Here is a 57,671-nt window from a genome sequence, read left to right on the forward strand (position 1 = left end):
TAACAGCTTTGGGCGTAGAGAAGCGTAGAGTAGCAAAAAATGTAGTGCGCGGTTTTAATGAGTATTTGGAATCGGAGCTTTCTGAAAAGGAACGTCTACAATTGATTAAAATGTTGGCCAAGGTGAATGATCTGGCAAATGATTACGAACCGGAATCAATGGAGATGGTGGAGACAAAATAGGGGGTATTCTATTGTATATCAAGAGAGTACTCATGAGTTATTAGTTACAGAAGGAAAAAAGTATTTACGGATGAAATATCCATGTAGTACAGGTTGTACAAACACGGCTGAAAATAACTACATCGCGAGTTTGTTATACTCGGTTTGGATATTCCATCCCGAAATGTCGGAACAAGATAATGGCCATTAAAAGACAGATTATTCACATATGAAATACTCATGTTTAGCGCTGCACAAACACCCATGAGTATTCCATATGAAAGATAAAAAACAAGTTATACACATATGAAATACTCATGTTTAGCGCCGCACAAACACCCATGAGTATTCCATATGAAAGATAAAAAACAAGTTATACACATATGAATAGAAATATTAAAAAGGTAGCCGTACTAGGCTCAGGCGTGATGGGTTCTCGTATCGCTTGTCACTTTGCCAATATTGGTGTGGAAGTACTGCTGTTGGACATTGCTCCCAAAGAACTACTTCCTATGGAGGTGTCGAAAGAGCTTACGCTAGAACATCCTGCTGTACGTAATCGTATTGTAAACACTTCGCTCGAAACGGCGATAAAGTCCAATCCCGCACCGCTTTTTAGTAAATCTTTTGCAACGCGGATCAGTACGGGTAACTTTGATGACGATATGGCTAAGTTAGCTGATGTCGACTGGATTATCGAGGTTGTGGTAGAGCGATTAGATATAAAGAAATCTGTTTTTGAGAAAGTAGAACAGTTTCGTAAACCAGGGACGTTAATCACCTCAAATACATCCGGAATCCCCATTCATTTAATGACTGAAGGTCGTTCGGATGATTTTGTTGCCCACTTTTGCGGTACCCACTTTTTCAATCCTCCTCGATATCTGCAGCTATTAGAGATTATTCCGACCTCACAAACCAATGAAGAAGTTGTAGATTTCTTGGTTGGCTATGGGGATAAGATGTTGGGCAAGACAGTTGTTTTGTGTAAAGATACACCAGCCTTCATTGGAAATCGAATCGGTGTATATTCGATGTTGGCGCTGACACACCTTGTGGATCAAATGGATTTGACGGTGGAAGAGGTGGATAAATATACTGGCCCGGCCATGGGCCACCCTAAGTCTGCTACCTTTCGTACAGCAGATGTGGTCGGTTTGGACACATTGGTAAATGTAGCGAATGGTTTGGATCAGAATGCACCAAATGATGAAGCCAAAGGAGTATTTGCATTGCCTGGTTTTATTACCCAGATGGTGAATAATAAGTGGCTTGGAGAAAAGACGAAGAAAGGGTTTTACGAAAAGGTAAAAGGAGCTGATGGCGGTTCTGAGATTTTGTCTTTAAATCTTAAGACATTGGAGTATGGCCCTCAGTCAAAAGTTAAATCTGCGACTCTGGATGCGACTAAACAGGTTGAAGATATTCGTAAGCGGATGAAAGTCTATGAACAGGGGGCCGATAGGGCAGGTGAGCTTTTTCGGGCCATGCACTATCCACTATTCGAATACGTGTCGAAGCGGATTCCTGAAATAACCGATGATTTTTTTCGCATAGATGATGCAATGCGTGCCGGATTTGGTTGGGAGATAGGGCCTTTTGAGGTTTGGGATGCCTTAGGTGTGCGCGAGACATTAGAAAAGATAAAAAAGGAAGAGAAGAGATTGCCAGGACAGAATGGCGAGGTCGCTCCGTGGGTGCATGATATGCTCGCTGCAGGTTGTGAATCATTCTACAAGATAGAAAATGGTGTCCGTCATTATTATGATATCAACTCTAAATCTTATAAAGCGATACCAGGGACGGAGGAACTAATTGTACTAGACCATATTCGAGAGAAGAAAACTATCTGGAAAAATTCTGGAGTGTCGATCATCGACTTGGGGGATGGTATTCTCAATTGTGAGTTTCATACCAAGATGAATACTATTGGAGGAGATGTCATTCAAGGTATCAACAAAGCTATTGATATTGCCGAAAAGGATTATCGCGGCCTAGTTATTTCCAATGATGGAAAAAATTTCTCAGCAGGAGCGAATATAGGAATGATTTTCATGATGGCTGTGGAGCAGGATTACGATGAGTTAAATATGGCTGTACGTCTGTTCCAAAATACATCGATGCGCATCCGTTATTCAGCAATACCTGTAGTTGTAGCACCGTTCCAATTGACACTGGGTGGAGGCTGCGAGTTTTCCATGCATGCAGATTTTGTACAGTTGCATGCGGAGACTTACATGGGACTGGTAGAGTTTGGAGTAGGAGTAATCCCCGGAGGGGGAGGTTCCAAAGAATTTACATTAAGGGCTTCAGACGAATTTAAAGATGATCAGATTACACAAAACACGCTAAAAGATAAATTTCTCACTATAGGTCAGGCCAAAGTTTCTACGTCGGCCGTTGAGGCCTTTGAATTAGGTTACCTGCAGAAAGGTAAGTATGCTATCACCATGAATCGTGCACGTTTATTGGCAGATGCCAAAGCCAAAGCTATAGAATTGGCAGATGAAGGCTATGTACAGCCAGCGCCACGCCACGACATTAAGGTGTTAGGCAATCAGGGATTAGGCATAGTGTATGTAGGAGCTTCGTCTATGCGTGCAGGAAATTACATATCTGATCATGATAAGAAGATTTCTGAAAAGCTAGGATGGGTTATGTGTGGAGGCGATCTTTCGGCCCCTACGGAGGTGTCTGAACAATATTTGTTAGATCTAGAGCGAAAGGCTTTCTTAGAGTTATGTGCAGAACGTAAGACGCTTGAACGTATTCAGCATATGTTGACAAAAGGAAAGGCGTTACGTAATTAGACGACAAGTATTTGGTACTTAGTATTTAGATGTATGCATCAATATAAGGAATTGAAATTATGGCAGAAGGCGATAGAACTGGATTCTGAAGTTTATAGTCTTACAAGCCGTTTCCCTGACAAAGAACGACTTGGGTTAATTAGCCAAATTAATCGCGCTGCGGTCTCAATTCCATCAAATATCGCTGAGGGAGCTGGTCGTAATTCTGATAAAGGGTTTGTTCAATTTCTTGCGATAGCACATGCATTTACATATGAAGTCAAAACGCAGTTGATTATATGAAAGAACTTAGGTTATTTATTAGACAAATCTACATACTAATATCTAACTACTTAATACTAAAAACATGGAAGCATACATTGTAGCAGGATATCGTACCGCTGTAGGCAAGGCACCAAGAGGTGGTTTTCGTTTTATGCGCGCGGATGATTTGGCCGCAGAGGTTATCAAACATTTGGTGGCTTCGGTGCCGAATTTAAATAAAGAAGAAATTGATGATGTCATTGTAGGTAATGCAATGCCAGAGGCAGAGCAAGGTATGAATATGGGCCGTTTTATATCCCTGATGGGACTGGATACGGATAAAGTTCCCGGTGTCACTGTAAACCGTTATTGTGCGTCAGGGTTAGATACTATAGCGACGGCGACGGCTAAGATTAAGGCAGGCATGGCGGATGTCATCATTGCTGGGGGGGCAGAGGTTATGTCGGGTATGCCATTTGGTGGATGGAAGATTGTACCCAATCCCAAGGTGGCGATGGCGCATTCAGACTGGTATTGGGGAATGGGGCTGACAGCCGAAGCAGTGGCGCAGGATTATAAGGTATCACGTGCGGATCAGGATGCGTTTGCGCTCAAATCTCATCAAAAGGCAATCGAAGCTATCAAGAATGGACATCTCAAAGACGGTGTTGTACCTATTACCGTAAAGGAAAATTACTTGAAAGATGGCAAGATGGCGACGCGAGAATATATCGTTGACACAGATGAGGGTCCACGTGCCGATACGACCTTAGAGGCACTGTCCAACTTAAGACCAGTTTTTGCTGCAGACGGAGTTGTAACAGCAGGGAATTCTTCTCAGACTTCTGACGGGGCAGCCTTTGTAATGGTGATGTCTGAGCGTAAAATGAATGAACTGGGGTTAAAGCCGATCGCTAAATTAATTTCTTATGCAGTGGCAGGTGTCCCTCCACGTATTATGGGGATAGGTCCTATAGTTGCTATTCCAAAAGCGCTGGAACAAGCAGGATTGAAAAAAGAAGATATTGACTTAATCGAATTGAATGAAGCCTTTGCTTCTCAGTCTTTGGCTGTTATCAGGGAGTTAGGGCTGGATGAAGGACGGGTGAATGTCAATGGAGGAGCTATTGCGTTGGGACATCCACTGGGCTGTACAGGAGCTAAGCTCACCGTGCAGATTCTGAATGAATTGAAACGAAGAGGCAAGAAGTATGGAATGGTGACAATGTGTGTGGGGACAGGACAGGGGGCTGCTGGAATCTTTGAAATGATGGGTTAGTATCAGATGTGAGATGATAGATGTCAGATTTGCAACTGAATGTTCATGACGAAGTAAGAGCAAAATATTAAAATGGGCAGTTAAATAGTTAAAAATTAAGGTGTTAGAAAAATGAGAACAACAATTAAAGGTGGTGAGTTTGTAATTAAGGAAACACTATATAGCGAAGTTTTTATTCCAGAAGAGTTTGACGAAGAAGCAAAAATGATTCGGCAGACATGTTTAGATTTTTTGGATGCCGAAGTGTTAAATAAATTAGATCGCATTGATGCACAGGAAGAAGGCTTAATGCAACAGTTGATGGATAAAGCTGGAGAGCTGGGTATGTTGGGCGTATCTATTCCTGAAGAATACGGCGGCTTTGGTAAGAATTTTAACACTTCAATGTTAGTGGCAGATGCGGTAGGCGGAGGCTTTTCTTTCGCTGTAGCGCTTTCAGCACATACAGGAATAGGAACATTACCGATTTTATATTATGGTAATGCCGAACAAAAAGCGAAATATATACCAAAGTTGACTACAGGCGAGTGGAAGGCGGCCTACTGTCTTACCGAACCAAACTCCGGCTCGGACGCCAATTCAGGTCGTACATCGGCCAAGCTGAATGCCGAAGGAACCCATTATTTGATCAATGGGCAAAAGATGTGGATCACCAACGGTGGGTTTGCAGATATTTTTATCGTGTTTGCCAAGATCGATGATGATAAAAATTTAACAGCTTTTATTGTAGAGAAGGATTTTGGTGGTATTACAATGAATCCTGAGGAACATAAGCTCGGTATCAAAGGGTCCTCCACAAGACAGATTTTCTTCAATGATTGTGCTGTACCGGTGGAGAATATGCTGTCGGAACGGGAGAATGGATTTAAGATTGCAGTCAATATATTGAATATCGGACGCATTAAATTAGGAGCAGCGACGATTGGTTCAGCGAGAGCAGTAATTTCTACTGCCGTTAACTACGCTAATGAAAGAGTTCAGTTTAATTTGCCGATATCAAAGTTCGGAGCTGTTCGTTATAAGATAGCGGAATCGGCGATTCGTCTCTTTGCTACCGAATCGGCAGCCTATCGTGCTGGTCAGAACATCGATGATGCGTATGAAGCTTTGATTGCAAGTGGAATGGATGAAGCTAAAGCCAAGTTGAAATCTGTCGAACAGTTTGCAATAGAATGCGCTATTATCAAAGTATGGTGCTCGGAGATGCTAGATTATGTAGTCGATGAAGGTGTTCAGATATATGGAGGTATGGGCTATTCGGCAGAAGCTCCAATGGAACGTGCGTATCGGGACTCACGAATCAATCGAATATTCGAAGGAACCAACGAAGTAAACCGTTTATTGGTGGTCGATATGTTATTGAAGCGTGCGATGAAAGGAGAGTTGGATCTAATGGGGCCTGCTCAAGCAGTGGTAGGAGAGTTAATGGCTATTCCCGATTTCGCTGATGAGGATACAACAGTATTTGCAGCAGAGAAGAAAATAATCGCTAATCTTAAGAAAGCAGGATTGATGATTGCGGGAGCCGCTGTGCAGAAGTTAATGATGTCGCTCTCTAAAGAACAGGAAATCTTGATGAATATAGCTGATATCATAGGCTATGTGTATGTCGCTGAATCTGTTTTGTTGAGAGCAGAAAAGTTGTACCATAGCCAAGGAGAAGAAGCTACTAGAGTACAGGCTGATATAGCCAGGGTGTATCTGTATTCAACCATCGAAAAGATTAGTGCAGCAGGTAAAGAAGCCTTGTACTCTTTTGGAGAGGGGGATGAATTGAATATGATGTTGGTAGGATTACGTCGCTTCACTAAAGCGCAACCTTTCAATGTAAAAGATGCTCGTCAGCGTATTGCACGTAAGCTGATAGAGGAAAATAAATATTGTTTTTAAAGAATTTTCTTGGTTGATTATATAAGCCTGTACGATCTGTACAGGCTTTTTTTTGGGGTTAATTTTCTATAAAACAGATGTTTTTGTTGGATGATGAAGAGTTTTTGAAATAAAATCTATTAAATAGGTAGACTTTTTGCTTTTTGTTTTTATCTTTGTTTTATTATCGTATTCAATTGGCGTTGGCAACGGTAGAAAATATTTCTAACTAATTATCTTTTATTAAAATGAAACAAGTCCATTTCCAAAAATTGCAAACTCATCAATCGAGAATTCTACATGTATTGCACAGTGCTCAGGCATGTGGAATGTGAATGTCTATCTAAATTTCTCTCCCTATATATTAAATAAGTTGGGGAAGCATTGCTTCCCCTTTATTTACTAATGAAACAAGTTTTCAATTGGCGTTGGCACTTGTATTTCTTCACTACTAAACAATTTAAACATATGAAAAAAATAGGGTTTTCCCCAATTTACTTTACGCTTTTGATAATTGTCCTATTTTGCACAGATGTGTATGCACAGGTAGAAACCAAGCCTATTATAAATGCTTCGCTTATTGGGACTGTTATAGATGCGTCTACTAAAGAGCCTATTGCAGGTGTTACAGTCCAGTTAGAGTCCGTGACACATCAAGTCAGGACGGATAGAGATGGTAACTTTCAGTTTGTAACAGGTCAGCGATTACCGTTTACGATTATCGCTTCCTATGTTGGTTACCAGTCTAGAAAAATAGTTGTTACACATTCTCCGACCCTGATTGAATTGATCCCCAGTCAAAATGCTTTGGAACAAGTTCTAGTGACATCACGTAGGCGTACAGAGCGTATACAGGATATTCCGATTCCTGTTTCTATTGTTCGCTCAAGCACTATTGAAGATGCTGGCGCATTCAATGTTAATAGAATCAAAGAAATTATTCCTACCGTACAATTGTATTCTTCCAATGCTAGAAATACGACTTTGAATATTAGAGGGTTGGGGTCTACATATGGTCTTACAAATGATGGTATAGATCCTGGGGTAGGTTTTTATGTGGATGGAGTCTATCTAGCCCGACCTGCTGCTACGTGGTTGGATTTTATTGATATAGAGCAGATAGAGGTTTTACGGGGGCCCCAGGGCACGCTTTTTGGAAAAAATACAACAGCGGGAGCTTTTAATGTTACTTCCCGTTTGCCCGAGTTTAACCCAGGTGCGAATTTTGAGTTAACCTACGGCAATTACGGTTTTATTCAAGCTAAAGCTGCATTTACCGGCCCGCTTATAAAAGATAAATTAGCTGCCCGTGTTTCGTTTTCAGGAACCCAACGGGACGGACTTTTTTATAATGTATCATCTGACAGAAAGATCAATGATCAAAATAATTTAGGACTGCGTGGACAATTATTATTCACCCCAAACGAGGATTTAAAAGTAACACTCACTGGAGATGTAACGAGACAACGTCCCGATGGATATGGCTGGGGAGTTGCCGGAGTCGTCGAAAATAAACGGACAGCATACCGACAGTTCGACGAGATTATAAAAGATCTAGGTTACGAAATTCCGTATAAAAGTGCCTTTGAAAGAAAAGTTGATTTAGATACTAGATCCCGTGCAGACAATGAATTAGGTGGCATTACTTTAAATGTAGACTATAAAATTGGTAAGGGTACCTTTACATCGACATCGGCTTGGAGGTATTGGGATTGGGTACCGTTGAATGATAGAGATTATTTAGGGATTCCGGTTTACACGATTTCGTCGGGTAATTCAAAACATGACCAGTGGTCTCAGGAATTTAGGTATGCAGGGCAGATTAATGAGCGCGTAAGTGGTGTCATTGGTCTGTTTGGCTTATGGCAGGATCTACGTACAGATCCTGTACATACTGAAGAAGCGGGAGACGCGCTCTGGCGCTTTCAAAAAGGTAATGACGCACAGACACAATGGGGACCAGGGTCAATAGATCGTGTAGGGATACGCACAGAGTATGGAATTAAAAGTACGAGTTTGGCGGTATTCTCCCAGATAGATTGGGCAATAACTTCAAAGCTACATCTTTTACCGGGATTACGGTATAACTATGATAAGAAGGTTGCCAATTACGATCGAAAGAAATATATCGAAAATACGATTGAATACACTGCACAACAATTGGCTGCCATAAATAGTATCTATTCAAACCAGCAATTTGATATAGATGCAGATGCAGCAAACCTTTCTGGTCAATTGTCTTTACAATACAAGTTTAGCCAGGGTTATAACGCTTATGCTACCTATTCCAAAAGCTATAAGCCTATTGGTGTCAATGTAGGCGGTTTACCCGTTGTAGATGGAAAAGTAGCGGTTGAATTGGCTGAAGTAAAACCAGAATCCGTGAATCACCTTGAGTTTGGTATTAAAACAAATCTTTCCAAAAATTCATTTTTTAATGTCACACTCTATCAAACACATATAAAGGATTATCAGACCTTGGTACAAACGCCAGATCCTGGCGTAAATAGGGGGTATTTGGCGAATGCCGAAAAAGTTCGTGTACAAGGAGTTGAACTGGATGGGGGGATCAGACCTTGGAGTTTTTTACGGTTGAATGGTGCTTTGGCATATACGGACGCAAAATACGTATCCTTTACCAATGCACCTGTGCCTCTTGAAGAAGTGGGGGGAACAGAGGCTTTTAAAGATATTTCAGGAGGAGTACTGCCGGGGGTGTCAAAGTGGGCTGGGTCTTTGGCGCTGGAATTAACAGCAAAAGGCGATTTACTAAGCCTGCAAGGGTACTATTTCTTGGGGACAGAACTTTTTTATCGCTCTCGATTTTCATCGAGTCCGTCACCTTCTGCCTATTTGAATATAGATGCCTATACTTTGTCTAATGCACGAGTTGGATTTAGGGCAGTCAATGGATTATCTGTAACTATTTGGAGTCGAAACTTAACGAACAAAGACTACTATGAACAGTTATTGGCTGCGCCTGGTAATTTTGGACATTATGCAGGTGTTGTAGCGGATCCGCTGACTTATGGAGTGACCTTACGCTATAATTTAAAGTAACTGACCACCTCTATATAGAGCTACTCGGGAGCGCTAATCGTCTCCCGGTAGCTCATTTTTGAACGAGGAGCGCTATATCCAGAAGAAAGGACAATCGAAGCCGCTATTAAGGATTTGTTAGAATTGTCTTTAAGTTGATTTAAAGTAAGTAACTTAGTTATACTTTATGTTTTCGGATGGATAGATACGATGCAATAATAATCGGCTCTGGGCCGAATGGTTTCGCTGCTGCAATTACACTTCAACAACAAGGTCTGAGTACACTTATTATTGAGGGGGCGGATACAATTGGTGGTGGGATGCGTACGAAGGAGTTGACCTTGCCGGGGTTTAAACACGATGTGTGTTCTGCTATCCATCCCATGGCTTTGGCCTCTCCTTTTTTGAAAACTTTACCTCTCGATAAATTTGGATTAGATTTTATCCATGCTAAATATGCAGCAACACATCCGTTGGTTAATGGAGAGGTGGGTGTTCTTTATAAAGATATTGAACAGACGGCATTAGGATTGGGGAGTGATGGCAAGGCTTACCTAAATTTGCTTAAACCTGTTGTCGAAAAATTAGACCGTCTTTTATTAGATACAATGGGGCCACTACGGTTTCCCAAACATCCGTTGGATTTAGCTGAATTTGGTCTAAGTGCGCTAATCCCTGCAACTTGGAATGCCCATCGTTTTAAAACGGAGAAGGCAAAAGCACTGTGGGCGGGTATGGTAGCTCATGGTATACAGCCCTTGTCCAATTGCGCCACATCAGCAATCGGTCTCCTGTTAATGGCTGTAGGTAATAAATACGGCTGGCCGATTCCTAAAGGAGGGTCTCAATCTATAGCTAATGCACTCGAACAGTATTACCTGTCACTGGGAGGAAAGATTCAAACAAGACATTGGGTTAGAGATATTGGCGAATTGCCCCGTCATAACGTCTTGCTTTTGGATTTAACCCCTAGACAGCTTTTAGATTTAAAAGGGGTGGTCTGGGCCGAAGGGTATAAGAAGCAGCTGCAAAAATATAGATACGGCATGGGCGTTTTTAAAATTGATTGGGCGCTTTCCGATCCAACTCCTTTTAAAGATGGCTATAGCCAATATGCATCGACTGTTCATTTGGGCAATTCAATTCATGATATATCGCAAGCGGAGTGGCGATCTCATCGGGGAGAATATGTGGATAAGCCTTTTGTATTATTTGTGCAGCCCAGTCAATTTGATAGTACGAGAGCACCAGAGGGGAAACATACGGGCTGGGCATATTGTCATGTACCTCATGGATCTATTGTAGATCGTACAGAAGTCATCGAAGCACAGATTGAAAGATTTGCACCTGGATTTAAGGACACTATTATCGGACGCTCGACTATGAATGGTAAAGAGATGGAAGCATATAATCCAAACTATTTTGGAGGAGATATCAACGGAGGGATAATGGATATTCGTCAGTTGTATACACGGCCTGTCCGATCGTTAACACCTTATAGGACTTCTGATCCATCCATCTATATCTGTTCTTCGTCGACTCCCCCAGGAGGAGGAGTGCACGGTATGTGCGGGGCAGCCGCAGCAAAGGTGGTTTTAGACGATCATTATGGCCTAAAGCTTGCTTGATAATTGGGCGAATGTTAATAATGAAATGAGAAAACAATTTTATAGAGATGAAAATAGTATTAGCAGGAGGTAGTGGACATCTTGGAAGGTTGTTGGCTAGCGCATTTTTAACATCAGGAATGGAGGTTTTTATTTTGACTCGGGATAAGGGAGTGATGGCGGATAATAATGGAGTCACTCCAATTTATTGGGACGGTGAGACGATTGGCGAATGGGTTGAGCAATTGGAGAATGTGGATACACTAATTAACCTGACGGGGAAGAGTATTCAATGTCGTTTCACTGAACAAAATAAAAGGTCCTTGTGCGATTCTAGGATTGGTCCCACAAAACTTCTTGGTCAAGCTATACAGCAGTTGAAATCACCTCCTCGACTATGGATTAATTTTTCTGGAATTTCTATTTTTGGTGGGCAAGGAGGACTTCACTCTGAAGAGAGTATGAGCTATGGGTCTGATTTTTTGGCGATATTGGCCCAAAAGTGGGAAAAAGCATTTAAACAGGTGGATTTGACCGACACAAAGAAGGTTATTTTGAGGATCAGTCCTGTTCTGACAAAAGATTCGGGGATGTTTTCTGAATTGTATCCATTAGTAAAAAAAGGATTAGGAGGGGCGGTAGGAGATGGTGGACAAATGGTCAGCTGGATTCATGAAGCCGATCTAATACAAATGGTGTTATGGATAATAGGATTAGACCAACCGGCACCAATTTATCATGCTTGTAGTCCACACCCTGTACGTAATGCCGAGTTTATGAAGACTTTTAGAGAACAGGCTAAAGTGTCTTTTGGTGTTGGCATGCCTACTCCTTTAGCCTACATAGGAGCTTTTTTTAAAGGGATTGATGCAAGTTTATTGTTGCAAACAGTGGCTGTGACCACAAAAACAACAATAGAAGATGGTTTTAAATTCAAATATAGCTATCTTCACAGCGCCTTAGCGCAATTGATAAAATCAACATAAATCATGCCTTCAAAGTCATTTTCAATTACAGAAGATTGGGTCGTCGTTATTCTCGGACTCGCTCTTGTTTTTTTAGCCCTATCAGGTGTTGTTATTCCAAAGCCGACCTACACATGGAGTGATCTTCACGATTTGAGTAATACTGTCTTTTCAGCAACAAATATGCAGGCAGTTTTGAGTCAGTTTGTTGCGGTTTATTTGGTAGCCATAATTGGAACATGGTTGTTGAATAAAGATATCAAATCAATATTGATTGTTTTTCCTATTGTTTACCTATTAACAATAATGGCTTTAGTTCTTGCAGGGAATAAGTTTGTTAAAGAATATAATTTAGAGGCTGTTATTTTCAGTTTGGGTATAGGACTTCTGATCAGTAATCTATATGCATTACCCGAGTGGTTTAAGCAGGCTTTAAGTACAGAGCTTTACGTTAAGATAGGTCTCATACTTTTAGGGACAACGGTAATATTTGGAGATATACTAGAGGCGGGCTCGAGAGGACTTATTCAGGCTCTTGTTGTGGTTGTTTCTGTTTGGTATTTTGCTTTTTGGATTTGTAAGAAATTGAAAATTGATAAGGAAATGTCTCTTATGCTGTCTAGTGCGGTATCTATTTGTGGGGTGTCGGCTGCTATTGCCACTTCTGGAGCAATAAAAGGGGATAGTAAAAAGCTTTCTTATATAATTTCCCTAGTCTTAATTACTGCGATTCCAATGATGATATTTATGCCTTATTTGGCCGCTAAAATGGGCTTGTCGCAAGAAGTGACAGGAGCGTGGTTGGGCGGCTCCATAGATACCTCGGGGGCAGTAGCTGCCTCGGGAACTTTGGTGGGTGATGAAGCATTAAAAATAAGTACAATTGTTAAATTCTCCCAGAATGTGTTACTCGGAATTGCTGCCTTTTTTATCAGTATCTATTGGACATATTCGAAAACTGTCGATGATGAAACCAAACGTGAAAAGCCTACTTTAAAAGTAATTTGGGAACGTTTTCCAAAGTTTGTGGTCGGATTTGTCTTCGCATCGCTTCTATTCTCATTTTTTGTTTCAAAGGAAACGACCGAACATGTTAAAGATGGATTGAAAAGTTTACAAAGTCTATGGTTTGCATTAGCATTTACATCAATAGGTTTGGAGACAAATTTTAAAGACCTTTTCAAACAAGATAACAAAAAGCCGCTGTATGCGTTTCTCATTGCCCAGACCTTTAATGTCATTGTAACCCTAATAATTGCTCTTTTACTGTTTAGATAGTTGCTTTCGGCTGTAGTTGGCTTTTAGAGGAAGGTAATAGATGTAGACCCTATCCTAGAATGCAGAAGCTATTTTTTAATACGGTTTTTTTATGGAATTATGTATCTTAAAGCATCTTTAATTTAGAAAAGAACGGCTAATGAATGAAAAGGAGCTACTTCTGGAATACAGACTGACCGGAAACTTAGATGTTTTGGGAAAGTTGTATGCGCCTTATATGTCACTTCTTTATGGTGTTTGTTTTAAGTATCTACAGAATGCTGACCGCAGTCAAGATGCCGTTATGCATATTTTTGAAGAATTGATCGGGAAGTTAAGGTTGCACGAGGTCGATAATTTCAAAAGCTGGCTGCATGTGTACACAAAGAACTATTGTCTTATGCAGTTGCGTAAGGATAAGCGAGCTGTACATCTGGATATTGAAGACAATCTATTTGAAAGCGAACGCAAATTGGAGCAGGGTGATGAATTTAAATGGTCTGAAGAGGACTTTGAAAAATTAGACCATTGTATCCAAAAACTGAATATCGAACAAAGGGAGTGTGTACGTTTATTCTATTTAGAACAAATGTGCTATAAAGATATTGCCGAGCAAACTGGATATGAACTGAATAAAGTGAAGAGTGCGATTCAAAATGGGAAACGCAATCTGAAAATCTGTATGGAAAGTAAAGGAGATGGAAAATAATTATCAATTATCGCGAATTCATAACTACGTCAATGGTTTAATGAGCCGTGAGGAGATGCATACGTTGGAGCGAGAAGCACTAGACGATCCATTTCTGCAAGATGCTATTGATGGTTATAAATTGCAGGAGGGTGTCGATGTCAAGCAATTGAGTCTATTGCAACAACGGCTATCGACTCGGGTTAATGAAAATGTAAGTCTTAAAAATAAACGATTCTATAGTTGGCAACGATTGGCAATAGGAATGACTGCCGGTGTCCTATTTGTGACGGTATGTACCTTATTGTTGATACGTTATCTGCCACAGCAGAAATCTAGTTTGACCGAAGTTGAAATTATGCAGGATCAGGTATATTCGATCGCATTGGGAAATACGGGCAAATATGACGGAGAACCGGTGAATGGATGGGAGTCGTTTGAAAACTATTTGACACATAGTTATCTAGGAAAAAATCATAAGGAAGCCGAAATACTTGTGTATTTTAAAATAGATCAAGGAGGGAGACCTTATCAGATCTTGGTTAACAATGGTGAGTCACCTTTAGATTCTTACCAGGAAATTGTGGAGCTTTTGAAAAATGGACCGAAATGGAGAGGTACTGAAGGAGAGGTATTGATCGATGTTCACCTATTGGATATGTGATAAAAGAGCAAAGACGTTTAGTCTTTGCTCTTTTTTATTATTCTTCCCAGCGAATTTTGTCCTCAATAGGCGAACGGGCTGGTTCCCGAGCTTCTGCATGGTGATGGCCTAAGTAAAATAGGCCGATACATTTTTGATTTTCTTCTAGATCGAGAAATGTTCCAAGATGGTTGATTAGTCCTGGAGTAGCCCAATATCCACCGATATCTAATGAGTGAGCTGCCAACCATAAGTTTTCTACAGAACAAGCTGTGGCGGCCAATTCTTCCCATTCAGGAAGATCGCCCGTATAATTTACAACAATAGCAATAGCGACATTAGACATTGTGGCTTTTTTTGCCATATTTTGTTCCGTGACTTCAGTATACTTGTCAGCCGGGGTTACGGATTTGTAGATCCTTGCCAGTTCAGTTCCTAATCGTTCTAGGCCGTCTTTTCTAAAAATAACAAAGCGCCAAGGTTGAGTACGTTTGTGTGTTGGGGCTGCATTGGCGGCTTCCAGTATAGTTAAAATGTCTTCTTTGCTAACTTCTTCATTGGTGAAGCTATTTTGATTTACGGTTCTTCTAAAGTGAATCGCATCTAAGACATCGTTTCTTTTCTTCATGATATATTGATTTTTATGATTTTTCTTCCCAAAGTGCAGCGATATGCAGGATTGTTTTTACGGCTTTTTCCATATCTTGTCTGCTTACCCATTCCATCTTGCCATGAAAAGCATGTCCTCCAGCAAATACGTTGGGACAAGGTAGCCCCATAAAAGAAAGTCTTGAGCCATCTGTACCACCCCGAATACTTCGTTTTTCAGCTTTCATGCCAGCACGTTCGATCGCTTCTAAACCAATTTCCATAATTTCCGGAAATTGATCTAAAATTTCTTTCATGTTTCGATATTGCTCTTTACTCTCTAATGTATATGTACAGCCTGGATATTTTGCAATGATCTCTTTAACGAGTTGATCTAGTTCCGATTCATGCTGCTGGAGATTGGCAGTCACGTGATCTCTGACAATAAAGTCTATTGTTGCTTTTTCTACAGTGCCGTTCACATTTGTGGGGTGGAGAAAGCCTTGTTTGCCCGAGGTACTCTCTGGAGACAAACGGTCCTGTGGTAAAGATTCAATAATTTTAGCAGCAATCTTGATCGCACTTTGCATTTTGTTTTTTGCAAAGCCCGGATGTACAGATACGCCGTGAATCGTGATCTTGGCAGCGTTAGCAGAAAAGGTCTCATCTTCGATCGTCCCTGCTTTTTCACCGTCCATGGTATAGGCATATTGAGCGCCTAGATGTTCAAGGTTGACAAAGTCTACCCCACGACCTATTTCTTCATCCGGTGTAAAAAGAATCTTGATATCACCGTGCTTAATGTCAGGGTTGTTTATCAGTAATCTCGCCGCTTCCATGATCTCAGCGACCCCTGCTTTATCGTCTGCACCCAAAAGCGTAGTTCCTGACGCCGTAATTATATCGTTGCCAATTTGCTCGCCTAGATCTCTATGCTCCGAAAAACGTATAACCACACTGCTGTCATCCGGAAGAATAAGGTCCTGTCCTTGATAATTGGTGTGTATGATAGGTTTGACGTCTTTTCCTGAGCAATCTGGAGAGGTATCGACATGTGAACAAAAGCAAATCACAGGCACTTTTTTTTCCGTATTGGATGGAATCGTAGCGTATACATACCCGTTTTTGTCAAGTTGAGCGTCTTCTATCCCGATAGCTAAAAGTTCTTCAACAAGAAGGCGGCTAAGGTTTAATTGTTTTGACGTGGAAGGGAATGTTGCAGAGCTACTGTCCGATTGCGTATCTATCTGTACATATCGGATAAAGTGATCGGCGACCTGAAAGTCTTTTATAGTATTGATATTGGAATGATCCATGTTTTAAATGTTTAAAAGTGATATTGTCATCTATTTTTGTTTATCTACCCATCCAAAAACATCGTTAAGGATGTTGGAATTTCTAGATCCACTAATATTTTGTCTGATTTTAATCTCTTCGTCAGCTACCTGTACAAACAGTCCATCGATGGCTTTTTGTGTGACGTAAGCATTTAAGTCCGTATTAATTTTGTTGTTAGCGAGGGGTAGATTGTTATACGCCGACGTCAATTGGGTCCAGTAGGTGCTTACGTTGTTCTTTCCTAATGCAGATTCTACGATAGGACTGAATTTGCTAGTCAACGTGGCAGAGGTAGTGCGTTTGAAAAAGGATGTCGCTGCATCTTGTTGTGTTCCGAGAAGGATATTAAAAGCATCGCTTACGGTCATTTGCGCAAGCGAGTTGACAAATACTGGAGCAGCCTCTTTAACAGCAGATTCGGCTGCCCTGTTCAAGCTGGTTACAAACTGGTCACAAAGACTCCCCATGCCTATTGAACGAAGTGTTTTTTCTATTTGTTGAGCTTCTTTAGGCATCAATATCTTGACTGCAGCATTCCCCAGGAAGCCATCCTTGACAGACAGCGCATTGATACTGTTGTTAAGACCATTGCCTAATGCCTGTTTAATGCCACTAATCGCTTGGGTTTGCGTAATGGTACTTGCATTAGTTGGTGTAGGTGTGGCGGTGACCTTTGCCGTAGTCTTACGTCCAGAGGAAGATTTTGTGCGCTTTGTTTGTGCTATAGCTTCTATCCCAAAAAGAAATGAAATAGAGGCTATGCTTATGGCTAGAATATTTATCGTTTTCATGTACATTTTATTAACGTGCAAAAATACGAAAGTATATGCTAGAAACCTACCACTTGAGCACGCTAAGTATAGGGAAATGATCAGAAGGGAATTTTCCCATATAAGTGTCGGTTAATATTCCGTATTTTAACACTTTAAAAGGTTTCGTGATGAATATATGATCGATTCTGCCATTTTCTTTCAGGCTCTTACCCCAGCCGTTGAATGTAGAATTCGGCGCATACTTAATTGCAGCTAGTTCATAGGCATCCTGTACTATGCCGCTATTTGCCAGCGTGAAGTAAGCTTCGTTTTTTTCGTCAATATTAAAGTCTCCAGTTAAAATGAGTGGAAGATCTTTTGCAAATTCTTTGGCTTTAGACAAAATCTGTTTGGCACTTTCTCGTCTAGCCTCTACACCAATGTGATCAAAGTGTGTATTCATAAAAATAAGCTTTTTGCCATTTTTTTTGTCTTGAAAAATTCCCCACGTGCATATTCTCGGTAAAGCCGCATCCCAACCCTTATTCGGTTTTTCAGTATCACTGTCTGATAGCCAAAACGTGCCGTTCTTTAACATTTTAAAACGTTTATTGTTGTAAAATATCGCAGAATGCTCTCCTTTACTTGCACCATCATCACGACCTACTCCAACATAAGAATAATCGGTTAACCGTTCTTGCATATCTTGCACTTGTTCAATAAAAGCCTCTTGTATGCCAAAGATATCAAATTCATGAAAGCGGATTAGGTCACATACAGGATCCTTGCGATCATCCCACATATTACCCACATCGCTGTTTGTTTTTAGCCGGATATTAAAACTCGCGGCACTTAATTCTTGTGCGATACCATCGATTAAGTATCCCAATAAAAAGATAAGTATTAGTGATTTCTTCATTTTATTTTTTGCTCAATGTACGTTCTAATAGTTCGGGTTCGTCTGTAGTGATATAGTCTAACCCCAGTGTGATGAAATAATTCATGTCTTCGTTCGTATTGACTGTCCAGACATTGGTTTTTAGACCAAGTTTGTGTGCGTCTGACACCCAGGAGGGTGTCTTTTTTAGAGTAGCTGTATTATAGTCAAAACCAGATAGATTAGCAGCTTTAAGAGTTGTCGGATCTTTATCTCCGTTGAGGTAGTGGATTTTTAGTTTTTTGTTCAGAGACCTGAATTTTAAACAAGCGTCCCAACTGAAAGCTATTACCTCTACCATTTTGTTTGCTTTCAGTTTTTGGATAAGTGCCAACGATAACTCCGCAGACCGGATCGTTTTATCCACACCCAAACGGTTGGATTTAAGCTCATAGATTAATTTGGTTTCTTTTTGTTTAAGACCTTCCTTAAGATATTCCTCCGCTGTTGGAATACTTTCTCCATTCGGATGCTTTTTTGTTAAGAGTTCGGCATAGGTCGAGGTCGCTATATCCATGCCATAAAAATCGTTGTCATGGTTTACGACTAACACCTCGTCTTTGGTCATATGTACATCAAACTCGCTGCCCCAGACTTTTTGTTTTACAGCTTCTTGTAACGCTGCAATGCTATTCTGTGGGACGCTTGTGTGTTTCCATGCACCACGGTGGGCAATGATTTTTGACGATTGAGCACATACATTAGTTAATGCAAATGCCAAAAAAAGAAAAAAGGTTGATAAAAGCTTCATAGTTATTTTAGGTTAGATTTAATTTGTTAAATAGATAATGTTTGACACAGCGCGTTCGCCTTTATGGTCAAATAGTTTGTTGTCGCTGGGGTAATTGACCACGCCGTGGTCCGCTTGTCCTTTGATATACATGGTTGTACTTCCGCCCCCGTCTAGATTCATCGCAGACTGACACCCGTACCAACGGAATATTTTTTCTAGTTCCCCCAAAGTAAGTCCTTGTGATTTAGCATTTCTGCCATCTACCGTTAGAAGAATCAGTTTGTTGCCTTTTAGGGCAATAGCAGTTCGAGGATGTCTATTGTCATTAAATGCATTTTTTGAAAGGGGATATGATAATCCATCTTTTAGTAAGAGCGGTCCTGCTAACAGGATGTTCGGGTAGGCGCCGCTTTGAGTGGAATCATCGGTAATTAATAGTTTTTTATGATCAAATGCTAGATAGGCGTTGGCGCGGGCAGATTTGGTTACCGTTGTATTGATGATTTGATGTTTTACCTTTATAAAATCTACGGCTCCGCCATTTTTCATGTCAAAAAAGCCTCCATTAAGCGCTAATATAGCATCGTGTTGTTGCGCTAATGTGGATGTCTTCTCTCGACTTTTAGGCAAGGCCGCAAGATGTATCTTTTTGCCGTGCTTCTTCAAGTCAACTTCGATAATATTAATCTCCTGCTGACTCCCGAAAATTCCTTGGATATTCGCTTGTTTCCATATAATTCCTTTTTTTATAAGATGGTCGTGCCATGCAGTGTTTGAAAATAGAATGGAATCCACGTTTTGGGCATGTACTTTTGTGCCAAAAAAAAGAAAAAACAAAAGTATAGAAAAGGAAAAGGCAGTATGTTTATTTTTCATACTGCCTAAGTTAGGTATCTTTTGTTAAGAAATAGTTAACTTATTTTAGCCCATTCCATTCGGCATAGAATTGTTGCAGAAAATCTTCCATATACCGGTGTCTTTGTTGTGCTATTTCTTTTGCGGTTGTTGTGTTCATTTTATCCTTTAACAAAAGCAGCTTTTCATAAAAATGGTTTATGGTTGGCGCAGTCGTGTTTTTGTAGGCCTCTTTATCCATCGAGGTCTCTATTGGGATGTGTGGATTGTGGAGTTCTCTATTCTTGAAGCCGCCGTAGTTGAATGCACGTGCTATGCCGATGGCACCAATGGCGTCAAGACGATCAGCATCTTGAACGACTTCTAGTTCTTTGGAATGAAATTCTACTTTCCCCAAAGAAGCTTTAAAAGACATATTGAGAATGATATTTTGCACATGCTCAATAATCGTATTATCCACACCTATAGAAGCTAGAAATTGACCTGCTATATGCGGTCCTAAATGTTCGTCGCCATCATGAAATTTACTGTCCGCTATGTCGTGCAACAGAGCGGTCAACTCACAGACTAGTCGATCGGCCTGTTCCGTTTCCAGAATTAGTTTTGTGTTGTTCCACACGCGTTGAATGTGCCACCAATCATGGCCTGCTTCCGCACCTTCCAGTGTAGCTTGTACAAAAACGGCCGTACGATCTATAATATCTTGCATATTAGTTTTCTTTAGAACCGTCATACAATTCATACTGCAAGAGCCTACAGTCAAGTTTTCCGTTGAAAAATTCAAAACGTCTAGATGCTTTCAGTCCAATTTTTTTGGCAAGATCTGGATTTCCGGTGAATACATAGCCCCGGTATCCTTTACATTCTTGCTTCATAAAATCACCAATTCGTTTATACGTTATTTCTAGTTTTGTATGTGTACCTAAGCGTTCCCCATATTCAGGGTTAAACATAATGACCCCGGGTTCACTTGGTACAGTTGTCTCCGCAAAATCACAAACTTGAAAATCAATGAGGTGTTCTACGCCCGCTGTTTTCGCATTTATTTTCGCAATTTCTATGGCTTGTTCGGCGATATCTGAAGCTATGATCGTAGGTACTTGCGATTTGTCAGCTTTTTCTTTGAGTAACTTTCGTTCAGCAAAGAATACATTTTCATCATAACCTATAAAATGCATAAAGGAATAATTCATGCGTTGCAGTCCGGGCATTCTATGTTGCGCTATTAATGCTGCTTCAATAGCTAATGTGCCAGATCCACACATAGGGTTAACAAAAGGAGATTTACCGTCCCATTTGGTTGCGAGTATGGTTGAAGTTGCTAAAGCTTCTAACATAGGAGCCTTGCCAGGATGTTTTCTATAGCCATGTTTGGCAAGTGTTTCACCAGAAGTGTCCAAGAATATCTCGGCACGGTCTTCCATCCAATGCAGGTGGATGACAGATTTGAAAAAATCAGGACCAGAATTGGGACGTACACCTTTTTTATCTTTTATACGATCCACTATCGCATCTTTTACTTTTACATTTGCAAAGAGCGGGGTTGTTATCGTTTCGTTATGAACATTTGATGTCACTGAAAAATATCCATCAAAGGGGATGATATTTTCCCATTCGATTTTAATTAAACCATCGTAAAGTTCCTTCGGGTCGTTGGCTCTGAAAGAGGCCAATTCGTACAAGACCTGACTTGCCGTTCGTAGGTTTAAATTAAGCTTAATACATTCGTTCACGGATGCATATAGTTCCACTCCGGTATTGAAAGCACGTTTGATCTCAAATCCTAGGGAGACTACTTCTTCTTGTAGGTACGGTGATAGCCTTTTATTGCATGTGACGATCACCTTTTTCGGGGTGTTGAAAACTTCCTTCATATTTCTACAAAGTTAGTTAATCTAGAACGCAAAAAATGTGTAATTTTATCGTTTAATAATTTTGAATATGGAAATCAGAGGAAAAGTACATGAAGTTGGTGCTTTACAACAGGTTACAGAGTCTTTCAAGAAAAGAGATCTTATTGTTGCATACGCCGAGAACCCACAGTTTGTAGAGTATATTCGCTTTGAAGCGACACAAGATAGAGTTAACATCTTTGACAATTTGGCCGTAGGAGAGGAGATTGAGATTTCATTTAATCTACGTGGACGTCCTTGGACAAACAAAGATGGTGTTACAACTTATTTTAATTCTTTAGTAGCTTGGCGTGTGACTAAGCTTGCAAATACAGGATCATCTGCTTCGACTCCAGGTTATGCAGATATGCCAGCACCAGTAGATATCAGTTCTTCTGGCGCAGATGACGATGATTTGCCATTCTAAGGCTACTGATAAATGATTTTAAAAGCTATTCCACTGGAATAGCTTTTTTTAGTTTGTCTATTTTTTAAAATTTCATTAAGTACTTTATGCTAATATTTTAATAAACTTCTGTTTTTAAGGTTATATTTATTAATATTTGTTTTAAGTTGTATATTAGAAGCCGTTGACGATACTATAAATTGTCAATCTAGATAAGAAACCTATTTATGAGCGTATTAGAGAGCCTTTTGTTGAGTTTATCGGATCCGAAGCAAATTCGTGCCATGCAGAAAAAGAATAGGCTATTACGTGCGGTATACGTTAAAGATGCCATATCTGTTAATGAACTAATGAAGGTATTAGGGATAAGTTTCCCGACATTGAATACCTTGATTTTGGAATTGATCGAGCAAAAGCTACTCATTCAAAATGAAAGAGGAGAATCTATCGGTGGAAGAAAACCCAATTTGTATCAATTGAACGACGGAATTTTTAAAGTATTGTGCGTTGAGGTCAATAGGTTTTCGGTGAAAGTTTCGTTTGTCGATAACAATAGTAAGATTCTGGCCCCATCTCAAATATTTGAAAATAATCTGACTAGAGATTTAGAGGGATTAAAAGAATTTGAGGGAGTGATAAAAGCGTATGCTACGCAGAATGGGGTGAGTTGGTCGGATGTTTCAGGAGTTGCGATTTCTATGCCAGGGTTGATTGATAAGACAAAAGGTAAGAATTATTCCTTCTTTTTCGAGTCCGATTTTGATTTGAAAGATTCTTTGGAAGAAGCCTTTGCTAAGAAGGTGTATATTGTGAATGATGTGAAATTGACAACTTATGCTGAGCAAAATTTTGGAGCTTTGAAGCAGGTAGAAAACGGTTTAACGATTTTGATGGATTGGGGAATGGCTTTAGGGATAGTCGCTCAGGGCGAAATCTATATGGGTAAAAATGGTTTCTCTGGCGAAATGGGACATATGAGTTTTATTGAGGATGGTGAGCTCTGCTATTGTGGTAAGCGAGGCTGTCTAGAGACGGTAGCCTCAGGAATATCGTTGGTCAAAAAGGCTAGTCAAGATATCACGAATAATGTACCTACACTGTTGTCTAAAAAATTTAACAGCGATAATATACAACCCCAACATATTATAAACGCCGCTCTTGAGGGCGATCAGTACGCTATTGAACTGATTACCGAGTTGGGCAAAAATCTAGGTAAGGCGATTGCGCTCTTTGTCCAGATTTTTAATCCTGAACGGGTGGTGTTGGGAGGTAATTTTGCGAAAGCTGCTACCTTGATTACGAATCCCATTCAACAGCAGATCCAGACATATGCGATGGGAAGAATTTTAAATAATTGTGAAGTCGTACTTTCGACATTGAGTGAAGATGAAATCACGTTTGGTTTGGCTCGGTATTTTATTGTCAATTGTTTTGATAATGACCTTTTACCTTCAAATTAAGAGTTAACCGCTAACATATCTTCCGAAAGGAATCTTTCGGAGTAAATACGTTATTCCAACTGAAGCGATGATCGTACTAATTGTCGCTAAAGGAATGACCCAAGCCGTACCCATGTATTTGGATAAAAGTGGGTGTAGAAAATTCAAAGGTATAATGTGACTTAGATAGATACCGAAGCTGTATCTGTCAATGATCGCTATCCATTTTGGAGTATTGTTGTTATCTTTTTTCCATGCCTTAATCCATAAAAAAAGAAAGGTAGTAGCCAATGCTGTTGTCGGAAATAAATAATTGTACAAAAATGTATTCAATTTTTTTCCGTCCTGATTGAGCAGATATGTACCCCATCCAATGATTATGATGATAAGAAAATAGCCAAGGATGTATATGATTCTTTTTTTGTTAAACGATTTGACTGTAAGGTAGTATCCCAATACTAAGTAGCCTACATAGCCAGAAAAGAAGGTGAGATCAAATTTAGGCATTACAGTATAAAGCCCCTTATTGGAAACGAACATGGCCAATAACCAAAAAAGCAGGAATAATTCAATTTCTTTAATAGAGGATTGAGTTATAATTTTTCGGAGAAATGGAATGGTTAGATATACACCTATTATCATGTATAAGTACCACAGATGAGCATTAGCGCCATGAAGAATCTTGTCCTGGGTAATGGTCAATATTCTTTCAAGCGATAAGGATTCGAAATTGGTATAACGATAAAAATAGTATATGAGATAAACGAATGTCCAGAAGAGAAAGGGATAGATTAACTTTGGAATACGTTTTTTATAAAATTTCAACGTATTTTCATCTTTCTGCAGTAACAAAGATCCTGAAATTGCGACAAATATAGGTACGGAGCATCGTGTCGCTGCATTTATCCAATTGGCGTAATTCCAGTCGAATGCATTCGTGTCAATATGGTTGAGAAAACCTGTAGAGGCGTGTATTAGCACAACAAAGACTGTCGCAATGACACGTAGGTATATAATGTAACTGTTTTTGTCTGCCATACCGCAAAAATAGGATAATTGGAACAAGAATTGGATAACGACTTGAGAATAGATTCTTTGTAGAAATGAATAGTTGGTTGTTTACCAAAAAAAATAATTAAATTGCATTATGGGTTGGGCCACAAAAAAGAGTAAACGTTGGGAATTTGGACGATTAAAATGGACTTTCTTGTCTATTTTGATGTTTTTTCCTCCAATTCATCCACTGGTGATGATGTCGCAGGCGTCTAAAAGTAAGGTGAGATCATGGTATGCATTAGCTTGGCTTTTGCTTTTTCTACAGTTCGGTCTTCTCTATTCCTTCTACTTATTTGCTGGAGCTATGTCGCAGGGGATGCTATTCACTATCTGTGGGTATATCTCTTCATATATAGTTGGCAATGGATTGTTGCTCAATCAATCCAAATCCTATTTACAACGATTGGAGTTGGCGGAGGTACGCCCCCTGACTTGGATTAATACGTTGGCTGATCAGCGCCGTCTAGAGTTAGCGTATGCTCAGATAGAAACACCACAATCATTTGTGACAAAATTGATGTATTATCAGAAGGAAATAGACAATAGGGGGATTCAGGAACATGTTGGTAAAATAATACGTCTTTTTCATTTGTTAGAGCAGCGGGATATTCAGGAGGCAGAGAAGTTTTTAGTAAGACATGGTACTGTTGTAAATGTACTTCGTGAATACGATGACTTAGAAAACACCAGATTACATAATCAGATTACTTTGGATTCTAGGAATAAATTGGAAGCTGTCTTAGCGCAAGCTGCTTCCGCAATTGAGTTGGATGTAACCAATTTAATAAAATCAAGATTGCTAGATGTCTCCGCTGAATCGGATGTGTATCTGCAAACATTAAAAAATAAGAACCTTTTAAAAGATTAAATAATAAACTATGGCTACTATTGATCTGACAACCTACGAAGATAATAACCAAGACAAAAGTAAAGATATGCAAGTGACCTTTTCTGACGAAGAGAAGGCACTGATCCAACAATATAGAGACAAGATAAATTTGAACTCTACAACAGATATTATACAATTTGGGGTAGCTAGTCAAACGAAAGTCAGTAATTTTTCGAATGAAATATTGAAGCAAGTTCGTACGAAAGATATGGGTGGGGCAGAAGAGATCCTATTAAATCTCCGTTCGGATATAAAATCGTTTGATGAGAATCTGAATAAGAAACCCTTGATCCCCTTTTTTGATACCTTGAAGAAGAAGATTCAGCGTATGCGGACAGAGTATGCTTCGGTAGAAAAGAATATCCATCAGATCGAGCTCAAGTTGGAAGGGCATTACAAAACGTTGTTGAAAGACGTTAATATCTTTGACAAGCTTTTTATAGAAAACCAAAATTATTTCAAAGAGTTATCTTTGCATATTGCTGCTGGAGAGGAGAAGCTTCAGGAAGTACACAATGTTACACTACCAGCGCTTCGACAGGAAGCGGAATCTACGGGCGATCAACATAAAATACAGGCTTACAAAGATATGGAGCAACATGTGGTACGCTTCGAACGCAAAATACATGATTTAAAACTGACACGTATGGTGGTGTTACAAACAGCTCCACAAATTCGAATGATTCAGAGTAATAGCAGCTCTTTAATGGAGAAGATTCAGTCTAGTATTGTCAATACATTGCCTTTATGGAAAAACCAAATGGTGCTTACTTTAGGCATTGCGCATGCCCAACGTGCGCTGGATGCTCAGAAAGCTGTTACGGATGCGACTAATGAACTGTTACGTAAGAACTCGGAAATGCTTAAAGAGTCTACGATAAATGTGGCGCGAGAGACAGAACGCGGAATTGTGGATATAGAGACGATAAAAAAAGCAAATGTGGATATTATTAGTACGATTGAGCAGGTGTTACAGATACAGCGGGACGGAAGAGAAAAACGGAAAGTAGTAGAACAAGAATTATTGCAGTCTGAAAATGAGTTAAAAGCCAACTTGTTGAAATCCTCGGACGATTCGAAATTAATCAACTAAAAATAGCTATATGCTGTAAGCTACAGATTGTATGCATTCCTGTAGCTTATAGCGTACAGCTTTTACATTTCCCAGCGTTTTTTAGGAACACAGGTGATATCCTTAATTTTTCGTAGAATTATCGGACGAGAATCAAATCTATTTTCCAATACTACAGAATCTTGGTTATGGTATACCAATTTAAATCGGGGCAAGTATTGACCACTTTTGTAACAGCCTGATATTTTCTGTTTTCCGTTCTCTTTGGTGTAAATTCCCTCTACGATAATACTATCCCCCCGCAGTACATATACACCTTTGGCGTACTCTGTCCAAGAGCCATTGTTGAAGCAGCTGTCGGGCATCGTTTTCGTTTTAGACGTGACATACATCTTTGTGTATACGGAATCACAAGTGAAGGTGAATTCATGCAGTGCAAAACTGAGCATTTGATCTTGTTGAGGAACACTGTCTTGTGTCCATACCCCTTGAAGAAAGGATACTCCTTCTGTTTGCATTTCAGAATGACGTTGGCAGGCTGTGAACAAAGAGAGCACGCCTAATAAAAAGATTAGGCATGCTTGTTTATTTGTTGGTGATTTTAAGCGTTTCTTCACTCGGTTATTATAAACTACCCACCATTTCTTCTGGTTTTACCCATTCATCAAACTGCTCGGCTGTAACATAACCTAGAGCTATTGCTGTTTCTTTTAAGGTAGAATTATTTTTATGTGCGGTTTGCGCAATTTCTGCTGCTTTATAATAGCCTATTTTCGTATTTAACGCAGTAACCAACATTAACGAGTTGTCTACAAGTTCTTTAATGCGCGCATAGTTAGGTTCGATGCCAATGGCGCAGTGCTCTTCAAAGGAAATACATGCATCTCCGATTAGACGAGCTGATTGTAAGAAGTTAGCAGCCATTACTGGTTTGAATACATTCAATTCGTAATGTCCTTGTGTACCTCCGATAGTGATTGCTACATCATTACCCATTACCTGCGCTGCTACCATAGTGAGAGCTTCACATTGCGTAGGATTTACTTTTCCTGGCATGATAGAAGACCCTGGCTCATTTTCCGGAATTAAGATCTCTCCGATGCCAGAGCGAGGCCCCGAAGCCAACATGCGGATGTCATTTGCAATTTTATTTAACGATACCGCAAGTTGCTTTAAAGCTCCATGCGTTTCTACGATAGCATCATGCGCAGCTAAAGCCTCAAATTTATTCGCAGCTGTAACGAATGGATGACCCGTGAATTCTGCGATATATTTGGCAACAGTTACATCATAGCCTTTCGGTGTGTTTAGCCCTGTTCCGACGGCTGTTCCGCCTAGTGCTACCTCAGAAAGATGATCTAATGTGTTTTTTACGGCTTTGATACCATAGTTCAATTGTGCTACATAACCCGAAAGCTCTTGGCCCAATGTCAGCGGTGTGGCATCCATAAGATGTGTACGGCCTATTTTAACCACGTTCATATATTCTTCGGATTTACGTTTTAGCGTATCCCGGAGCTTTTCAACACCTGGTATCGTTACCTCAACTACAGCTTTGTAAGCAGCAATGTGCATGCCAGTAGGGAAAGTATCATTAGATGATTGCGATTTGTTGACATCGTCATTTGCCTTTAAGACAGGTTCGCCTTCTCCGATATTGCCGCCCGCCAATACTTGAGCACGGTTTGCGATAACTTCATTAACGTTCATGTTGGATTGTGTTCCAGAACCCGTTTGCCAAATCACTAACGGAAATTGATCGTCTAGCTTTCCTGCTAATATTTCATCACAAACAGTTGCGATAGCATCGCGTTTTTCGATAGGAAGTACACCTAATTCATGGTTGGCATAAGCAGCAGCTTTTTTCAAGTACGCAAAGCCTTCAATAATCTCATGAGGCATTGAAGCTGATGGGCCAATTTTGAAATTATTGCGTGAACGTTCTGTTTGCGCGCCCCAGTACTTGTCTGCAGGTACCTGAACTTCACCCATGGTATCTTTTTCTATTCTGAATGCCATAATATTTAAAGTAAAAAGTTAAAATTCAAAAATGCGATTTCTTTGTCTTCTCCTTGTCGACCGAAATTTCTAGAAGCAAAGTTACTTAATAATACAGAGAATAGGCAAGTTATAAGCTGGAAAAACAGCGTAAGATCATTTAATTTTTATTCCTAACTAGTGATAATTGGAGCATACAATGATTTACACCCCTAGTCTTCTTTGTAGATATTCGCGAATATGGTGGTACAGTTGTTTGGGCTTCAAGCTTCGCCACGGAATTTCGTTTAAAAGGCCCCCAAAGTTGATGTAATAATCTATATTAGCTCCCTGAAACTCCTGTATAACATGTTCTCTGAAATGTAATCCAGCGATCCAACCATCTTCGATATCTTGAAACCATTCTTCATAATAAGAGTCGTCTGAAGCATGAAAATTCAGTACATTTTCGCCAATAAGTATATATTTCGTAATACCTTCTTGTATCAATACATCTATAATCTCCCTTTTGAGAAGCATTATGTCGTTGTAAATAGCATCATTCCATTCGCCGATGAACTCTATAATGGTATAACCATGTTCGTAGTCGACGTACAATATCTTGAGGTAGAGGGTCTGCGAGCCAAAATCATCCCATTGTGGGTGAAGGAGGAAATTGTAGATTTGTTTGTCAAACTCAAACTCACTATAGATCGTTCCGAAAAACGGGGATTTTTCATCTTCTGAAGCAATATAATCATGCCGCCATTGATAATAAGGTTCGATCTCGTGCATAGTCGTCAAAAATTTATCAAACCTAAAAAAAATCGTTTTCATCTGCAATGTAATTCTGACTCCTCATTCTTTCTTCTAAGAATTATGAAATAAATATTGGGAATTATTTGTTGACATTTAATAGTTTGGTAGTTATTTTGGTATCTTTGTTTGTTGTTTTTTTAGGGTAAACTCCCATTATTACAACAAATTAAATCCTGGTTTAAGTGCATACGGATTAAATAAATGCAAAAGGGTACTGGACGGAATATTTTTGTAGCTGCAACTTATGCGGCAACTTTGTTTTTAGGATTGATTCTTGGTCAAAATTATGTAGACCAACAGAGCAATAATCCGGGTAGTTCGCTGGTACCTATAGGATTGTCTGACAATTCATATAAGATTCAACAAGTTCTCGACCTTCTATCTAATAGCTACGTGGATAGCTTAAATGTTGACTCTTTACAGAATGGAGCGATAAATCATATTGTAGCCCATTTGGACCCCTATTCATCTTATTTATTGCCAAATGAATCGCAGGCTCAATCTGAGGCTCTCGAAGGTACATTTGAAGGGATCGGGCTAGAGTTTTTTAATCTTAATGATACGTTATTAGTAGTAGGGGTAATCGCTGATGGACCAGCAGAAAAAGCGGGATTGAAAGTAGGTGATCGTATTCTGAGAATTGATTCTACTCAGGTGGCAGGACGAAAAGTAGGACAAAATATAGTGGATAAAATGGTTCGTGGTAAGAAAGGCTCTTCCGTTGCTATCTATGTGGCGAGAGATAATCGTGAAAGAACAGATCCGTTTCATGTTGTTCGTGACCAAATCAAAGTTAGCTCGGTTGATGTTTCGTATATGGTTAAGCCCACTATAGGATATATACGTATACGACGATTTGGCTTGAAGACTGCTGAAGATTTTAAGGCGACAATCAAGGAATTGAAAAAGCAGGGGGCTCAAAATCTGATTTTAGATCTACGTGATAATGGAGGGGGGTATTTTCACGTAGCACTACGTCTAGCTAGCGAGTTTTTTAATGACCGTAAAATGTTAGTGTACACTGAGGGGGCTCACGAGAATAAGAGGGAATACTACTCGGAGGGAGCTGGTGAGTATACGCAAGGTAAACTAATAGTCTTGATAAACGAGGGTACGGCCTCAGCTTCCGAAATTGTCGCTGGTGCAGTACAGGATTGGGATCGGGCGACTGTTGTTGGAAGAAGATCGTATGGTAAAGGTATCGTGCAGGAACAATTCGATTTTTTGGACGGGTCGAGGATAAATCTCAGTATTTCCAGATATTACACGCCGCTAGGGCGAAGCATACAAAAGAAGTATACGGCCAATTGGTCCAATATGATCGACTATGCCAGTATGTATAAAGGGCTCTGGGTTCTAGATACTACTTTTGCGAATGCACAGATGTACAAAACGTTGGCTGGTAGGGAGTTATTTAGTGGGGGTGGAATAAAGCCGGATGTTAATATCTCCATTGACTCCAACGAGCTGAGTCTTTTATATCAAGATATTATAAAATCAAGCTATCTTGAACAGTTTGTTTATGAGCGGTTTACCAAGCAGTTGCCGGCGTATTCGATTGAGAACTTTATTCAAGGGTATCATTTGCCCCAGTTGGAATACGATAAATTTATTCTTTATTTGAAAGATAGGAACATTATTGTGAATGAGAGAAGGAGTAAAGAGCTTTTAACACTTATTCAATCCGATATTGAAGCTATTGTAGGTCGGTATTATTTTGGTAGAGAGGCTTATTTTAAAGTGAAGAATAGAAAAGATGAATATGTAAAAAAAGCGATAGAGTTATTAGTCCCTACTTCGTTAATCACATCAACAAATGGTTAGTGAATCAGGTCTGCCCATATCGGGTAGTGGTCTGATAGTCGTTCGTTAACAATTCCATAATTGTCGACAGCGATGGATTTTTCGCAAAAGATATAGTCAATTTGAAACAAAGGGAGTAATCCAAAATGGGTAACCCCCCATCCAAATCCTTTTTCTTCAAAAGCATTGTACATACCTTGTCCGACCTTGTTGACGCTGTATGACATCGGTGTATCGTTAAAATCTCCCATCACAATATAAGGGTAGGGACAGGATTCGATATGTTTACGTAATGATTTTGCCTGCTCACTGCGGTTGGTAAATGCTGTTTTAAGCTTACGTCCTACGCGCTTTGTTTTTTGCTCATCTTTCACTTGTGCGGTGGCCGACTTTTGGATAAATTCTTTATCTTCTTCTTGAAATGCAAATGAACGTAAGTGCACATTATACACACGCAGCGTATCTGCTTCCCGTTTGATATCTGCAAAAATAATCCGGTTGATACCATATCCATTTTTAAAAATGGTGCCGTGGTCTATAATGGGAAACTTTGAAAATATAGCTTGGCCATATCCTTCATAGTCATTTTTTGACACCGGTTCGAAGTAATAATCTTCAAATTTTCCTTCTTCTTTTAATATCTTAGTGAATTGACGAGATCCTCTAATGCGACTGTAAAACTCCTGAAAGCAAACGATGTCTGGGTTGACTGTGTTTACCAATTCTGCTGTTTCCTCTCTAAAATTATCCTTTGGACTGTCGTATCGTTCAAAAAGATGTACATTAAAGCTCATCACTCTTAGTGTGGTGTCCGCTTTAACAACTATCTTGTCGTTGCTATTTCTGAAATTAATATGTTTGCCTAATAGGCTCCATCCGGATACAATGGCTAGTAAGCTAAGTAGGATGTATCTTTTTTTTCTTAAGAACCAATAAATAATAAAGCCAATATTGATAATTAAAATGGGCAGAAACGCTAGACCGAAAAAAGCAATCGGCCAAAATTGTTGCGGGTCGATGAAAGAAGCAGAATAGCTCAATAGTAACGCGACTACAGCAAGAATATTTGTAATAAATATCGTCTTGCTAAAATATCCAAGTCGTTTACGGAAAAATGATCGGTTTGTCATTACTGATCCTGCTTACTGGCTTTAAAAAGCACTTCTTTCTCTTGCGAATTTAGACTTTCATAACCACTTATCGAAATTTTGTCTAGTATTTGATCGATAAGTTCCTGATTAGGTAAATCAGAATGGTGTCTTCTTTTTTCAGTAGTATGTTGGTGCTTTTGACCTTGCACGACCTTAAGGTGCTGTGGACGTTTGCTTCTTTTGAAAAATCTGCTCCAATCATTCCCTTTTTGGAGTTGCCACATAAAACATATACCAAAACCGGCCATGAATAGATAAGCAACTGCTGTAACTGGATTACTTACCATCAAAAATCCAAACTCGAGCGCAAGATATATTAACGCTATTGTTTTCAACTTGACATTCCCAAAGATGAATAGACGTACCTCTAAATTGGGAACTAATAACGTCACACTGCTGATCAAGGCGGCTAATCCAAGTGCTGTAGTGTTCCAGTAAGCTGTTTGATTGGAGTAATAAGGCAATGAGCTGATCCCTAGAAAAACTAATCCACCCAGCAATATACCTCCTATAAATACAGTGAGGAACTGCCTGTTGTTTAGAAAGTTTAGAAAAATATTTCCAATCCAGTATAGCCAGAGACAATCGAATAGAAGATTGAAAATCCCCTGATATAAAAAGGGGTGGGTTATTAATGTCCAAGGCTGTTGAATGAATGCCTTGAATGACATAGGAAGGCTTAGATTTTCATATGTCCATCTAAAGAGATCTAAGGATACGACCTCGTCAAATGTTAATAGTTCGAAAATATGAAGTAAAACAAACATGAGTACCTGTCCCGTGATGATATAGGGGATAGGTGACGTGTTTTTATACGTGTCTCTAATAAATGATTTTAAGACATTTTCCTTCATGTCATCTTCTTTATGTTATAGGTTCGTTATCCTTAAATCATGATTACTCGTTAATAATATCCTTTTTTTATCTTCCAGGCTTTTATCAGTAGATAGCCAAATAATGCTCCACCAACGTGGGCTAGATGGGCAATTGAAGAACCAGAGTTATTAAAACCAAGATAAACTTCTATAAGAATATAAGCTCCGACAAAATACTTTGCTTTTATAGGTACAGGGATAAACATGAAATACAAAGGCATGTTGGGAAACAGATAAGCAAAAGCAAGTAATAGTCCGAATATTGCACCAGAGGCACCTACCATTGGTGTTCCATAGATAGAAATTAATGTGTCAAATTTGTCTTTCGTAAGGGGTAGAGAGGTGGACACACGATCTTGTGCAAAATCGAAGTTGAGAAAGGTACTCGCTCTCATATTTCCTGTAATCTGTTGTACTTCCATAGCCTGTACTCCATACTGAAGAACTAATGCACCTAAAGCACAGATAAGGTAATAATTTAAGAAACGTTTTGATCCAAACATGCGCTCGATGATTGGGCCAAACATGACTAATGCAAACATGTTAAAGAAAATATGGCTAAAACCGCCATGCATGAACATATACGTAATAGGCTGCCATATATGAAAAAACGGAGAATCGGGATAATACACCCCAAACCATCTGGTTGCAGGTTCAAAAATTAATGAACCGATGAAGCATATGATATTTATAATTAGTAGGTTTTTGACTACTGGTGTAAGGTTGTCAAGTAAGTTATTCATCTATGCTTTTTTAAAATTTATTAAATTTTTCCATTAATTCCTGCAATGTAATAGTGACAATTGTAGGTCTCCCATGTATCGAGATATTAGGACTCTCACATGCAAATAACGCATCGATCAAGTCTGATATAGATTCATTATCTAATGGAGTGCCTGGTTTGATGGCCGCATTTTTGGCTAAGCTCCTCGCTAGATTCTCTCTTTTCGAAAGAGTAAGTTCGGATGCATTGTTTTTGTAATCCTCCAATAGTTGATCGACAATTTTGGCTTCATTAACATTGGTTCCAAGGTCTGCCGGAATTCCATCTATGATGTAAGTTGTTTTTCCAAATGGTCTTAACTGAAAGCCTAGTGTCTGAAGCTCCGGAAGAAGTTCATCCATTAACGCAAAATCCGATGCGGAAAGCTCCAGCGTACTCGGAAAAAGGCTTTGTTGGCTTGAGCCTTTGTTGTTTTCCAAATGTTCCTTATACTGTTCAAATAAGATCCGCTCATGGGCCGCCTGTTGATCGATAAGCATAAAACCCGAGTGAATTTGAGAAAGAATATACTTGTTGTGTAACTGAAAAAAGACCTTCCTGTTTTCACTGTTGGATTGGAACACCTCATCGCTGTCTGATTCTGTTGGAAGGAGCGGTAGTTGAATAGGATCTTCCTGCTCTGCGATTTGGTATAACGTATCCCAATTTTGAGGTATCCCAATTGTTTTCTCCAGACCTTTTGAATAGCTTTCTGCTCGAGAAGTTTTAGACAATGTTGAAGGGTCACTTCCTCCTTCAAATGGATTGAAGTTGGGGTTGAACGATATTGTTGGTGCTTGAATCTCGTCAAGAGGCTTGGATGAAATCAGGTTACTAAAGCTAGTCTCCTGATTAAAATCGAGTGAAGGTGCTATATTATATCGGCCTAAAGAACGTTTTACTGCAGAACGAAGGATAGCGTATATCGCTTTTTCATCCTCATATTTGATCTCTGTTTTTGTAGGGTGTACGTTGATATCAATCTTCGCAGGATCTATTTCAATAAACAACACATAAAGTGGAAAGCTATCAGCAGGTAGCACCTCTTCATAGGCGTTCATGATAGCATGATTCAAATAGTGGTCCTTTATGTATCTTTTATTGACAAAGAAGAATTGTTCACCTCTTGTTTTTTTCGCGTATTCTGGTTTTCCAATAAACCCTTGAATGTTGATAATACTCGTTTCTTCTTCTACCGGAACAAGTTTTTGATTATAGTTATTGCCAAAAAGGTGGACTATTCGCTGTTTTAAGCTTCCAGGCGATAAATGAAAGATTTCATTATTATCACTGTGCAGGCTAAAAAATATGCTCGGATTAGCTAACGATATGCGCTGAAATTCATCTATTATATGACGCATTTCCACAGAATTGCTCTTCAGGAAGTTTCTGCGGGCAGGAATGTTATAAAAGAGATTCTTTATTGCGATGCTGGTTCCTGAGGGAAGAGCTTCAGGACGCTGATCAACAACTTTTGACCCTTCAATATTAATGACGGTGCCTAACTCATCTTCTACACGCTTGGTCTTTAATTCTACTTGCGCTATCGCGGCGATTGAGGCCATAGCCTCCCCCCGGAAGCCCATCGTGCGAATTGCAAAAAGATCTTCCGCTTTTCGGATCTTACTGGTCGCGTGGCGTTCAAAACATAGTCGAGCATCAGTTACGCTCATTCCACAGCCATTGTCTATGACCTGAATTAATGTTTTTCCTGCATCTTTAACAATAAGCTTAATTCTATCTGCTCCAGCATCAATAGCGTTTTCTATAAGTTCTTTCACTGCCGAAGCGGGTCTCTGAACCACTTCACCAGCTGCGATCTGATTGGCAACGGAATCTGGAAGTAATTGAATAATATCAGACATACGATGCGAAGTTACAAAAAAACCTTCATGTGTGATATCAAAATCCTGTATTCTTAGTAGCGTCGAGAGCGATTGTAGAATACTACAAGACCGTCGCGGATAGGGGGAGATTGGCTCATTAATAATATTAATGAGAAAAGATAAAGCGCACCGATTAGGTATTAATCAGTGCGCTTTAATCATTGTTTTTATAAGGTGATTTGTCTCTTAATACTTTCTTCCAAAGAGATAATAGTTTCTGTGCGCTGAATACCCTTTAGACCCTGAATATCTTCATTAAGTACCTTGCGGAGATGGGCGGTATCTTTACATATTATCTTTGCAAACATACTGTATTGACCGGTACAGTAGTGTAATTCTACGACCTCCTTTACCTGTCTGAGCTGCTCTACAGCATCTACATATTGAGATCCTTTTTCTAAGTAAATGCCTAAAAAGGCTGTTATATCAAAGCCAACTTTTTGAGGGTTGATGATTAAGTTAGATCCGTGTATGATACCCAATTCCTCCATTTTTTTCATTCGGACATGAATGGTTCCACCGGAGACAATGAGTTTTTTTGCTATTTCTGTGTAAGGAATGGATGCATCTTCCATTAAAATGGATAAAATCTGAACGTCAAGATTATCTAAATCGTAATTTGAATAGTTTTTTTCCATGAAGTATAAATTTATGCTATTGTTTTGTTGTTATCGTGTTTCTAAATGTAATATGAAGACTCTCTATCAGGTTTTCCGTAAGATAGTCTAAAAAAATAGATTTATAAAAAGCTGATTTTTTAATCTTCAATTTTTTTCAAAATTAATAACAAAAAATCATATTGTATTTTTATTTTCTAAAAAAAATGAATTGTATTTTGTAATATTTTAATAATATATCCATTTCTATAGGCTAGCACTTTTATTTATCTTTATAAAAATTAAAGTTTTAAGTTGCTTTTTATGGAGATTGATGACGTTAAGATTTCGAGAAAGAAACCTATATTTTCTGTTGGACAGGGTTTGCTAAAATACCTGAAAATGTATCAACGGGATGCTCGATTACCCATTTCTTATTACGATTTACTGTATTTTCAAGAGACTGTCCCGGTAATGGATAAATATGGGAATGATACCTTTTGGGAAACACCTTTATACCCTCCTCATCTTCAGGAGCAGCTGTACGAAGGACTCAAAGTGGTTTACGCTGTACTTAAGGCTTCCGGAAATACCCGTATTGTAGAACATAAAATCATTGATCGAATTGAGTACTGCGCCTTTGGAAATACAAAACCTTTCCGAATACGTATCGTGAATAGACTAAATGACGTGTATGATTACTTTTATGTAAAACAAGCCGATGCTTCCCGCATATACGGTCTTGAGTTGGAAGAAATCTTATCGCCTAATCAGGTCAATTATGTGTATGACAGAGATACATTAGTTGAAGAGCATATCGTCGGTATTCCTGGAGATGTCTTTAGCAAAGATCGGATTTTGACACCCGATTACAATCAAACCCGGATAGCAAAGGAATTTGTCAAATTTAATGAGCGTTGTATTATCTCTTTATTAGGGGATATGAGGGCGTACAATTTTGTAATGCAGATAACACCGGATTTTGATGATTTTCAATTCCGCATAAGAGCGATCGATTTTGATCAACAATTTTATGAAGGCAATCCAAAGGTATATATGCCTCAGTTTTTCAAAGAAAATCTTCCGTATGTTAAATTGTGTATGGAATATTTGAATGACAGAACGGTATTGCAATACCAACAGGAAGAACGTTCTTCCATTGTACACCGCGTTCGTAGCGAACGGCATCGTATCAAGGATTTAAGAGATGCTTCCAAATCGCAACAACTTTCCTCTACGGAGAATATCCAGCAATTGAGAGAAGGGTATGCCAAGTATTATGCAAATGAGAGTTATTTCAAGTGTGAGAGTATGACAGATATAGTAGAGCTTAATGTTAAGAATGTGATCCGCCAAGTGCAACTCTAGCGTATCCGATCCTTATTATCTTTGATAAACGCGGACCAGTTGGAATAACTTTTACTTCCTGAGGTACTATTTTGTTGAAAAGAGTGACAGACAGCTACAGCAAGACCATCGGTAGCATCTAGAAATTCAGGTGTCTCTTTAAAACCAAGTAAATTTTGGAGCATAGCAGCGACCTGCTCTTTGCTGGCACTTCCGTTTCCTGTTACGGATTGCTTTATTTTTCGTGGAGCATATTCAAATATGGGAATGTCTTGGCTCAGCGCGGCAGCCATGGCTACCCCTTGTGCCCTACCGAGCTTGAGCATCACTTGGATGTTTTTTCCGTAAAAAGGTGCTTCTAATGCGACACAATCAGGTTTGTATTCCTGAATCAGAGCTAAGGTTTTTTTAAATATCCGTTGTAGTTTAAGCCCGTGGTCATCAAGATGCCCCATTTTGATAACACCAAGGGATTCCAATGTTATTTTCTTGCCTACTTCTTTTATTATCCCGTAGCCTAATACGATTGTTCCGGGATCTATCCCTAAAATAATTCGTTCTTTGGCTTTTTCTTTTTGCATATGCCAAAATTACGTAATTGCTGACTATCTTTTGTCGAGTATTGGCGTGTTTACATAAAATATGCTTAAAATTGTGCTTTCTAATTTTTTGAATTGACAAAGGGACAGCGAAAATATATTAATTACGGCATCAAGTTCGGCATTGTTGGTCTAGCGATATGGTTTATTATTAGCAAGGTCAATAACCAACAAAATCTGTTTGAGTTTACATCATTGTTGAAGAGTATACCTACCGAAACAATGTATATCACACTTTCGGTGGTTGTTTTTCTTATGTTGTGCAATTGGTTTTTAGAGGTGGTGAAATGGCGGTATTTAAGTCAAGGGTTAGAACAATTAAGTTATTGGAAGGCAATTCAATCGGTATTTTGCGGACTGACCTGGGCTATATTCACCCCAAATAGAATAGGCGAGTATGGTGGACGAGTATTATTGCTACAGCCTCAAAATCGTGCACGAGGAGCTGTGTTGATGGGGGTAGGGCTCTTTGCTCAATTGGTTTTGACCAGTTTTTTTGGGGCGCTGAGTATTGCATGGTTTATTACCGTTTTTATAGACACTCCCACTTCAGTAATCTTTTCGATATGGATGATTGCCATAATTTATGCGTTTGCGTTTCTTTTGTTGTATTTCAACGTACACTGGGTCGATCAGCTCGTGGCTCGCGTGAAGTGGTTGCGTAAGGTGAGTCCATTCTTTTCGATACTCAAAGATGTTAGTTCCAAGGATCTTCTTTATGTTCTACTTCTTTCTCTGGCAAGGTTTATTATTTTTACCTCGCAATATGTAATACTGATGGTCGTCATTTTGCCCGAAATACCACTGGTATCTATGATTTTAATGATTTTTATTCTTTTCTTTGTGCAAGCAGCTGTACCGTCATTGGATATATTTGACTTCAGTGTTCGTAGTTTTGTTGCTAGCAATCTCTATAGTTATGTCACCACACAAGAAATCGCGGTTATGGCTATCGTTTCTTGTATCTGGTTTGTTAACTTGATTTTGCCCGCTATTATTGGTTCTTTTTTTGTACTGAATGTTAATTATTTAAGTGATAATAATTCTTAATTCCGCTCTCGTTTTTTGTGCTATAATTTACGTCTCTCTCGTCCTTTACATGCGTAAAGGTTGGTCGCGCATCCCTTATTTTGAACAGAATAAAATAATTCAAGAAAAAATTTCTGTGCTGATTGCAGCACGAAATGAAGAGGAAAATATCGCACGGACTATAGAGTGTGTATTAAGTCAAGATTTTCCAACAGAAAGTTTAGAACTTATTATTGTAGATGATCACTCCATTGATAGGACTGCCGATATCGTACGTTCATATTCGGATAGAGGAGTTAAGCTTTTGCAACTTTCTGTTGGGGATAAGTTGAATTCCTACAAAAAGTATGCGATTACCAAAGCTATCGAGATGTCTACCGGCGATATCATCGTGACGACAGATGCAGATTGTCGGATGGGTAAAAACTGGTTGAAAACCATAGCGCAGTATTTTGAGACGAATAAGAGCTACTTGGTATCATCGCCAGTGATGTATTCTGAAGAAAAGACGCATTTTGAAGAATTACAGACATTAGAATTTATGTACCTTATTGGTTTGGGTGCAGCAGGTATAGGTAATGGCTCTCCAACAACCTGTAATGGGGCAAATCTTGCTTACAAAAAAGCCGTTTTCTATGAAATGGACGGATTTAAAGGCATTGAGAATCTGGCTTCGGGTGATGATGAACTTTTCTTGCACAAAGTGGCTGCAAAGTATGCCGACCGTATAGGATTTTGCAAATCTACAGAAGCAATTGTATATACCGATGCTAAACCTGATTTAAAGTCCTTCATTAGTCAACGTAAGCGTTGGGCTTCAAAGAGCACTAAATACAAAGATAAGAAGGTTGTAGCCCTTGGTGTGAGTATTTGGGCATTCAATTTAGCCCTTTTGGTATCATTGTTTGCTTTTTTCTTACGGTTGCCCGAATTTAATTGGATTTTGCTGACAGCTTTTGGGCTAAAGATTATTGTCGAATTTATTTTTATGGCACCAATAACCTCATTTATGAAGCGAAGGGATCTCTTAAAGTATGTGCCTATCTTATCTATTGTGCATAGTTTCTATATCGTATATATCGGTATCGCAGGTAATACTGGTAAATACGATTGGAAAGGGAGACAGGTAAATTAATTTTCTACTTTTTCCCTTATCCTATCTTCCGCCTTTTTAACAATTTCTTCTGCTGTTAATCCCTCTGTTTGGATAGGCGCTAACACCTCCCAAGACATGTTAGTGAATGGTTGCAGCGGAAACATGCCGTATTGAACCATTTGATAAGAACCTTTAATAGCTATCGGTACAATTAATGCATTTGGATTTTTCTTTAATAACGTAGCAATTCCACCGACAGAAAAGCTTTTCATTTTACCGGTCTTGGTACGGGTTCCCTCTGGGAATATCACGGCTGACCAATTCTTTTGCTTCATATTGTTCGCCAGCTTTAATATTTCAGAAATCGACTGTTTGGAATCTTTTCTGTCGATATTGGCAGCACCTCCATGAAGCAAGTTGAAGGAAATACTCGGAATTCCAGCCTGGGCAAGTTCGATTTTTGAAATAAACTTAGCATGATATTCCCTCAAATGATATATCATCGCCGGTATATCGAACATACTCTGATGATTTGCTACGAAGATAATCGGTACTCCTTTAGGTAGTTTCTCCTGTCCGGTGAATCGTACACTATTAAACAATGTATAATTGCAGGCTGTCAGGAAAAAGTTCAAAATATCAACACTCTTTTTATGGGCGGAATAACCACCGATCTTAAGGCATAGCCATTGAATTGGATGGAAGATTAAAAGTAATACTGAAAAACAGATATAGAAAATAGGTGTGAGGAAATATCCAATAATTTTTTTCATACAAAAAGTAAAGCAGCAAACTTAGATAAATTACAGCTTATATGCAATAATCAAAAGACTCTAATTAACTAGTTTACTTGATGATTGTTGATGTAAATGTTTAAAATGTCAAATAAAACTTTAATTATATTAAGTATTGTATTGATAATGTTTATATATTTGTTCTTAATGTTCATTGTTTAATACAATTTATTAATATGAAATTACCTATACGATGTCCAAGTTGTGAAGACAAGTTACAAGTTGCGAACCTCCATTGTTCCAATTGTGGTACGACAGTTTCAGGTGCTTACGAGCTACCTGTATTCATGCAGTTGGATGCTGAGGAGCAGGGGTTTGTTTTGGAGTTTCTGCTCAGTTCCGGTAGTATCAAAGATATGGCCAGTAAGCTTGGTAAAAGTTATCCTACAGTCCGAAATAGACTGGATGATTTAATATTAAAAATAAAAGCATTTCAAGATGAAAAATAAAGTTGAAACATTTAAGGAGAAGCAAAGTTTTTTGACACGTTGGTTAATGATTCTGCTTTCTTTCGTCATGTTATATATTGCTTACGATGCCTATCAACAGTATCAAACAACTGGAATAAAGGGATTATCTGTGGGGCTATGTATTATGTTACCTGTCTTTTTGTTTTTTATGTTTAGTCAGCTTTGTACAACAATAGACGATGAAGGCATTACGATTACTTTTATTCCATTCGCATGGCGCAGACGTTGGTATTGGAGTAGTATGGCAAAAGTCTATGTTCGGAGATATGATTGGATGGAATTTGGCGGTTGGGGGTATCGATTGGGCAATGGTGGAATAGCATACAGCACAAAAGGAAGATACGGGATCCAGTTAGAACTTAAGAATGGACGAAAAATCTTGATTGGTACACAAAAGCCCGAAGAAGTAGAAAAATTATTGCCTAAAATAAATGAAAATGACTAAAACTGTATTAAATCCCTTTGAAAATTTTACGGAAATAAAGCTCCTCTTGGTCAGTTTGTTTGGTTTTTTGTTGGCTTGGCTTGCAACGTACTACAGCGATACCATGTTGCTGGGCTCGTTAAAAGTAATCAACGTAAAACCAAAAGAGTGGTATATCGCTTTGTATAACCTTTCGATCACCATTGTAATAAATACATTGACGCTATATTTTTTTGCGCTACTTCGCTACCGGAAAACACGTTTGATCGATGTGTTCAATGCAGTAGGTATAGCGCATTTAGCGATGTATCTGTTGCTTGTTGTAAGTGCGATTCCCAGTGTAACTGATTTTTTGAAATCAATGGAGTTTTTAGTTTTAGATCATATGGATAATCCCGCTTCTCTACCCAAAGATAAAATACTATTGATGCTTGTTTTTGGCGTGTTCTCTATAGGGTGTTTGGTGCTTTTTTTTACGATACTCGTTAAGGGAATGAAAATTGCAATAAATAGTAAAAAAGGGTCGGATACTATCGCGATAGTTTTGTTAATCCTGATTTGGAATACCGTATTACAGTTTTTAAATATATATCAATAAGTTAATGAAGGGATTTGTTATTTTATGCATTCTGTTTTTCCAGTCTTGTATAGGTTTTTCGCAGACTTATGAAGGGAGTTGGCAAGGAGATCTGCGTTTTGGGAGTGCCACACTACCTTTTATTTTGAATCTACATCAGTCTGATGGCCAGTGGAAGGTGACAGCAGATAGTCCCAAACAGGGAGTTAGCGGAATTTCTGGCGATATCAATGTCAAGGGGGATTCGCTATTTGTTCGTTTACAAGGTGGGATAAAGGTTATAGGCCGATTGTTGGGATCTGATAGCATTAAAGCTACTTTTGCCCAAAATGGAGTTGAATTACCCCTTACTCTTGTTCGAAAAAATGGGACAACTAAAACTTTAAAAGCATTGAAGCGCCCACAAGAGCCCATACCTCCTTACAGCTATGATACATTGGATGTTGAATTTAAAAATGATTATGATAAAATAACACTGGCCGGTACGCTGACTTTGCCGAAGAAAGCTGGACGTTATCCTGCGGTTGTGTTGTTGACAGGATCGGGACCCCAAAACAGAAATGAAGCACTTTTTGGACACGAACCATTCAAAGTGTTGGCCGATTATTTAACAAAACAGGGGATTGTAGTATTGCGTTATGACGATCGCGGAGTAGGGAAGAGTACAGGTCTATTTGAAACAAGCACGATCGAAAATTTTAGTAAAGATGCTATTGCTGCACTAGCATTTTTGAAAAAGCAAAAGCAGGTTGATGCCCGAAAGATTGGCGTCATAGGGCATAGTGAGGGGGGATTGATCGCAGAATTGCTTGCTGGACAAGGCTTGCCTGATTTATCTTTTATTGTATCCTTAGCAGGGCCAGCTATTGCTATCAATGATCTTATGGTTGCACAACTGTATGCGATAGGAAAGGCGAATGGAATGTCCGATTTTAACCTAGAAGTAGCTAAGCAAATCAATGTAAAGAACTTTGAGGTGGTGAAGGGAGCTTTAGATACAAAAACTGCCTATGAGACATTAATGAAGAATTTGGGTATTACCTCTGAAAATAAACAAAATGCCCAAATGCGCACAGAATTAATGACTATGTTGGCCCCTGCTTATCGTTATTTTCTGCGTATAGAACCCGAAAAATATATACGTAAAATTAATGTGCCGGTTTTTGCGGCCTTTGGGTCTTTGGATGTTCAGGTACCTGCTGACATTAATCTAAAAAGTCTGTTTGATCTCTTGCCTAAGAACAAGAAAAATATATTGAAAGAGTACGACGGGTTGAATCATCTGTTTCAAAAAGCTAAAACGGGGCGTGTGGATGAATATGTTGAGATAGAAGAAACGATGAATATACAGGTATTGCAGGATATAGCAGTGTGGATAAAACGTTTATAAAACTTTCATGATGCCTCTAGATCACCAACAGGCATGAAAGTTCTTGATGTCCATTAAATACGAACACTTTCAGAAAAAAAAGGAGCTTTTAAAGCTCCTTTTTATGGTGTTGTATTTGCTACCGGGAGTATTTTTCCATTATAGTATTTTGCGCCATTTTGGGCAAATTCAGCTACATAGCGTCCCATTTCAAAAGCTAAGGTTCCTGCTTCAGCATCAGGGAAGGCTGCTTCAAACATCTCCGTTTGTGAAGAACCCAATGCAAGACAATTAACCTTAATTCCTTTTTCTTTAAACTCTTCTGCAAGACACTCTGTCAATACTGCGAGTGCTGCTTTGCTGCTAGAATAAGCGCTCAAGCCTGGGAATTTTGCAGATCCTTGAAAACCACCCATGCTACTGATATTTACAATATGCCCCCCATCGGTCATCAAAGGGACAACATGTTTGATCATATTTATATGACCCAATAAATTGCTCTGCAGCATTTGTGCAAAGTCTTCGGCAGAACTCTCTAAAAATGGTTTGTTAATTAATGCACCAGCATTATTGATTAGTATGTCGACTTTTTCAAACTTCGATTTTATAAACGGAACCAAAGACTCGGAGTAATTATCATACACAATGTCAAATTGTGCAGGATATAGTTTCCCCCCATCGTGATTTAAAGACGAAGCAATTTCATGCAGCTTACGTAATTTATCTGCAGATCGAGCCAGCGCGATTACATTATTTTCTTTTTTTGCAGTGAGGTCTAGTACCGCTTCAAAGCCGATACCACTACTGGCACCTGTAATTATAATATTTGCCATTATGCGTTTTCTTCTAAAGTTTCTTTGTCAATTTCTTTTTCCACTTCCGCTGCAGAAGGTAGCCTGTCTTCGCCCAAAGAACTTGGTTTGAATATAAAATATATGCCAGGAAGAGATGAGACAAGTGATATAACATAGAAAATCAAACTTACTGTTATTGCCAATTGATCGTCTATCTGAATATATTTAGCAGCTGTAGCGGCAAATGCTTCGCGAATTCCGATTGCTCCACCAATGGATGGAATAATCGCGACAATCGATGAAACCAAAAATATGAGTAAATAGGGAGAGAATTTTTCGTCATGGCCCAGTGCGTATAGGATACAGATCGCACTCAATACCTGAAATCCTTGTACCATCAATGCTTTGAAATGCGTTTGCATAAATCGCTGGGCAAAAGGTCTGAAAAAGAGATAAAGTATGTACAGATAGGATATGCTTCCTACTGCGGCAGCAGTTATTGTTACCGTATTTGGGATTGCGAGACGGGGCATGAATACAACTAAAGTACAGGAAACAATCGCCATGGCCCATAGACCACTTAGCCGGTCAAAAAAGACAGCACTAAGCAAGCTTCGTCCTGAAAAAGAGTATTTTTTTTTCAGAAAGTAAACTTTGTATGCGTCTCCACCAACACCTCCGGGGAGAAAGAAATTGTATATTAAGCCTAGAGAATATAACTTGAGGTTATAGTATTCGGAAAGTTTCAACCCAATCGTTTTAAAAAAGCTATTTAATCGCGAAGAAGCGGTGATTAAGGACAGAACGTAACAGCAAAGCGCCAAAAAAAGGAATAGCCAATTTGAATCTGATAAAGTATCTCTTAACTGTTCAAAATCAATTTTTTGGGCTACCCAATACAGTGCACCTAGTGTTACAATGACTTTGAATATATTTTTTACAACATTTAGTGTTGTTTTTTTCTTCATGCTAATTTAACTTTTAGTAGCCCACAAAAGTACGTATCATATTCATACGTATTAAATTATTTATGAATGTTCGTTTTCATTTGTATAAATGAGCTCGCTTCACTCGGTTTGATTTTCAATGGTCAAAGTCTTGTACCGACTCGTATGGATATTTCTTCATACTATGGGATATATCCTTGAGTACAATAAAATAAGATAGACTATTAAAAAGATACAGGAAAGTGAAAATAGCCAATTGACATCACCATGTATAAATTTGTGTTTCAAGACGAGGAATAGAAGCACAAATACGATTATAAACAATACAATTGGGAATGCTATAGACCACATGTTCTCAAAATGTACAGTAGAAGCCATTTGTTCTCCCTTTGCAAAATAGAGATAAATGGAAAATGCCAAGATGATAATAAGTAGACGAACTAAAGTTTTAGCTACTATTCTACTTATGGTATGATTTTTGGATGCCATCGCTGATTAAGATATCAAGTTTTATATCTTTGCAAATATACATCATAGATTACTTAATAATTATATTATGCGTAAACGTATTCTTTCCCTGTTATCACTTTTTACGGTGATTATGTTGATCACATCATGTGGAGCTCAGAAAAAAGGAGCATCCAATGTCAACAATGGTTCTTCTACCGCTGCTGCGACTGGGCCATCTGCTTCGCAATGGCGCTCGGGAGTTAAGGGGACCTGGGTTTTAAATTCGGTGACTCGTCAAGATATACCAGATTCATATACGATCAAAAATATTTTCGACGAAGCTCCTGTTGAATGTTTTATCGGCAGTGTGTGGCATTTGCCGGGGGGTAATTACAGAGGAAGTATATCATTTAATTCATCAGGTACACTGTGTGCAGATGGTGCTGTCCGTACTATTATCTGGTCTATCTATGATCCAGGAAAAATGGGGGGTGAACCAGAATTTCAGTTCAAAAAGTTGTACGCAGGTGATAAGGCTGCAAACGTGACAAGTGGATATAGATTAGGTTTATCTTTTGCAGACCAAGAATCGATGGTGTTGAAAATGCCAATTCCTTTGGATAACGGTTCAAAAGGACATCTTGTTTTTAATTTTTCAAAAAGAGCAGATTAACCAATATAAAATAAAAGGCATGATGATCCACCAATTGGTGGATCATCATGCCTTTTATTTTATCAGCGATTTACTTATCGCCTGTAGAATATCTTCGATAATGTCTTCTTTGTCTTCGAGTCCAACAGAGAGACGGATAGTACCAGGTTTAATCCCTAAATTCTCGCGTTCTGCTTCTGTTAGTTTAGAATGTGTTGTTGAGCCAGGGTGTGTCGCAATGGTCCTGGAGTCGCCTAAGTTCGACGTGTACAAGATCATTTCCAAAGCGTCAATAAATTTAAAGGCACGTTCTTTGCCTCCCTTCACTTCAAAAGTGACGATACCGCCACCTGCTTTCATCTGTTTTTGTGCCAATGTGTATTGAGGGTGAGATGGCAGAAATGGATACTTTACCGTTTCTATTTCAGGGTGCTTTTCCAGAACCTCCGCTACAGCCAATGCATTAGAACAATGTCTATCCATACGGAGACCTAAGGTTTCCAGACTTTTGGACAATACCCATGCATTGAAAGGCGACATTGCTGGTCCTGTGTGACGGATAAAGAACATGAGTTTATTCATTAACGTCGTGTTTCCAACAATTACCCCGCCTAATACGCGTCCTTGTCCATCCATGTATTTGGTTGCTGAATGTATGGAGAGATCAAAACCATATTTTAAGGGTTTTTGAAGATACGGCGTGGCAAAGCAATTATCTATCGAGAAAATGATATTTGGATACTTTGCTTTTAGTCTGCCTAGTTGTTCTAAGTCATATAACTCGAGCCCTGGGTTAGAAGGTGATTCCAGGAAAAGTATTTTTGTGTTGGGTTGTATTGCATTTTCCCATGCGCTAATGTCTGCACTATCTACATAAGTTGTTGTAACTCCCCATCTTGGTAATAGTTGGGTTAATAACTGATGTGTGGAACCAAAAATCGCCCGGCTGGATACAATATGATCGCCATTTTCAACGAATGCTGCAAAGGACGCAAAAACGGCAGCCATGCCCGAAGAAAAAGCTAATCCGGATTCCGCAGACTCTAGAGCACATACTCTATTAATAAATTCGGATGTATTAGGATTAGCATAACGAGAGTAGACCATTCCTTCTTCTTCTTCTGCAAAAATAGCCCGACCCTGTTCTGCACTGTCAAATATAAAGCTTGAGGTCAAATAAAGAGGGACAGAATGCTCTCTTGTAGAAGAACGAGGTGCCTGTTCTCTAATTATTCGGGATTGATCTTTTTTCATCCGTATACAATTATTTTTATTTTTTTATAAAAATAAAACCTATTTACTGCTTATACAAAAAAAAGCTACCTTTTTGGTAGCTTTTTTTGTCATTTTCTATTAGGGTACATATTTCGCTCGACAATTCTAACGGTGCAGGTCGAAACGATCCAGTTCCATCACCTTATTCCATGCTTTCACAAAATCTTGTACAAATTTTTCTTTAGCATCGGCACTGCCATATACTTCGGCAACAGCTCTTAGTTCAGCATTCGAACCAAAAACAAGGTCCGCCCTGCCTGCTTCCCATTTTTTAGCTCCAGATCTACGATCTGACCCTTCAAAAACTTCCCGATCTGGAGAAATTGCTTTCCATACTGTTCCCATATCCAATAGGTTAACAAAAAAATCATTGGTCAATTGACCGGGACGATCAGTCATCACACCTAATTGAGAGCCGTCAAAATTCGCTTGAAGCACACGCAGACCTCCTATCAATACCGTTAACTCGGGAACTGATAAAGTTAACAGCTGTGCTTTGTCTATCAATAATGCTTCTGTAGAAACGGTATATACTCCCTTGCGATAATTTCTGAATCCATCTGCAATAGGCTCAAGATATCCCATAGATTCCACGTCAGTTTGCTCTTGAGTAGCATCCATACGTCCGGGACTGAATGGTACTTTGATCTCATGTCCAGCTGCTCGTGCAGCCTGCTCTATAGCAGTTGCCCCACCTAGAACGATTAGGTCAGCTAAAGATATCTTTTTCCCCCCTTGTTGACTTCTATTAAAGTTCTGTTGAATTTGTTCAAGCGCAGTGAGTACCTTCTGTAATTGTGACGGATTATTGACTTGCCAATAACGCTGAGGAGCCAAACGTATCCTTGCTCCATTTGCCCCGCCTCTCATGTCCGATCCGCGAAAAGTAGAAGCAGATGCCCATGAAGTACTTACCAGCTCAGCTATGCTGAGTCCAGCATTCAATATTTCAGATTTTAGCATAGCAATATCATCCGCATCGACCAAAGCATGATCTACAACAGGAATAGGATCTTGCCACAATAGTTCTTCAGTTGGAACCTCCGTGCCCAAATAACGTTCACGAGGACCCAAATCCCGATGTGTCAATTTAAACCAAGCGCGCGCAAATGCATCTGCAAATGCATCCTGATCCTCATAAAATTTACGTGAAATCTTTTGATAAATAGGATCAAAACGCAATGATAAGTCGGTTGTCAACATCGTTGGCCTACGTTTTTTGTCGGGATCGAAAGGATCTGGAATACTTGAATCAGCGCCTTTGGCAACCCACTGGTGTGCCCCCGCAGGACTCTTTGTCAATTCCCATTCATACTCAAAGAGGTTCTTAAAGAAAAGATTGGTCCATTCCGTAGGTTTTTGTGTCCAGATGACCTCCAGGCCGCTCGTGATCGCATCTGGCCCGACTCCACTACCGTAAGTACTCTGCCAACCAAGCCCCTGTTGCTCGATTCCTGCCGCTTCAGGTTCTTTTCCAACATTATCGGCAGGACCCGCTCCGTGCGTTTTCCCAAAAGTATGACCTCCAGCAATTAAAGCCACAGTTTCTTCATCATCCATGGCCATACGTCCAAATGTATCTCTGATGTCCTTTGCTGCAGCGATAGGATCAGGATTTCCATCCGGCCCCTCTGGGTTAACATAAATCAATCCCATCTGTACAGCTGCAAGCGGTTTTTCAAGGTTTCGTGAATGTTGTTTACCATCCGCGTCATCGTCTGCAGATAAAACACCATGTGATTCAACCACTCCTTCTGAACCATGAGCATAACGAATGTCGCCACCTAACCATGTTTTTTCAGAACCCCAATATACGTCCAATTCCGGTTCAAACGCGTCGACACGGCCACCTGAAAAACCAAAGGTTTTAAATCCCATAGATTCCAATGCAACATTACCCGTTAAGATCAATAAATCCGCCCAAGAAATGTTCTTGCCATATTTTTGTTTGATGGGCCACAATAAACGACGCGCTTTATCCAGACTTACATTATCAGGCCAGCTATTCAAAGGTGCAAAACGTTGCTGTCCAGAAACAGCTCCACCGCGGCCATCACTTACCCTATAGGTACCTGCGCTGTGCCAAGCCATTCGGATAAATAACGGACCATAATGCCCAAAATCTGCGGGCCACCAATCTTGTGAATCCGTCATCAATGCATGCAAATCTCTTTTTACAGCGCCCAAATCCAGATTTTTGAACGCTTCTGCATAATCAAACCCCTCATCCATTGGATTTGATTTGCTGGCATTTTGCCTCAACAGATCTACACGAAGCCTATTTGGCCACCAATCCTGGTTCTGAGTTCCTCCACCCGCAACGGCGTTGCGCATTGTCCCATTGTGAAATGGACATTTGCTAATGTCTTTTTCGTTATTGTCCATATGAAAAGAAAGTTTATTTATATAATACGTTAAATGGTCAAATTGTTTGATTACCATGTTCATAAAATTACACAAATACTATCCTTCATGTACATCGAATCATTCGATGTACTATAGTCAAAATCTATAAGGTTACATAGTAATAGATAATAAATAATATGTAGTATCTTTATGTATAAAACCTAAAACGATTAATTTGAGAACTAAAAACTTACTTCGATTACTACTATTAAGCCCACTGTTTTCTTTTGGGCAGAAAGCTCCGGATCCTTATGGGGCTTTACCTTCAGCCAGACAGTTGGCATGGCACGAGATGGAGATGTACTGTCTTATCCATTACACGCCTACAACTTTTCAAGATAAGGAATGGGGGTTCGGAGATGCTGATCCTAAGATTTTTAATCCCAGCCATTTTGATGCTAGCCAAATTGCCAGAGCAGCTGCATCAGCTGGTTTTAAGGGCTTAATCTCCGTAGCCAAACATCACGATGGATTCTGTCTTTGGCCTACAAAAACGAATACTTACAATATAGCGCAGTCGCCTTGGAAGGATGGAAAGGGAGACATGGTGAAGGAGTTTATGGAGGCGAGTCATGCTGAAGGCATGGCATTCGGGGTTTATTTGTCTGCCTGGGATAGAAATGACACGAGATATGGTACAGCAGCATATGCTGATGCATATAGGGCACAGCTGAATGAGCTGATGACAGGCTATGGCAGGTTATTTACTTCTTGGCACGATGGTGCTAACGGTGGTGATGGCTATTATGGAGGGAAAAGTGAGAAGCGAACGATAGATAGGACGACCTATTATGCCTGGGAAGAGAAAACATGGCCTATTGTACGCCGTTATCAACCTATGGCTATGATTTTCTCTGATATAGGTCCCGATATGCGTTGGGTAGGCAATGAACATGGTTTTGCGGCGGAGACATCCTGGGCCACCATTACGCCCAAAACAAAGGATGGCAGTAAACCTGTACCAGGACAACTGGACGACTCTAATCTACCTACAGGAGATCGTGGTGGCAAGTACTGGATTCCTGCCGAATGTGATGTGCCACAACGGCCAGGGTGGTTTTATCACAAAAATCAGGATATTAAAGTAAAAACTCCCACACAATTATTCGAAATATACCTAAAATCCGTAGGACGAGGTGCAAATATGAATTTAGGACTTGCACCTATGCCCGAGGGTATCTTGCATCCCAACGATGTACAGTCGTTAGCCGCATTTGGTAAGAAAATTGAAAAAACATTTGCTAATAATCTAACAAAAAATGCCAGAGCAACAGCATCTAGTAATAGAGGTAATTCATCCGAATTTGCCTTAAGCAATCTCTTTGATGATGATCGCTATAGCTATTATGCCCCTGAGGAGGCGGTGTTAAATCCAGTTATTGAAATTTCATTGCCGAAGACGGTAAGGTTCGATATCATTCGTTTGAGGGAGAATATTAAGCTTGGACAACGTTTAGATAGTGTTGTGGTCTCAGTATCCCATGGTAGTACTTGGCAACGATTGGCTTCGGCGACGAGTATTGGTGCCAATAGACTGATCAAGTTAGATCAGCCCATTGAGGCATCTAAAATAAGGATACAACTTTTCGCTCCAGTTGTGCCTACACTAAGTGATATTGGACTTTTTAAGGAGTACGAAGAGCCTTTTAGCTTTAGCGACTCTAATGCAGGGTTGAATAAATTAGGCAACTCTGCCCATACGCTTTTATCGAACTCGTTTCAAAAAGCTTTCGATGGGGATGTACGTAGTTTTACCTCTTTAAGGACCTGCAAGAGTGAGGTTGTGTTGCAGTTAAAGGAATCGATTCGCGCATTGGGATATGTGCCTCGGCAAGACGGGGCTAAAGAAGGAATGGTAACCAAGTATACCCTGTATCATAGTCAGGATGGTAAAAAATGGCAATTGTTAAAAACTGGAGAATTTTCGAATATAAAGGCCAATCCAACAGAGCAGATAATCATGTTTGACACTTTATTAAGTAGTCCATATCTAAAATTTGTGCCGAAGGAAACAATTGCCGGAACATTCACTGTGGCAGAATTTAATCTATATCAATAATGAAGAAGATTTGTGTAATAGGTGCAGTTTTATGCACCTTGTCTATGGTTTATGGACAGGATCTTAAAATGTGGTATGACAAGCCTGCTGCCAAGTGGGAAGAAGCCTTGCCTTTGGGAAATGGTCGAATAGGAATGATGCCTTATGGTGGTGTCAAAGATGAGCAAATTGTTCTCAATGAAATATCCATGTGGTCTGGTTCGCAACAGGATCCCAATAATTACGATGCTTACAAAAGTGTCGGGCAGATTCAGCAGTTGTTGTTTGAAGGAAAAAATGACGAGGCTGAAAAATTGGTGAATAAGAACTTTGTATGCAATGGTCAGGGTTCAGGTCATGGCAATGGAGCTACTGTTCCTTATGGATGCTTTCAGAACTTCGGTTTTTTGAATTTTCTTCATTTTATAGAAGGAGACTTTTCCAATTACAAACGCAGTTTGGATTTACGAACTGCAAAAGCCGAAACGAGCTTTGAAGCGAATGGGACTCGTTATTTACGGGAGTATTTCACTTCACAGGACAAGAATATTGGCATCGTGAGATTATCGGCTAGTAAGAAGAAGTCCATAGGTTTTGCGCTTCACTTTTACCGAGACAAAGATGTAAAAGACTATGAGCTACAGCCAGGTGAGATTACCGTTACAGGCCGACTTCCGAATGGTGTAGGAGGAGATGGACTCGAGTTTGTCGGTAAGATTAAGGTCGTAGCCAAAGGGGGGAAGCAGCAGTTGTATGACAATCAGATAATTATTAAAGAGGCGGACGAGGTGTTGATCTATTTTACAGCATCGACTAGTTATTATAGTAAATCACCCGATACCGATGTGTCGATTAACCTCGAGGACGCTGGACATTGGCGTTATAATAAGCTATTTGCCGAGCATCTGCGGGAGTATCAACGTACCTTTGGACGAGTCGAATTAACGCTGAAAGATCAGATTTCCAAAGCGAATCTACCTACTGATCAACGTATCAAAGACTTTTTCGAACACCCAGAAGAAGACAACGGTATGGCCGCATTGTATTATCAATTTGGACGATATTTAATGATTTCCAGTGCTGCGCCAAAACATGATAAGGCACTTCCTCCCAATTTACAGGGACTTTGGGCACATCAGATTCAGACACCCTGGAATGGTGATTATCACTTAAACATCAATGCGCAAATGAACCATTGGGGAGTAGAAGTCGGTAATCTTCCTGAATACCATAGGCCTTTTATCGAGCTGATTAAAAGAATAGCTAAGGAAGGAGAAAAAACGGCAAAGGCTTATTATAATGCACCTGGATGGGTGGTGTATATGATGACCAATATTTGGGGATATTCTGCTCCAGGAGAAAATGCTTCATGGGGAGCGAGTACAGCCTCAGGTTGGTTATGTAATCATTTATGGGAGCATTACCTTTTTAGTGGAGATGAAGACTATCTAAGAGAAATATACCCATTGTTAGCTGGAGCAGCGAAGTTCTATCAAGCGACCTTGGTCAAAGACCCGAAAACAGGATGGTTGGTTACTTCACCTTCTGTTTCTCCCGAGAATGGTTTTAGATTGACTAATGGTAAGACCGCTTCAGTCGTAATGGGACCTACCATCGACCATCAGATTGTAAGAGAACTATATGGAGCCGTGATTACTGCCGATTCTGTACTGGGGCTCCATGACCGTTTTGCTGGAACACTACGTACAGATCTTAAGCTCATTCCACCGGCTGTGCGTGTCAGTTCATCTGGTCGCGTTATGGAATGGTTAGAAGATTATAAGGAGATAGAGCCTACACATAGGCATGTGTCGCATTTGTATGGGTTGTACCCTGCGGCTTTTATTTCGCCAGTCACGACACCAGATTGGGCAACAGCAGCAAAAAAAACATTAGAGGTGCGGGGTGACGAAGGTACAGGTTGGTCCAGAGCATGGAAAATCCTTTTTTGGGCACGACTTCATGATGGCGACCATGCTTTAGAGATTTTAAGACAGCTACTAAAGCCGGCGTTCGGTGTAGGTACCACCTATCAGGGAGCTGGAGCAGGAACCTATCCCAACCTTTTTTGTGCACACCCACCTTTTCAGATCGATGGAAACTTTGGTGGTTCAGCAGGTATTTCAGAGATGTTGTTACAGAGTCACGATGGTTATATTCATTTACTTCCGGCTTTACCTACCGCATGGAAAGACGGACAGGTAAAAGGACTTCGTGCTCGAGGTAATAGAACTGTCGATATTACCTGGAAAAATGGAAAAGTGAGGTCATATAAAATTAGAGGACAGAAGGGGGAGAAAGTTCGAGTGGTTGTTGATGGTAGAGCTGAATCTGTAGTTTTGTAGCTTAAGTTTTTTTATTCAATTTTTTTTAAATATCTTGCTGTGATTTAACGGGCTGTTAATCACAGCTTTTTTTTAGAACTAATTATATAACACACAATGAAATGTCTATTTTTAAAAATAGGTAGGCTTTCATTTTTTTTCATCATTTTATTAGCTATTTATTCCTGTAAAAAAGATGGATCCGTAGATGAACAAAATGAAAATCTTCACCTTGTTAATTTCAAAGTATCAGGTTTTAACAGCTCTAAAGCCTCGTTTAAGGCTTCCGGTGTAAAAAATCAAACACAATCAAGCACGAAGCCCTCTAGTACAGGTGATTACGTCGAAGGGTATCTGTATTTTTGGTCATTTAATGCAGAGAATTTAGAGCCTGATATAGCTTATCAGAAAGAAGCCAAACCAAGTATAATTTCAAATGGTTCTAGCTCTTATGTTGCAGGTTATTCATTTGAGGAATATGAAGCAGGAAAATCGCTTTCCGTAAGAGGGGCCAATGAGGTGCTTATGAAACTTCCAATCAGAAATGTTGAGCTGATGACACAATTTGGATTTGATATGGGAAGTTCAGATACCGGTCCTAAAGATTTCGAATTGTATTATTCATTAGATGAAGGTAATACATATACACCGTTAGCGATGAATAATCAGTTTGGGAAGACTGGAGATGCCGCTCCTAAGAACACATATGTTTATCAACTTTCAGATAAAAATATTACGGGATCAAACCTATGGTTTAAGTTTATTCCTAGAGCAGGTATTCGTCGAGAAGGTGGAGCAGATTACAAGGAAAGTACAGCTACCTGGCGTTTTGATAATATCCGCCTTTTAGGTATGGCTCCATCTTCGCAAACAGGGAACTCCATCAATAAACTTCATTATTTTCTCTTTCATAAAGATAAGCCTGAAACTGTTGTTACTGGAAGTGTAGCTTATGAAGAAGCATCAAGCTTATCATTAAACCTTGTAAAAGGAAGTTACTCCATTTTCTTTGTCTCAAATGAATCGGGAAAAGACTTGTTATTTCCCGAGTCACCAACCCGATCAAACTTTTATATAGGGAATATATTTGCCAATTCAAATGCGGAGGTTTTCGGTTATGTCGGTAATCTTGAGGTGACAGGAGATATAGAAAATGAAATCAGGTTGCAGCGTTTATTCAGTCAGGTAAAGTTTGAGTTTACTGATGCTACAGATTTATCGGTGATAAAGAGAATTGGCATCAGTCAAAGACACGATCCGTTTTTCTTTGCACCATTTAATTCTCAATTAGCCAACCCTATTTTAGATCAGAGTGATGTGGAAATTGTAGCGGATTTTAATACGAACAAGCAATTGATTTTTAATCAGTTTATGGGAATCAGCAGTATGTCGGTTCCGCTGAAATACGAAGTTGTTTTATACGGTGCTACGGGGATATTACGCACTTTTCAAGTGGAGAGTACGCTGAAAAACAATATGCAACTTGTTTTTCGGGGCGATTTATTAAAGCAGTTAAACGTCGGTGGTAAGTTTCAGGTTTTTAAACATACGGATTGGGGAGGAGAGAAAGAAGAAGGTTTCTAAACAAAAAACATTTTTTTAAATCGAGGTTTGTTACTTACTTTTAGGTATCAAACTTTGATTTTAAATGCTTGTTCGATTACTTACTTTTACACTTTTGTTTGTTGGTGCGTCCTGGGCACCAGCACAGGCACAATATACGGTTCAGAACTTACCTAATCCCAAAGTACAGGGACAAAAACATTTTGTGAGTAATCCCGATGGCATATTGGAATATTATACCGTATCTCAATTGGATGATATTTCGCAAGGTATTGATAGTTTGACCAAAGCCGAGTATGCTATCGTGGTAGTCAATGACTACGTAGGAGATAGCGATTTTGAGTTCGCACTAGAACTGTTTAACAGTTGGGGGATAGGTAAGAAAGATGCAAATAATGGCTTGTTGTTGTTTATTGCGAAAGACAGACACGAATACCGCTTTATATCAGGTTATGGCATGGAAGGTATTTTTCCAGATGCTTATTTAAAGCGTGTGGGTGAAAAGTACCTGGTTCCAAATTTTCGGAACGAAGATTATGATCAAGGTATAATAGAAGCCTCGCAATTTATTGAACAGATATTGAAGTCATCAGATTCTATTGCAGAATTAGAACAACTGATGCCCGAGGCCAGCTCATTTTGGAGTTTTCGAAATCCAATCTTAGTAAATACGGTGTGGATGTTTTTATTGTTTACCGGTTTGTATCTGTATGTGCATTATATTTCTGGTCGTATATTAAAAGGTACTAAGAACAAACCGAAGCTTATTGCACCTATATTCTGGGGGATGGGCTGTATGTTACTGTTGATGTTTTTAACGCTTTTCATCTTTGTTTTTATTTTCAATAATCTCGAGGAGATTTACCAACGGAAGAATTTGCCCTACTTTGCATTTATTCTCCTAGCATTGATACTTGCGATGAAAATTACGAACGGGAGGACTAAAATTATCGAGAATTTTAAAGATGAAGAAGATCTACAGCGAGGCTTAAAAACTTATGTAAAATATTTAGTAATCCCGATGTTATTGACTCCATTAGCTTGGTTTGATTTATGGGGAATCTTGAACCGGTTTAGGCGTAATGTTGGACGATTCACACTGTAATCTTCCCTTAAAATAGCTACGATT

Annotated in this window: 51 protein-coding genes (1 of these 51 cut by a window edge); 28 read left to right on the forward strand and 23 right to left on the reverse strand. The window is 39.4% G+C overall.

Annotation, left to right across the window (positions count from 1 at the left end; genetic code table 11):
- The 11 genes from B5X76_RS10445 to B5X76_RS10495 form a co-directional block, all read left to right on the forward strand.
- Positions 1 to 182: the 3' end of a MarR family winged helix-turn-helix transcriptional regulator gene (locus B5X76_RS10445; protein ID WP_079643059.1), read on the forward strand. 274 nt of this gene lie to the left of the window's left edge; only the last 182 of its 456 coding nucleotides appear in the window; its start codon lies beyond the left edge, outside the window; it ends in the stop codon at positions 180 to 182.
- 362 nt (positions 183 to 544) lie between these two features.
- On the forward strand, positions 545 to 2,971 hold the full coding sequence (locus B5X76_RS10450; protein ID WP_079643060.1) for a 3-hydroxyacyl-CoA dehydrogenase/enoyl-CoA hydratase family protein: 2,427 nt from the start codon (positions 545 to 547) through the stop codon (positions 2,969 to 2,971).
- Between the two features lie 33 nt (positions 2,972 to 3,004).
- Positions 3,005 to 3,253 (forward strand): four helix bundle protein, encoded by a 249-nt coding sequence (locus tag B5X76_RS10455; RefSeq protein ID WP_079643061.1) that lies wholly within the window; start codon positions 3,005 to 3,007, stop codon positions 3,251 to 3,253.
- Between the two features lie 64 nt (positions 3,254 to 3,317).
- A complete protein-coding gene (locus tag B5X76_RS10460; RefSeq protein WP_079643062.1) occupies positions 3,318 to 4,493 on the forward strand; it encodes an acetyl-CoA C-acyltransferase in 1,176 nt (391 codons plus the stop codon).
- A gap of 111 nt (positions 4,494 to 4,604) precedes the next feature.
- Positions 4,605 to 6,383 carry an acyl-CoA dehydrogenase family protein gene (locus B5X76_RS10465; protein WP_079643063.1) on the forward strand — a complete coding sequence of 593 codons (1,779 nt, stop codon included), beginning with the start codon at positions 4,605 to 4,607 and terminating at the stop codon, positions 6,381 to 6,383.
- 447 nt (positions 6,384 to 6,830) lie between these two features.
- Positions 6,831 to 9,422: a TonB-dependent receptor gene (locus B5X76_RS10470; RefSeq protein ID WP_079643064.1), complete on the forward strand. Its 2,592-nt coding sequence runs from the start codon at positions 6,831 to 6,833 to the stop codon at positions 9,420 to 9,422.
- A 176-nt stretch (positions 9,423 to 9,598) separates the two neighbouring features.
- Positions 9,599 to 11,029 carry a phytoene desaturase family protein gene (locus B5X76_RS10475; RefSeq protein WP_079643065.1) on the forward strand — a complete coding sequence of 477 codons (1,431 nt, stop codon included), beginning with the start codon at positions 9,599 to 9,601 and terminating at the stop codon, positions 11,027 to 11,029.
- 47 nt (positions 11,030 to 11,076) lie between these two features.
- Positions 11,077 to 11,994, forward strand: a complete 918-nt coding sequence (locus B5X76_RS10480; protein ID WP_079643066.1) for a TIGR01777 family oxidoreductase — start codon at positions 11,077 to 11,079, stop codon at positions 11,992 to 11,994.
- Between the two features lie 3 nt (positions 11,995 to 11,997).
- Positions 11,998 to 13,251 (forward strand): YeiH family protein, encoded by a 1,254-nt coding sequence (locus B5X76_RS10485; RefSeq protein ID WP_079643067.1) that lies wholly within the window; start codon positions 11,998 to 12,000, stop codon positions 13,249 to 13,251.
- A gap of 139 nt (positions 13,252 to 13,390) precedes the next feature.
- Entirely contained in the window at positions 13,391 to 13,939 is a 549-nt protein-coding gene (locus B5X76_RS10490; protein WP_079643068.1) for an RNA polymerase sigma factor, read from the forward strand.
- Positions 13,929 to 14,582 (forward strand): hypothetical protein, encoded by a 654-nt coding sequence (locus B5X76_RS10495; protein WP_079643069.1) that lies wholly within the window; start codon positions 13,929 to 13,931, stop codon positions 14,580 to 14,582. Before B5X76_RS10490 ends, B5X76_RS10495 begins: the two co-directional genes overlap by 11 nt.
- A 37-nt stretch (positions 14,583 to 14,619) precedes the next feature.
- Here B5X76_RS10495 and B5X76_RS10500 read toward each other — a convergent pair whose 3' ends face one another.
- Genes B5X76_RS10500 through B5X76_RS10535 form a run of 8 tightly spaced genes read right to left on the reverse strand, consistent with a single transcriptional unit; the run spans position 14,620 to position 21,638 of the window.
- Positions 14,620 to 15,189 (reverse strand): nitroreductase family protein, encoded by a 570-nt coding sequence (locus tag B5X76_RS10500; protein WP_079643070.1) that lies wholly within the window; start codon positions 15,187 to 15,189, stop codon positions 14,620 to 14,622.
- A 13-nt stretch (positions 15,190 to 15,202) separates the two neighbouring features.
- Positions 15,203 to 16,465, reverse strand: coding sequence for a peptidase T (gene pepT / locus B5X76_RS10505; protein ID WP_079643071.1), 1,263 nt, complete (start codon positions 16,463 to 16,465; stop codon positions 15,203 to 15,205).
- A gap of 30 nt (positions 16,466 to 16,495) precedes the next feature.
- Complete coding sequence (locus B5X76_RS10510) at positions 16,496 to 17,278, reverse strand: DUF4197 domain-containing protein (protein ID WP_079643072.1); 783 nt, start codon at positions 17,276 to 17,278, stop codon at positions 16,496 to 16,498.
- Between the two features lie 46 nt (positions 17,279 to 17,324).
- On the reverse strand, positions 17,325 to 18,158 hold the full coding sequence (locus B5X76_RS10515; RefSeq protein ID WP_079643073.1) for an endonuclease/exonuclease/phosphatase family protein: 834 nt from the start codon (positions 18,156 to 18,158) through the stop codon (positions 17,325 to 17,327).
- Between the two features lies 1 nt (position 18,159).
- A complete protein-coding gene (locus tag B5X76_RS10520) occupies positions 18,160 to 18,927 on the reverse strand; it encodes a glycerophosphodiester phosphodiesterase (protein WP_079643074.1) in 768 nt (255 codons plus the stop codon).
- Positions 18,928 to 18,945: 18 nt separating this feature from the next.
- Positions 18,946 to 19,785 (reverse strand): phosphodiester glycosidase family protein, encoded by an 840-nt coding sequence (locus B5X76_RS10525; protein WP_079643075.1) that lies wholly within the window; start codon positions 19,783 to 19,785, stop codon positions 18,946 to 18,948.
- 40 nt (positions 19,786 to 19,825) lie between these two features.
- Positions 19,826 to 20,473, reverse strand: coding sequence for an HD domain-containing protein (locus tag B5X76_RS10530; RefSeq protein ID WP_079643113.1), 648 nt, complete (start codon positions 20,471 to 20,473; stop codon positions 19,826 to 19,828).
- Position 20,474: 1 nt separating this feature from the next.
- On the reverse strand, positions 20,475 to 21,638 hold the full coding sequence (locus B5X76_RS10535) for a THUMP domain-containing class I SAM-dependent RNA methyltransferase (RefSeq protein ID WP_079643076.1): 1,164 nt from the start codon (positions 21,636 to 21,638) through the stop codon (positions 20,475 to 20,477).
- A 67-nt stretch (positions 21,639 to 21,705) separates the two neighbouring features.
- Between B5X76_RS10535 and B5X76_RS10540 the strand changes: the two genes are divergently transcribed.
- Both B5X76_RS10540 and B5X76_RS10545 read left to right on the forward strand, forming a co-directional pair.
- Complete coding sequence (locus tag B5X76_RS10540; RefSeq protein WP_079643077.1) at positions 21,706 to 22,083, forward strand: DUF3127 domain-containing protein; 378 nt, start codon at positions 21,706 to 21,708, stop codon at positions 22,081 to 22,083.
- 206 nt (positions 22,084 to 22,289) lie between these two features.
- Entirely contained in the window at positions 22,290 to 23,522 is a 1,233-nt protein-coding gene (locus tag B5X76_RS10545; protein ID WP_079643078.1) for an ROK family transcriptional regulator, read from the forward strand.
- Between the two features lie 3 nt (positions 23,523 to 23,525).
- Here the strand turns inward: B5X76_RS10545 and B5X76_RS10550 are convergent, their stop codons facing one another.
- Positions 23,526 to 24,539 carry an acyltransferase gene (locus tag B5X76_RS10550; RefSeq protein ID WP_079643079.1) on the reverse strand — a complete coding sequence of 338 codons (1,014 nt, stop codon included), beginning with the start codon at positions 24,537 to 24,539 and terminating at the stop codon, positions 23,526 to 23,528.
- Positions 24,540 to 24,648: 109 nt separating this feature from the next.
- Here B5X76_RS10550 and B5X76_RS10555 point away from each other — a divergent pair, with 109 nt between their 5' ends.
- Both B5X76_RS10555 and B5X76_RS10560 read left to right on the forward strand, forming a co-directional pair.
- Positions 24,649 to 25,425 (forward strand): hypothetical protein, encoded by a 777-nt coding sequence (locus B5X76_RS10555; protein ID WP_079643080.1) that lies wholly within the window; start codon positions 24,649 to 24,651, stop codon positions 25,423 to 25,425.
- 10 nt (positions 25,426 to 25,435) lie between these two features.
- Positions 25,436 to 26,539 carry a toxic anion resistance protein gene (locus tag B5X76_RS10560; protein WP_079643081.1) on the forward strand — a complete coding sequence of 368 codons (1,104 nt, stop codon included), beginning with the start codon at positions 25,436 to 25,438 and terminating at the stop codon, positions 26,537 to 26,539.
- 62 nt (positions 26,540 to 26,601) lie between these two features.
- On the opposite strand, the gene B5X76_RS10565 is transcribed toward B5X76_RS10560, so the two are convergent.
- From B5X76_RS10565 to B5X76_RS10575, 3 genes are all read right to left on the reverse strand, one after another.
- Positions 26,602 to 27,036, reverse strand: a complete 435-nt coding sequence (locus B5X76_RS10565) for a fumarate hydratase (protein ID WP_245801024.1) — start codon at positions 27,034 to 27,036, stop codon at positions 26,602 to 26,604.
- 106 nt (positions 27,037 to 27,142) lie between these two features.
- The gene (gene fumC, locus B5X76_RS10570) at positions 27,143 to 28,537 is read right to left on the reverse strand and encodes a class II fumarate hydratase (protein ID WP_079643083.1); all 1,395 of its coding nucleotides are present in this window, start codon (positions 28,535 to 28,537) and stop codon (positions 27,143 to 27,145) included.
- A 183-nt stretch (positions 28,538 to 28,720) separates the two neighbouring features.
- Positions 28,721 to 29,290, reverse strand: coding sequence for a hypothetical protein (locus B5X76_RS10575; RefSeq protein ID WP_079643114.1), 570 nt, complete (start codon positions 29,288 to 29,290; stop codon positions 28,721 to 28,723).
- 225 nt (positions 29,291 to 29,515) lie between these two features.
- Here B5X76_RS10575 and B5X76_RS10580 point away from each other — a divergent pair, with 225 nt between their 5' ends.
- Positions 29,516 to 31,138 carry a S41 family peptidase gene (locus tag B5X76_RS10580; RefSeq protein ID WP_079643084.1) on the forward strand — a complete coding sequence of 541 codons (1,623 nt, stop codon included), beginning with the start codon at positions 29,516 to 29,518 and terminating at the stop codon, positions 31,136 to 31,138.
- On the opposite strand, the gene B5X76_RS10585 is transcribed toward B5X76_RS10580, so the two are convergent.
- From B5X76_RS10585 to B5X76_RS10605, 5 genes are all read right to left on the reverse strand, one after another.
- Entirely contained in the window at positions 31,135 to 32,247 is a 1,113-nt protein-coding gene (locus tag B5X76_RS10585; protein WP_079643085.1) for an endonuclease/exonuclease/phosphatase family protein, read from the reverse strand. The genes B5X76_RS10580 and B5X76_RS10585 overlap by 4 nt on opposite strands.
- Positions 32,247 to 33,122, reverse strand: coding sequence for a rhomboid family intramembrane serine protease (locus B5X76_RS10590; RefSeq protein ID WP_079643086.1), 876 nt, complete (start codon positions 33,120 to 33,122; stop codon positions 32,247 to 32,249). The genes B5X76_RS10585 and B5X76_RS10590 overlap by 1 nt, the downstream gene beginning before the upstream one ends.
- 50 nt (positions 33,123 to 33,172) lie before the next feature.
- Positions 33,173 to 33,886, reverse strand: a complete 714-nt coding sequence (locus B5X76_RS10595; protein WP_079643087.1) for a rhomboid family intramembrane serine protease — start codon at positions 33,884 to 33,886, stop codon at positions 33,173 to 33,175.
- Positions 33,887 to 33,896: 10 nt separating this feature from the next.
- Complete coding sequence (mutL, locus tag B5X76_RS10600) at positions 33,897 to 35,771, reverse strand: DNA mismatch repair endonuclease MutL (RefSeq protein WP_079643088.1); 1,875 nt, start codon at positions 35,769 to 35,771, stop codon at positions 33,897 to 33,899.
- A 188-nt stretch (positions 35,772 to 35,959) separates the two neighbouring features.
- Entirely contained in the window at positions 35,960 to 36,430 is a 471-nt protein-coding gene (locus B5X76_RS10605) for an Lrp/AsnC ligand binding domain-containing protein (RefSeq protein WP_079643089.1), read from the reverse strand.
- Positions 36,431 to 36,712: 282 nt separating this feature from the next.
- On the opposite strand from B5X76_RS10605, the gene B5X76_RS10610 reads away from it, so the two are divergent.
- The gene (locus tag B5X76_RS10610; protein WP_079643090.1) at positions 36,713 to 37,756 is read left to right on the forward strand and encodes a hypothetical protein; all 1,044 of its coding nucleotides are present in this window, start codon (positions 36,713 to 36,715) and stop codon (positions 37,754 to 37,756) included.
- On the opposite strand, the gene ruvC is transcribed toward B5X76_RS10610, so the two are convergent.
- A complete protein-coding gene (gene ruvC, locus B5X76_RS10615) occupies positions 37,753 to 38,316 on the reverse strand; it encodes a crossover junction endodeoxyribonuclease RuvC (RefSeq protein ID WP_079643091.1) in 564 nt (187 codons plus the stop codon). The two genes, B5X76_RS10610 and ruvC, sit on opposite strands and share 4 nt — an antisense overlap.
- Positions 38,317 to 38,409: 93 nt before the next feature.
- Here ruvC and B5X76_RS10620 point away from each other — a divergent pair, with 93 nt between their 5' ends.
- Positions 38,410 to 39,384 (forward strand): lysylphosphatidylglycerol synthase domain-containing protein, encoded by a 975-nt coding sequence (locus B5X76_RS10620; RefSeq protein ID WP_079643092.1) that lies wholly within the window; start codon positions 38,410 to 38,412, stop codon positions 39,382 to 39,384.
- Positions 39,385 to 39,433: 49 nt separating this feature from the next.
- Positions 39,434 to 40,498 (forward strand): glycosyltransferase family 2 protein, encoded by a 1,065-nt coding sequence (locus B5X76_RS10625; RefSeq protein WP_079643093.1) that lies wholly within the window; start codon positions 39,434 to 39,436, stop codon positions 40,496 to 40,498.
- On the opposite strand, the gene B5X76_RS10630 is transcribed toward B5X76_RS10625, so the two are convergent.
- Complete coding sequence (locus tag B5X76_RS10630) at positions 40,495 to 41,232, reverse strand: lysophospholipid acyltransferase family protein (RefSeq protein ID WP_079643094.1); 738 nt, start codon at positions 41,230 to 41,232, stop codon at positions 40,495 to 40,497. The two genes, B5X76_RS10625 and B5X76_RS10630, sit on opposite strands and share 4 nt — an antisense overlap.
- A gap of 197 nt (positions 41,233 to 41,429) precedes the next feature.
- Here B5X76_RS10630 and B5X76_RS10635 point away from each other — a divergent pair, with 197 nt between their 5' ends.
- From B5X76_RS10635 to B5X76_RS10650, 4 genes are read left to right on the forward strand one after another with little or no spacing between them, the layout of a single operon-like run.
- Positions 41,430 to 41,702: a DUF2089 family protein gene (locus B5X76_RS10635; protein ID WP_079643095.1), complete on the forward strand. Its 273-nt coding sequence runs from the start codon at positions 41,430 to 41,432 to the stop codon at positions 41,700 to 41,702.
- The gene (locus B5X76_RS10640) at positions 41,692 to 42,168 is read left to right on the forward strand and encodes a hypothetical protein (RefSeq protein ID WP_079643096.1); all 477 of its coding nucleotides are present in this window, start codon (positions 41,692 to 41,694) and stop codon (positions 42,166 to 42,168) included. The genes B5X76_RS10635 and B5X76_RS10640 overlap by 11 nt, the downstream gene beginning before the upstream one ends.
- Positions 42,161 to 42,745, forward strand: coding sequence for a hypothetical protein (locus tag B5X76_RS10645; RefSeq protein WP_139375271.1), 585 nt, complete (start codon positions 42,161 to 42,163; stop codon positions 42,743 to 42,745). The genes B5X76_RS10640 and B5X76_RS10645 overlap by 8 nt, the downstream gene beginning before the upstream one ends.
- Before the next feature lie 4 nt (positions 42,746 to 42,749).
- On the forward strand, positions 42,750 to 44,114 hold the full coding sequence (locus tag B5X76_RS10650) for an alpha/beta hydrolase family protein (RefSeq protein WP_079643098.1): 1,365 nt from the start codon (positions 42,750 to 42,752) through the stop codon (positions 44,112 to 44,114).
- Positions 44,115 to 44,215: 101 nt separating this feature from the next.
- Here B5X76_RS10650 and B5X76_RS10655 read toward each other — a convergent pair whose 3' ends face one another.
- Both B5X76_RS10655 and B5X76_RS10660 read right to left on the reverse strand, forming a co-directional pair.
- Complete coding sequence (locus tag B5X76_RS10655) at positions 44,216 to 44,926, reverse strand: SDR family NAD(P)-dependent oxidoreductase (protein WP_079643099.1); 711 nt, start codon at positions 44,924 to 44,926, stop codon at positions 44,216 to 44,218.
- Positions 44,926 to 45,855 (reverse strand): lysylphosphatidylglycerol synthase transmembrane domain-containing protein, encoded by a 930-nt coding sequence (locus B5X76_RS10660; RefSeq protein ID WP_079643100.1) that lies wholly within the window; start codon positions 45,853 to 45,855, stop codon positions 44,926 to 44,928. Before B5X76_RS10660 ends, B5X76_RS10655 begins: the two co-directional genes overlap by 1 nt.
- A gap of 535 nt (positions 45,856 to 46,390) precedes the next feature.
- On the opposite strand from B5X76_RS10660, the gene B5X76_RS10670 reads away from it, so the two are divergent.
- Positions 46,391 to 46,957 (forward strand): hypothetical protein, encoded by a 567-nt coding sequence (locus B5X76_RS10670; RefSeq protein WP_079643102.1) that lies wholly within the window; start codon positions 46,391 to 46,393, stop codon positions 46,955 to 46,957.
- A 54-nt stretch (positions 46,958 to 47,011) separates the two neighbouring features.
- Here B5X76_RS10670 and B5X76_RS10675 read toward each other — a convergent pair whose 3' ends face one another.
- Both B5X76_RS10675 and katG read right to left on the reverse strand, forming a co-directional pair.
- Complete coding sequence (locus tag B5X76_RS10675) at positions 47,012 to 48,190, reverse strand: trans-sulfuration enzyme family protein (RefSeq protein WP_079643103.1); 1,179 nt, start codon at positions 48,188 to 48,190, stop codon at positions 47,012 to 47,014.
- A 126-nt stretch (positions 48,191 to 48,316) separates the two neighbouring features.
- A complete protein-coding gene (katG, locus tag B5X76_RS10680; protein WP_079643115.1) occupies positions 48,317 to 50,596 on the reverse strand; it encodes a catalase/peroxidase HPI in 2,280 nt (759 codons plus the stop codon).
- 196 nt (positions 50,597 to 50,792) lie between these two features.
- On the opposite strand from katG, the gene B5X76_RS10685 reads away from it, so the two are divergent.
- From B5X76_RS10685 to B5X76_RS10700, 4 genes are all read left to right on the forward strand, one after another.
- Entirely contained in the window at positions 50,793 to 52,676 is a 1,884-nt protein-coding gene (locus tag B5X76_RS10685) for an alpha-L-fucosidase (RefSeq protein WP_079643104.1), read from the forward strand.
- Complete coding sequence (locus B5X76_RS10690; protein ID WP_079643105.1) at positions 52,676 to 55,000, forward strand: glycoside hydrolase family 95 protein; 2,325 nt, start codon at positions 52,676 to 52,678, stop codon at positions 54,998 to 55,000. The genes B5X76_RS10685 and B5X76_RS10690 overlap by 1 nt, the downstream gene beginning before the upstream one ends.
- Positions 55,001 to 55,096: 96 nt before the next feature.
- Positions 55,097 to 56,563 carry a hypothetical protein gene (locus B5X76_RS10695; protein ID WP_079643106.1) on the forward strand — a complete coding sequence of 489 codons (1,467 nt, stop codon included), beginning with the start codon at positions 55,097 to 55,099 and terminating at the stop codon, positions 56,561 to 56,563.
- Between the two features lie 64 nt (positions 56,564 to 56,627).
- Positions 56,628 to 57,647 (forward strand): TPM domain-containing protein, encoded by a 1,020-nt coding sequence (locus B5X76_RS10700; RefSeq protein ID WP_079643107.1) that lies wholly within the window; start codon positions 56,628 to 56,630, stop codon positions 57,645 to 57,647.
- Positions 57,648 to 57,671: the final 24 nt, after the last annotated feature.

It is taken from the genome of Sphingobacterium nematocida (genome assembly GCF_900168125.1).
In the GTDB taxonomy this organism is placed as follows: Bacteria; Bacteroidota; Bacteroidia; order Sphingobacteriales; family Sphingobacteriaceae; genus Sphingobacterium; species Sphingobacterium nematocida.

Excerpts from the sequence above, each read along its gene's own strand:
- B5X76_RS10670 (WP_079643102.1), top strand. The coding sequence starts at position 46,391 with ATGCGTAAACGTATTCTTTCCCTGTTATCACTTTTTACGGTGATTATG.
- B5X76_RS10700 (WP_079643107.1), top strand. The coding sequence starts at position 56,628 with ATGCTTGTTCGATTACTTACTTTTACACTTTTGTTTGTTGGTGCGTCC.
- B5X76_RS10455 (WP_079643061.1), top strand. The coding sequence starts at position 3,005 with ATGCATCAATATAAGGAATTGAAATTATGGCAGAAGGCGATAGAACTG.
- B5X76_RS10460 (WP_079643062.1), top strand. The coding sequence starts at position 3,318 with ATGGAAGCATACATTGTAGCAGGATATCGTACCGCTGTAGGCAAGGCA.
- B5X76_RS10535 (WP_079643076.1), bottom strand. The coding sequence starts at position 21,638 with ATGAAGGAAGTTTTCAACACCCCGAAAAAGGTGATCGTCACATGCAAT.
- B5X76_RS10500 (WP_079643070.1), bottom strand. The coding sequence starts at position 15,189 with ATGAAGAAAAGAAACGATGTCTTAGATGCGATTCACTTTAGAAGAACC.
- B5X76_RS10625 (WP_079643093.1), top strand. The coding sequence starts at position 39,434 with ATGCGTAAAGGTTGGTCGCGCATCCCTTATTTTGAACAGAATAAAATA.
- B5X76_RS10465 (WP_079643063.1), top strand. The coding sequence starts at position 4,605 with ATGAGAACAACAATTAAAGGTGGTGAGTTTGTAATTAAGGAAACACTA.
- B5X76_RS10650 (WP_079643098.1), top strand. The coding sequence starts at position 42,750 with ATGAAGGGATTTGTTATTTTATGCATTCTGTTTTTCCAGTCTTGTATA.
- B5X76_RS10580 (WP_079643084.1), top strand. The coding sequence starts at position 29,516 with ATGCAAAAGGGTACTGGACGGAATATTTTTGTAGCTGCAACTTATGCG.
- B5X76_RS10520 (WP_079643074.1), bottom strand. The coding sequence starts at position 18,927 with ATGAAGCTTTTATCAACCTTTTTTCTTTTTTTGGCATTTGCATTAACT.
- B5X76_RS10610 (WP_079643090.1), top strand. The coding sequence starts at position 36,713 with ATGGAGATTGATGACGTTAAGATTTCGAGAAAGAAACCTATATTTTCT.
- B5X76_RS10595 (WP_079643087.1), bottom strand. The coding sequence starts at position 33,886 with ATGAATAACTTACTTGACAACCTTACACCAGTAGTCAAAAACCTACTA.
- B5X76_RS10560 (WP_079643081.1), top strand. The coding sequence starts at position 25,436 with ATGGCTACTATTGATCTGACAACCTACGAAGATAATAACCAAGACAAA.
- ruvC (WP_079643091.1), bottom strand. The coding sequence starts at position 38,316 with ATGCAAAAAGAAAAAGCCAAAGAACGAATTATTTTAGGGATAGATCCC.
- B5X76_RS10645 (WP_139375271.1), top strand. The coding sequence starts at position 42,161 with ATGACTAAAACTGTATTAAATCCCTTTGAAAATTTTACGGAAATAAAG.
- B5X76_RS10550 (WP_079643079.1), bottom strand. The coding sequence starts at position 24,539 with ATGGCAGACAAAAACAGTTACATTATATACCTACGTGTCATTGCGACA.
- B5X76_RS10475 (WP_079643065.1), top strand. The coding sequence starts at position 9,599 with ATGGATAGATACGATGCAATAATAATCGGCTCTGGGCCGAATGGTTTC.
- B5X76_RS10660 (WP_079643100.1), bottom strand. The coding sequence starts at position 45,855 with ATGAAGAAAAAAACAACACTAAATGTTGTAAAAAATATATTCAAAGTC.
- B5X76_RS10545 (WP_079643078.1), top strand. The coding sequence starts at position 22,290 with ATGAGCGTATTAGAGAGCCTTTTGTTGAGTTTATCGGATCCGAAGCAA.
- B5X76_RS10485 (WP_079643067.1), top strand. The coding sequence starts at position 11,998 with ATGCCTTCAAAGTCATTTTCAATTACAGAAGATTGGGTCGTCGTTATT.
- B5X76_RS10690 (WP_079643105.1), top strand. The coding sequence starts at position 52,676 with ATGAAGAAGATTTGTGTAATAGGTGCAGTTTTATGCACCTTGTCTATG.
- B5X76_RS10450 (WP_079643060.1), top strand. The coding sequence starts at position 545 with ATGAATAGAAATATTAAAAAGGTAGCCGTACTAGGCTCAGGCGTGATG.
- B5X76_RS10525 (WP_079643075.1), bottom strand. The coding sequence starts at position 19,785 with ATGAAAAATAAACATACTGCCTTTTCCTTTTCTATACTTTTGTTTTTT.
- B5X76_RS10470 (WP_079643064.1), top strand. The coding sequence starts at position 6,831 with ATGAAAAAAATAGGGTTTTCCCCAATTTACTTTACGCTTTTGATAATT.
- B5X76_RS10555 (WP_079643080.1), top strand. The coding sequence starts at position 24,649 with ATGGGTTGGGCCACAAAAAAGAGTAAACGTTGGGAATTTGGACGATTA.
- B5X76_RS10635 (WP_079643095.1), top strand. The coding sequence starts at position 41,430 with ATGAAATTACCTATACGATGTCCAAGTTGTGAAGACAAGTTACAAGTT.
- katG (WP_079643115.1), bottom strand. The coding sequence starts at position 50,596 with ATGGACAATAACGAAAAAGACATTAGCAAATGTCCATTTCACAATGGG.
- pepT (WP_079643071.1), bottom strand. The coding sequence starts at position 16,465 with ATGGATCATTCCAATATCAATACTATAAAAGACTTTCAGGTCGCCGAT.
- B5X76_RS10575 (WP_079643114.1), bottom strand. The coding sequence starts at position 29,290 with ATGCACGAGATCGAACCTTATTATCAATGGCGGCATGATTATATTGCT.
- B5X76_RS10585 (WP_079643085.1), bottom strand. The coding sequence starts at position 32,247 with ATGACAAACCGATCATTTTTCCGTAAACGACTTGGATATTTTAGCAAG.
- B5X76_RS10490 (WP_079643068.1), top strand. The coding sequence starts at position 13,391 with ATGAATGAAAAGGAGCTACTTCTGGAATACAGACTGACCGGAAACTTA.
- fumC (WP_079643083.1), bottom strand. The coding sequence starts at position 28,537 with ATGGCATTCAGAATAGAAAAAGATACCATGGGTGAAGTTCAGGTACCT.
- B5X76_RS10515 (WP_079643073.1), bottom strand. The coding sequence starts at position 18,158 with ATGAAGAAATCACTAATACTTATCTTTTTATTGGGATACTTAATCGAT.
- mutL (WP_079643088.1), bottom strand. The coding sequence starts at position 35,771 with ATGTCTGATATTATTCAATTACTTCCAGATTCCGTTGCCAATCAGATC.
- B5X76_RS10695 (WP_079643106.1), top strand. The coding sequence starts at position 55,097 with ATGAAATGTCTATTTTTAAAAATAGGTAGGCTTTCATTTTTTTTCATC.
- B5X76_RS10655 (WP_079643099.1), bottom strand. The coding sequence starts at position 44,926 with ATGGCAAATATTATAATTACAGGTGCCAGTAGTGGTATCGGCTTTGAA.
- B5X76_RS10530 (WP_079643113.1), bottom strand. The coding sequence starts at position 20,473 with ATGCAAGATATTATAGATCGTACGGCCGTTTTTGTACAAGCTACACTG.
- B5X76_RS10510 (WP_079643072.1), bottom strand. The coding sequence starts at position 17,278 with ATGAAAACGATAAATATTCTAGCCATAAGCATAGCCTCTATTTCATTT.
- B5X76_RS10540 (WP_079643077.1), top strand. The coding sequence starts at position 21,706 with ATGGAAATCAGAGGAAAAGTACATGAAGTTGGTGCTTTACAACAGGTT.
- B5X76_RS10565 (WP_245801024.1), bottom strand. The coding sequence starts at position 27,036 with ATGCAAACAGAAGGAGTATCCTTTCTTCAAGGGGTATGGACACAAGAC.
- B5X76_RS10495 (WP_079643069.1), top strand. The coding sequence starts at position 13,929 with ATGGAAAATAATTATCAATTATCGCGAATTCATAACTACGTCAATGGT.
- B5X76_RS10630 (WP_079643094.1), bottom strand. The coding sequence starts at position 41,232 with ATGAAAAAAATTATTGGATATTTCCTCACACCTATTTTCTATATCTGT.
- B5X76_RS10640 (WP_079643096.1), top strand. The coding sequence starts at position 41,692 with ATGAAAAATAAAGTTGAAACATTTAAGGAGAAGCAAAGTTTTTTGACA.
- B5X76_RS10480 (WP_079643066.1), top strand. The coding sequence starts at position 11,077 with ATGAAAATAGTATTAGCAGGAGGTAGTGGACATCTTGGAAGGTTGTTG.
- B5X76_RS10605 (WP_079643089.1), bottom strand. The coding sequence starts at position 36,430 with ATGGAAAAAAACTATTCAAATTACGATTTAGATAATCTTGACGTTCAG.
- B5X76_RS10590 (WP_079643086.1), bottom strand. The coding sequence starts at position 33,122 with ATGAAGGAAAATGTCTTAAAATCATTTATTAGAGACACGTATAAAAAC.
- B5X76_RS10675 (WP_079643103.1), bottom strand. The coding sequence starts at position 48,190 with ATGAAAAAAGATCAATCCCGAATAATTAGAGAACAGGCACCTCGTTCT.